46 protein-coding genes and 2 pseudogenes (2 of these 48 only partly in view) are annotated in these 57,671 nt (G+C 51.8%); 39 read left to right on the top strand and 9 right to left on the bottom strand.

Annotation, left to right across the window (positions count from 1 at the left end; all coding sequences use genetic code 11):
* From AC0LWF_RS08965 to AC0LWF_RS08955, 3 genes are all read left to right on the top strand, one after another.
* Positions 1-1,556, top strand: partial view of an alpha-L-rhamnosidase C-terminal domain-containing protein gene (locus AC0LWF_RS08965; RefSeq protein ID WP_474651193.1) — the 3' portion only. It extends 610 nt beyond the left edge of the window; the window shows 1,556 of its 2,166 coding nt (coding positions 611-2,166); the start codon falls outside the window, past its left edge; the stop codon is at positions 1,554-1,556.
* Positions 1,557-1,670: 114 nt separating this feature from the next.
* Entirely contained in the window at positions 1,671-2,240 is a 570-nt protein-coding gene (locus tag AC0LWF_RS08960; RefSeq protein ID WP_474651233.1) for a xanthine phosphoribosyltransferase, read from the top strand.
* Between the two features lie 62 nt (positions 2,241-2,302).
* Entirely contained in the window at positions 2,303-2,773 is a 471-nt protein-coding gene (locus tag AC0LWF_RS08955) for an SRPBCC family protein (protein ID WP_474651192.1), read from the top strand.
* A gap of 17 nt (positions 2,774-2,790) precedes the next feature.
* On the opposite strand, the gene AC0LWF_RS08950 is transcribed toward AC0LWF_RS08955, so the two are convergent.
* From AC0LWF_RS08950 to AC0LWF_RS08940, 3 genes are all read right to left on the bottom strand, one after another.
* Positions 2,791-3,402, bottom strand: coding sequence for a hypothetical protein (locus tag AC0LWF_RS08950; RefSeq protein WP_474651191.1), 612 nt, complete (start codon positions 3,400-3,402; stop codon positions 2,791-2,793).
* Between the two features lie 15 nt (positions 3,403-3,417).
* Complete coding sequence (locus AC0LWF_RS08945) at positions 3,418-3,900, bottom strand: hypothetical protein (protein ID WP_474651190.1); 483 nt, start codon at positions 3,898-3,900, stop codon at positions 3,418-3,420.
* A 196-nt stretch (positions 3,901-4,096) separates the two neighbouring features.
* The gene (locus AC0LWF_RS08940; protein ID WP_474651189.1) at positions 4,097-4,714 is read right to left on the bottom strand and encodes a GntR family transcriptional regulator; all 618 of its coding nucleotides are present in this window, start codon (positions 4,712-4,714) and stop codon (positions 4,097-4,099) included.
* A gap of 79 nt (positions 4,715-4,793) precedes the next feature.
* Here AC0LWF_RS08940 and AC0LWF_RS08935 point away from each other — a divergent pair, with 79 nt between their 5' ends.
* The 6 genes from AC0LWF_RS08935 to AC0LWF_RS08910 all read left to right on the top strand — a co-directional run bounded on the left by AC0LWF_RS08935 (position 4,794) and on the right by AC0LWF_RS08910 (position 10,023).
* The gene (locus AC0LWF_RS08935) at positions 4,794-5,435 is read left to right on the top strand and encodes a GntR family transcriptional regulator (protein WP_474651188.1); all 642 of its coding nucleotides are present in this window, start codon (positions 4,794-4,796) and stop codon (positions 5,433-5,435) included.
* A gap of 122 nt (positions 5,436-5,557) precedes the next feature.
* On the top strand, positions 5,558-6,706 hold the full coding sequence (locus AC0LWF_RS08930) for a mandelate racemase/muconate lactonizing enzyme family protein (protein ID WP_474651187.1): 1,149 nt from the start codon (positions 5,558-5,560) through the stop codon (positions 6,704-6,706).
* Positions 6,707-6,776: 70 nt separating this feature from the next.
* Positions 6,777-7,547 carry an SDR family NAD(P)-dependent oxidoreductase gene (locus tag AC0LWF_RS08925; protein WP_474651186.1) on the top strand — a complete coding sequence of 257 codons (771 nt, stop codon included), beginning with the start codon at positions 6,777-6,779 and terminating at the stop codon, positions 7,545-7,547.
* A gap of 16 nt (positions 7,548-7,563) precedes the next feature.
* Positions 7,564-8,523: an SMP-30/gluconolactonase/LRE family protein gene (locus AC0LWF_RS08920; protein WP_474651185.1), complete on the top strand. Its 960-nt coding sequence runs from the start codon at positions 7,564-7,566 to the stop codon at positions 8,521-8,523.
* A complete protein-coding gene (locus AC0LWF_RS08915; protein WP_474651184.1) occupies positions 8,520-9,335 on the top strand; it encodes a phytanoyl-CoA dioxygenase family protein in 816 nt (271 codons plus the stop codon). The genes AC0LWF_RS08920 and AC0LWF_RS08915 overlap by 4 nt, the downstream gene beginning before the upstream one ends.
* Before the next feature lie 166 nt (positions 9,336-9,501).
* Positions 9,502-10,023, top strand: coding sequence for a hypothetical protein (locus AC0LWF_RS08910; protein WP_474651183.1), 522 nt, complete (start codon positions 9,502-9,504; stop codon positions 10,021-10,023).
* Between the two features lie 76 nt (positions 10,024-10,099).
* On the opposite strand, the gene AC0LWF_RS08905 is transcribed toward AC0LWF_RS08910, so the two are convergent.
* Positions 10,100-10,450, bottom strand: a complete 351-nt coding sequence (locus AC0LWF_RS08905; RefSeq protein WP_474651182.1) for a DUF805 domain-containing protein — start codon at positions 10,448-10,450, stop codon at positions 10,100-10,102.
* 119 nt (positions 10,451-10,569) lie between these two features.
* On the opposite strand from AC0LWF_RS08905, the gene AC0LWF_RS08900 reads away from it, so the two are divergent.
* The 6 genes and pseudogenes from AC0LWF_RS08900 (at position 10,570) to AC0LWF_RS08875 (ending at position 16,382) form a co-directional block, all read left to right on the top strand.
* Positions 10,570-11,088, top strand: a complete 519-nt coding sequence (locus AC0LWF_RS08900; RefSeq protein WP_474651181.1) for a hypothetical protein — start codon at positions 10,570-10,572, stop codon at positions 11,086-11,088.
* Positions 11,089-11,211: 123 nt separating this feature from the next.
* A complete protein-coding gene (locus AC0LWF_RS08895) occupies positions 11,212-11,913 on the top strand; it encodes a class I SAM-dependent methyltransferase (protein WP_474651180.1) in 702 nt (233 codons plus the stop codon).
* A 155-nt stretch (positions 11,914-12,068) separates the two neighbouring features.
* A pseudogene (locus AC0LWF_RS08890) lies at positions 12,069-12,218 on the top strand (RtcB family protein); the annotation flags it as partial.
* Between the two features lie 17 nt (positions 12,219-12,235).
* Positions 12,236-12,593, top strand: a pseudogene (locus AC0LWF_RS08885) (RtcB family protein); the annotation flags it as partial.
* A 322-nt stretch (positions 12,594-12,915) separates the two neighbouring features.
* Positions 12,916-14,025, top strand: coding sequence for an N-acetylmuramoyl-L-alanine amidase family protein (locus tag AC0LWF_RS08880; protein WP_474651179.1), 1,110 nt, complete (start codon positions 12,916-12,918; stop codon positions 14,023-14,025).
* Between the two features lie 215 nt (positions 14,026-14,240).
* Positions 14,241-16,382, top strand: a complete 2,142-nt coding sequence (locus AC0LWF_RS08875; RefSeq protein ID WP_474651178.1) for an acyltransferase family protein — start codon at positions 14,241-14,243, stop codon at positions 16,380-16,382.
* A gap of 93 nt (positions 16,383-16,475) precedes the next feature.
* Here AC0LWF_RS08875 and AC0LWF_RS08870 read toward each other — a convergent pair whose 3' ends face one another.
* On the bottom strand, positions 16,476-16,697 hold the full coding sequence (locus tag AC0LWF_RS08870) for a hypothetical protein (protein WP_474651177.1): 222 nt from the start codon (positions 16,695-16,697) through the stop codon (positions 16,476-16,478).
* Between the two features lie 88 nt (positions 16,698-16,785).
* Complete coding sequence (locus tag AC0LWF_RS08865) at positions 16,786-17,067, bottom strand: MFS transporter (RefSeq protein WP_474651176.1); 282 nt, start codon at positions 17,065-17,067, stop codon at positions 16,786-16,788.
* A gap of 407 nt (positions 17,068-17,474) precedes the next feature.
* Here AC0LWF_RS08865 and AC0LWF_RS08860 point away from each other — a divergent pair, with 407 nt between their 5' ends.
* The 6 genes from AC0LWF_RS08860 (at position 17,475) to deoC (ending at position 24,009) form a co-directional block, all read left to right on the top strand.
* Entirely contained in the window at positions 17,475-18,608 is a 1,134-nt protein-coding gene (locus tag AC0LWF_RS08860) for a BMP family lipoprotein (RefSeq protein WP_474651175.1), read from the top strand.
* A gap of 127 nt (positions 18,609-18,735) precedes the next feature.
* On the top strand, positions 18,736-20,259 hold the full coding sequence (locus AC0LWF_RS08855) for an ABC transporter ATP-binding protein (protein ID WP_474651174.1): 1,524 nt from the start codon (positions 18,736-18,738) through the stop codon (positions 20,257-20,259).
* Complete coding sequence (locus AC0LWF_RS08850; protein ID WP_474651173.1) at positions 20,256-21,329, top strand: ABC transporter permease; 1,074 nt, start codon at positions 20,256-20,258, stop codon at positions 21,327-21,329. Before AC0LWF_RS08855 ends, AC0LWF_RS08850 begins: the two co-directional genes overlap by 4 nt.
* A gap of 3 nt (positions 21,330-21,332) precedes the next feature.
* Positions 21,333-22,289: an ABC transporter permease gene (locus AC0LWF_RS08845; RefSeq protein WP_474651172.1), complete on the top strand. Its 957-nt coding sequence runs from the start codon at positions 21,333-21,335 to the stop codon at positions 22,287-22,289.
* Positions 22,290-22,348: 59 nt separating this feature from the next.
* On the top strand, positions 22,349-23,311 hold the full coding sequence (deoR, locus tag AC0LWF_RS08840) for a DNA-binding transcriptional repressor DeoR (protein WP_488656652.1): 963 nt from the start codon (positions 22,349-22,351) through the stop codon (positions 23,309-23,311).
* 14 nt (positions 23,312-23,325) lie between these two features.
* Positions 23,326-24,009, top strand: coding sequence for a deoxyribose-phosphate aldolase (gene deoC / locus AC0LWF_RS08835; protein WP_474651171.1), 684 nt, complete (start codon positions 23,326-23,328; stop codon positions 24,007-24,009).
* A gap of 330 nt (positions 24,010-24,339) precedes the next feature.
* Here the strand turns inward: deoC and AC0LWF_RS08830 are convergent, their stop codons facing one another.
* Positions 24,340-24,891, bottom strand: a complete 552-nt coding sequence (locus tag AC0LWF_RS08830) for a helix-turn-helix domain-containing protein (RefSeq protein ID WP_474651170.1) — start codon at positions 24,889-24,891, stop codon at positions 24,340-24,342.
* A 171-nt stretch (positions 24,892-25,062) separates the two neighbouring features.
* Between AC0LWF_RS08830 and AC0LWF_RS08825 the strand changes: the two genes are divergently transcribed.
* Both AC0LWF_RS08825 and AC0LWF_RS08820 read left to right on the top strand, forming a co-directional pair.
* On the top strand, positions 25,063-26,274 hold the full coding sequence (locus AC0LWF_RS08825) for a glycine C-acetyltransferase (RefSeq protein WP_474651169.1): 1,212 nt from the start codon (positions 25,063-25,065) through the stop codon (positions 26,272-26,274).
* Positions 26,275-26,309: 35 nt separating this feature from the next.
* The gene (locus tag AC0LWF_RS08820) at positions 26,310-27,284 is read left to right on the top strand and encodes an NAD-dependent epimerase/dehydratase family protein (protein ID WP_474651168.1); all 975 of its coding nucleotides are present in this window, start codon (positions 26,310-26,312) and stop codon (positions 27,282-27,284) included.
* A gap of 104 nt (positions 27,285-27,388) precedes the next feature.
* On the opposite strand, the gene AC0LWF_RS08815 is transcribed toward AC0LWF_RS08820, so the two are convergent.
* Positions 27,389-27,913 (bottom strand): DinB family protein, encoded by a 525-nt coding sequence (locus tag AC0LWF_RS08815; RefSeq protein ID WP_474651167.1) that lies wholly within the window; start codon positions 27,911-27,913, stop codon positions 27,389-27,391.
* A gap of 103 nt (positions 27,914-28,016) precedes the next feature.
* Here AC0LWF_RS08815 and queF point away from each other — a divergent pair, with 103 nt between their 5' ends.
* The 16 genes from queF (at position 28,017) to AC0LWF_RS08735 (ending at position 52,462) form a co-directional block, all read left to right on the top strand.
* A complete protein-coding gene (gene queF, locus AC0LWF_RS08810; RefSeq protein WP_126014459.1) occupies positions 28,017-28,520 on the top strand; it encodes a preQ(1) synthase in 504 nt (167 codons plus the stop codon).
* A 20-nt stretch (positions 28,521-28,540) separates the two neighbouring features.
* Complete coding sequence (locus AC0LWF_RS08805) at positions 28,541-29,743, top strand: MFS transporter (protein WP_474651166.1); 1,203 nt, start codon at positions 28,541-28,543, stop codon at positions 29,741-29,743.
* A gap of 207 nt (positions 29,744-29,950) precedes the next feature.
* Positions 29,951-35,455 carry an Ig-like domain-containing protein gene (locus AC0LWF_RS08800; protein WP_474651165.1) on the top strand — a complete coding sequence of 1,835 codons (5,505 nt, stop codon included), beginning with the start codon at positions 29,951-29,953 and terminating at the stop codon, positions 35,453-35,455.
* Between the two features lie 85 nt (positions 35,456-35,540).
* Positions 35,541-36,941 (top strand): glycosyltransferase, encoded by a 1,401-nt coding sequence (locus AC0LWF_RS08795; RefSeq protein WP_474651164.1) that lies wholly within the window; start codon positions 35,541-35,543, stop codon positions 36,939-36,941.
* A 106-nt stretch (positions 36,942-37,047) separates the two neighbouring features.
* Positions 37,048-37,548: a DinB family protein gene (locus tag AC0LWF_RS08790; RefSeq protein ID WP_474651163.1), complete on the top strand. Its 501-nt coding sequence runs from the start codon at positions 37,048-37,050 to the stop codon at positions 37,546-37,548.
* A gap of 234 nt (positions 37,549-37,782) precedes the next feature.
* Complete coding sequence (locus AC0LWF_RS08785) at positions 37,783-38,778, top strand: glycoside hydrolase family 43 protein (protein ID WP_474651162.1); 996 nt, start codon at positions 37,783-37,785, stop codon at positions 38,776-38,778.
* A 255-nt stretch (positions 38,779-39,033) separates the two neighbouring features.
* Positions 39,034-40,752, top strand: coding sequence for a type 2 periplasmic-binding domain-containing protein (locus tag AC0LWF_RS08780; RefSeq protein ID WP_474651231.1), 1,719 nt, complete (start codon positions 39,034-39,036; stop codon positions 40,750-40,752).
* 129 nt (positions 40,753-40,881) lie between these two features.
* A complete protein-coding gene (locus AC0LWF_RS08775) occupies positions 40,882-41,799 on the top strand; it encodes an ABC transporter permease (RefSeq protein WP_474651161.1) in 918 nt (305 codons plus the stop codon).
* 13 nt (positions 41,800-41,812) lie between these two features.
* Entirely contained in the window at positions 41,813-42,709 is an 897-nt protein-coding gene (locus AC0LWF_RS08770) for a carbohydrate ABC transporter permease (RefSeq protein WP_474651160.1), read from the top strand.
* Between the two features lie 139 nt (positions 42,710-42,848).
* Entirely contained in the window at positions 42,849-44,426 is a 1,578-nt protein-coding gene (locus AC0LWF_RS08765) for a response regulator transcription factor (protein ID WP_474651159.1), read from the top strand.
* A 28-nt stretch (positions 44,427-44,454) separates the two neighbouring features.
* Entirely contained in the window at positions 44,455-46,179 is a 1,725-nt protein-coding gene (locus AC0LWF_RS08760) for a sensor histidine kinase (RefSeq protein WP_474651158.1), read from the top strand.
* A 117-nt stretch (positions 46,180-46,296) separates the two neighbouring features.
* Entirely contained in the window at positions 46,297-47,418 is a 1,122-nt protein-coding gene (locus AC0LWF_RS08755) for a family 8 glycosyl hydrolase (protein ID WP_474651157.1), read from the top strand.
* Positions 47,419-47,504: 86 nt separating this feature from the next.
* Complete coding sequence (locus AC0LWF_RS08750) at positions 47,505-49,610, top strand: alpha-glucuronidase family glycosyl hydrolase (protein WP_474651156.1); 2,106 nt, start codon at positions 47,505-47,507, stop codon at positions 49,608-49,610.
* Positions 49,611-49,643: 33 nt separating this feature from the next.
* Positions 49,644-50,726 (top strand): mannonate dehydratase, encoded by a 1,083-nt coding sequence (gene uxuA, locus AC0LWF_RS08745; RefSeq protein WP_474651155.1) that lies wholly within the window; start codon positions 49,644-49,646, stop codon positions 50,724-50,726.
* Between the two features lie 77 nt (positions 50,727-50,803).
* Positions 50,804-51,643 (top strand): SDR family oxidoreductase, encoded by an 840-nt coding sequence (locus AC0LWF_RS08740; RefSeq protein WP_474651230.1) that lies wholly within the window; start codon positions 50,804-50,806, stop codon positions 51,641-51,643.
* 24 nt (positions 51,644-51,667) lie between these two features.
* Positions 51,668-52,462 carry a Nif3-like dinuclear metal center hexameric protein gene (locus AC0LWF_RS08735; RefSeq protein WP_474651154.1) on the top strand — a complete coding sequence of 265 codons (795 nt, stop codon included), beginning with the start codon at positions 51,668-51,670 and terminating at the stop codon, positions 52,460-52,462.
* A 547-nt stretch (positions 52,463-53,009) separates the two neighbouring features.
* On the opposite strand, the gene AC0LWF_RS08730 is transcribed toward AC0LWF_RS08735, so the two are convergent.
* A protein-coding gene (locus AC0LWF_RS08730; protein ID WP_474651153.1) for an endo-1,4-beta-xylanase crosses the window boundary here: on the bottom strand, positions 53,010-57,671 show its 3' portion. 252 nt of this gene lie beyond the right edge of the window; 4,662 of the gene's 4,914 nt are visible here — the last part of the coding sequence; its start codon lies off the right edge, out of view — the gene reads right to left on this strand; its stop codon occupies positions 53,010-53,012.

Below are 57,671 nucleotides of genomic sequence, written 5' to 3'. Positions count from 1 at the left end.
CGCTTGTAAAGCCGGAGCAGCAGCAGCTCGAGCTGTTCTATCATCTGCGCAAGCAGAATGAATGGAAAGCGATGCGGGAGCTGCAGCGCGAGATGAATCTCAGCGGCGCCTCGTCGGTGACGATTGATCTGCAAGCGGAGCATAATTGCCGGTTCGCGGTTATTAATAACGGAGCCGAGCGCGTGAAGCTGCTCTGGAACGGCGCGGAATCGCTGCATGAGCTCGCGCATTACGAAGGGTGTATTACGGAGTGGCTTGAGATAGAGCCAGGGCAAACACAATATACGTTGCCGCAAGGCTGCCGATATATTCAGCTGTTCGTGCTGGGCGAGATCGGACAGCCCTTTGCACTGGAACTGAAATTTCAATCTGTCCACGTCGCACTTCGCCAAGCGGGCACATTATCGAGCGATTCCGAGCAGCTGAATGAGATTTTCCAGGTGTCTGCGCATACGAGCCGGATTTGTCATCAGATCGGGCTATGGGACGGCATTAAACGGGATCGGCTCAATTGGACGTTCGACTTCTATCTCGCGGCAAAATCATGCTATTTCCTATGGGATGATACGAAGGTTATTCAGAGAGCCGTTCGGGAGCTTGGTGTCGATACGCCAAGCGGGCATTGGATGAACAGCATTTGCGAGTATACGCTCTGGTGGCTGAAGACGGTGTGCGAATATTACGTGCAGACTGGAGACAAGTCTTTCGTGCTAGAGATGAAGGAACCGTTGCAGCGCCATATCGCGTGGGTCGGTCAAAATACACAGCCAGGTGTCGGAATTCTGCCGCAGAACGGCGTCCTCGTAGAATGGGTGCCGCTGACGGATGAGGAGCGCGCGGTTGCCTTGCAGGCGATTTATGCACTGACGCGGACGGACTTGCTGAAGCTATCCGCTGCCCTGCCGGAGCTGGAGCTTGTAATCGACTGGCCGCTTCGGACGCTTACTTCAGCACATTATATGAAGGAGCCGTACGCGCTTGCGGTCAAGGTGCTCGGTATCGCGAGCGGCTATGTGTCGGATGATGCGGCAGTCGCTTTTCTAGATAGCTATCAATTGGCTGATCCGCTCACTCCTCTATCGGCATTTCAGCTGGCGGAATGCTATTCCCGATATGGCAGGCATGAACGTGCGTATGAGATCATTACAGCGGTATGGGGCGGCATGCTGGACAATGGCGCGACAACATTCTGGGAATCGTATACCATTCGCTCGGACGACAGCTCCAAGCGGGATTTTCATGATGCGCTCACAACGTATACCGCTTATGGCTCTTATCGGATGAGCTTATGTCACGCTTGGTCGAGCACGCCGGTGAAGTGGATTGGCGAGGTCGTGCTTGGCATACAGCCGCTGTCGCCAGGCTACAGCACGGTACGAATTGCGCCGACGCCGGTTGGCGGGATCCGTTCTTGCAGCGGTACGGTCAACACGCCACATGGCGATCTGACTGTACAGTGGTACTATGACGCAGATGGAGAGTTCCGTTATGAGGTGACTGCGCCTCCGGGCATAACCGTCGAAGAGATGGCTGGAAGTGAGCAGCCTTCGGTATAGCATATTTGATAACAGCAGCCGTTTCCGTATTTATTCGCGGAGCGGCTGTTTGTTGTGCAGCAGCCCCGCACGGGAGTAGAATGGGGGAAAGAAGAGGAAGGGGCGTGGCTGCCAGTGGAGCTGTTGAAGGAGAAGATTAGACAAGAGGGTATCGTCCTTGAGGGCGGCGTTCTAAAGGTGGATACGTTCTTGAACCATCAAGTCGATGCAGGGCTGATGATGGAGATGGGACAAGCCTTTGCAGAGTTGTTCGGTGAAGCGGGCGTTACGAAGATCATGACTGTCGAGTCCTCCGGCATCGCTCCGGCTGTTATGGCGGCCTACCGGATGGGCGTACCGATGGTGTTCGCACGCAAACGGAAGTCGCTTACGCTGCAGACGGATCTCTATACCGAGAAGGTCTACTCCTATACGAAGCAGGAGGAGAGCGAAGTTACGGTGTCGAAGAAGTTTCTCGAGCAAGGTGACCGTGTGCTCATCATAGATGATTTTCTAGCGAATGGCGAAGCTGCACTCGGGATGGCACGCATTACCGAGCAAGCCGGAGCAGAGGTCGCCGGCATCGGCATTGTCATTGAGAAGTCGTTCCAGGCGGGCAGAGGCAAGCTGATTGAGCATGGCTATCGGGTGGAATCGCTGGCGCGTATTGCTTCGCTTGATGGTGGCGTGGTGACGTTTGTTTAGCGGCGAGAGAAAGATTTTTGCTGGTGCGTGATCGATAAAGCCGATATGGAGGAATGATGACAATGACAAATGAACTCGTTCGAAATGCAGTAACGGAGGGCGACAGGGAGCTTATCAACTGGCGAATCATGCAAGCGCCGCGTGAAGTGGTATTCGAGGCTTATCGCAATCCGGAGCAGCTTGCGAGCTGGTGGGGACCGAATGGTTTCACGAATACGTTCCATACGTTTGAGTTCGAGCCAGGCGGCCAATGGGAGTTTGTCATGCACGGACCAGATGGTACGGATTACAAGAACAAGAGCGAATTCACCTTGATTGAGGCGCCGGAGCGGGTTGTGTTTAAGCATCTGAATGGGCCGCATTTTCAAATGACGGCGATCTTCGAGGATGTGGACGCGAACAGTACGAAGCTTACTTGGCGGATGTTGTTTGATACGGCAAAAGAATTTGAAATGGTGAAGCTCTACGCAGTGGAAGGCAATGAGCAGAATTTCGACCGGCTGCAAGCGCTGCTGCTGAAGCAGCGCGGTTAATGAGAAACGTCCTCGCCTTAGTGGCTGAGGACGTTTGTTTGTTGTAGTGCGTTGCTGGCAAGCAGGGTGAGGCTTTGCGAGATGTAGCGCGTTAGGAGCAAGCAGACTATATATAGTGCCAGGGCAATGATGTCTGAGGCGATGAACAGCGCCGCTTTGTTCAAGTCCAGCTGCAAGAGGCGGTTCATGACAAAATTGAATAGTAACAGAATAATGAGCGGTGTGCTTAAGGAGCCGATTCTGCTGCCAAGCTTCTGCGTATCGCTAAGCTGTTCAAGCTGATCCCCCATGCGGTTAAGCGTCGAAGGGAGTCCATAAAAGCTATAGATCGGGATTAGCATCGCTACTAGTGCGCCAATGGGTGAGCGTGGGTATTGAACGATAAATTGCCGCAGATCGACGTGTACCTTGTAGATCCAAACTAAGTAGACGATGCAGATTGTAAAGTACAGGACGATTTTAATAGTTGAAATCAATTTGAATACAGCATTGAACGAGTCCAGATAAAGGCTTTCGTTGAAGGCGTAGATGAGCGAGCCGACAAAGTCAAGCACGGTGACAACGATCAGTATGGTAAGCATGATACGCATGACGTTAGATAGAACTTCTGATTTTAATTGTAATTTCATTGTCTAGTGATCTCCTTACTTCAATTGACGTAAGTAATCAAGGGCTTCTTCGAGCGTGGCGACGGGGACAATCCTTACTGAAGGGATGGAACTGGCAATTTGCATGGCTTCTTCCTCGTTGCTGAGCCCTTCATAGATCCAATTCGCTTTATCCTTCGGTACAAAAAAGATATCTACACCTGCATTCTCCGCGGTTTGCAGCTTGTCTGGAATGGCGCCGACTGAGCCGACCGTATGATACTCCTCCAGCGTACCAGTTCCTGCGATGACATACTTGTTATCTTTCGAGAAATTGAGCTTCTGTTCCTCCTCAACGAGTCCGATTCCTTCTCCGATGTCCATATCGACTTGCAGCTCCTGCTTCGCTGAGGCGTCGGTTCGCTCGAATTTGGCGACTGGAGTGGATTGTTCGACGGATAGGCGTTCCAACCAATTGCTCGTGACTCCTTCTTGCACATAGCAGAAGTTGACGCTTCCTTGGACGCCAATATCTTGCACAGAGACGATGTCACCAGGTGCGGTAAACCGATCATAATGCGGATAGAAAGCAAAGACGCGATAACAGCGGGAATCAGCAGCAAAAAGCTGACGATGATGTACTCGCGGCGAATGCGTCTTTGGGTAGGTGAGATAGGTAAGTTGGTCATAACGATAGTTTACTATGATCGGTGCAAGCTGGGTAGATGGCTGTGATCTACTGCCATGTCAGCTTCAGCAAACGCAAATATCGGTTAATTGCTTCGTTAACGGTAACTGAGCTGGTCAGGCTGAGCAGCAATTCATGCATGCAACCGTGCATCTCATGCTGATAAGGCGCCATCCAGCGCTTGCGGTTGCTGGGCCAGAACAAGCGGGAGGCGCTTCGTTCCAGCGTGCCAAGCATCTCTTCGTTGTGGCTGAGCGCGATGGTGAGCGTGAGGAAGCGGTATTCAAAGCGGCAGAGCGCGGAACTGTCGCTGGCTTCCAAGGAGGCGAGTTCGGCAAGCAGGTCGCCGGACAGCTCAGACAGCGCTGCCGCATCGCGCAGCTGCACGCTCGTCACTGCGAAGTGAAGCATCGCCGCGATGAGCTCCAGCAGGTCGCTGACCCGCTGTGCGGAGGAATCGAGAATGAGCACGCCATGCTTCGGGACGATGCGGACGAAGCCCTCCGTCTCGAGCTGCTGAAGCGCTGCACGGATCGGCGTTCGGCTCATGTCGAGCTGCTGGCTGAGCTGCACCTCGGAGGTGACGGTTCCTTTTGCCAATTGATTTGATATAATCCGTTCATAGATGGTTTGATAGGCTTGCTCGCGCAGCGACGGGCCGGGCATGGGATAGGGAAGGCCTCCTCTCAGCTTCATGTGTAAGCGGTTAAGAGGAAGTATAGCATAGGAGAGAGGTTAGGAGCAGATGGCAAGCGTAGAGGAAGGGAAAACGTTGCGCGATACCGCTTTTGACGTTATGAAGCAAAAGATCATCAGCGGCGAGTGGCCTGGGGGCATGTTTTTGCCTGAGAAGTACCTAAGCGAGCTGCTCGGGATGAGCAAGACGCCGATTCGTTCTGCCCTTGACCGGCTCGAAATGATGGGCCTTGTGAAGCTGTCGCCAAAGCAAGGGGTTATTGTGCAGGAGGTATCGCTGAAGAAGATACTTGAAATCTACGAGCTGCGCTTATCGCTGGAGACCTTCGCAGTGCGCAAGCTGACAGGGAAGATGGATGATGCCTTCTTCCGGAGGCTGGACGAGAACTTGTCGCTGCAGGCGATAGCGATTGAGCGGGAAGATATAACGCGCTATGTCGAGCTCGATGGTCAATTCCATGAGATGATTGTCGCGGGGTTGGATAATGAAGAATATACGGAAGTGATGAAGCGGATTCAGGATAAATTCATGCTTGTGGTGCGTACGACATTCGTTCGAAATCCGAGCCGACTGATGGGCAGTCTGGAGGAGCACTGGCAAATCCGCCATGCGCTGGCAGGGCAGGATTCGGAGCTGTCGCTGCGGCTAATTGAGCAGCATATCGAATATGTGAAGGTTATTATGCTGTGATGACAGACAGGAAGTAAACAGGCGTACGGCATGCTGTTGATGTATACAAGTTAGACATCTTGTCGGTGACATTTCCGCTATGCTACGTTGGTTCTACCAACGATTAGGAGGAATACTCTGCGATGAAGATTACTGATGTTCGCACTTATATTCTCGGCAACCCGTGGAAGAACTGGCTGTTCGTACAGGTTGACACGGATGAAGGCATCACTGGACTCGGCGAAGGGACGCTGAACGGCTTCGCAAAAACGGTGGAAGCAGCCATTCACGAGCTGAAGCATCTTATTATTGGACGAGATCCATTTGATGTAGAGACAATCAGCTTGAAGCTGTTCCGCGACGTCTATTCCGACGGCGGACAAATTCAAGGCTCCGCGCTGGCGGCAATTGAAACCGCTTGCTGGGACATTATGGGCAAAGCGACGAATCAGCCGCTCTACAAGCTGCTCGGCGGCAGCTGTCATGATAAGCTCCGCGCCTATGCGAACGGCTGGTACCGCGGACCGAATACGCCGGACAACTTCTTCGAGAAAGCGAAGATCGTCGTAGGTAAGGGCTACACCGCGCTGAAGTTCGATCCGTTCGGCGCTGCGTGGCGCACGGTGACGAGGCAGGACTTCTCGGCAGCGATTGAGAACATCGCTGCGGTACGCGAAGCGGTCGGCGCGGATGTCGACATTCTCATCGAAGGGCATAACCGCTTCAGCGTGCATACGGCATTGCAGTTCGCGGATGCCATGCTGAAATATGAGCCGACGTGGTTCGAAGCGCCGGTACCGCCGCAGCTGACTTCGTCGATGGTGGAGGTTGCACGCCGCAGCCCCGTGCCTGTCGCTTGCGGCGAGGACTATTACTCACGCGAGCAGTTCGCGGAATTGCTGCGCCATGATGCGGTGCATATCATTCAGCTGGAGCCGCAGTTCCTCGGCATCTCCGCCTCGAAGCAGGTGTGCGGAATGGTCCATGCGCACAACGGCGTAACCGCGCCGCATAGCGCGCAAGGTCCAGTCTGCTCCGTCGTCTGCAGCCACTTGAACATGGCGACGCCGAACTTCTTCCTGCATGAAATCTTCGACGAGTTCAACGAGCCGTGGGAAGAGAACGTGCTGCAGCCGCCGCTCAAAGTGCAGAATGGCTTTCTCGTTCCGCCGGAGGGGCCGGGTCTTGGCGTGGAGCTGAATCTGGAGGAGCTCGATAAGCATCCGTATCAAGTAGGCAACTGGCTGCCGCTCTTCAAGCAGGGCTGGGAGAAGCGGGAGACGGTGGAATAAATCTAGGGCAAACAACGACCGAATAGGAGCATCTGTATAAGCATTGGCTAAAAAAGCGAGGTCAAAGCGTATGAGCAGCTGGAAAGACAAAGTTGTCATTGTCACAGGCGGAGGCAGCGGCATTGGCCGGGCGGTTTGCGGACGGTTCGCGACGGAAGGTGCAAACGTCATCGTTGTCGACCGTGATGCGGATAAGGCGGAAGCAGCCGCAGAGGAGATTACAGCGGCGGGTTTCCTCGCCGCTGCGGTGGAGGCGGACGTTGCCTCGGAAGCAGATGTGAAGCAGGTGGTGGACGAGACGCTGGCGCGTTTCGGCCGCATTGACGTACTTGTCAATAATGCGGCAGTTTGCCCGCAAACTCGTATAACCGAGATGAGCTTGCAGGGATGGAATGAAGTCATTACGAATAATTTAACATCGGTATTTTTATTTTGCCGCGAAGTCATTCCGTCTATGGTGCAGCAGGGCGGCGGCGCGATTGTGAATGTCAGCTCCGTTCATGCGCTTGCTACGCTGGACGGTTATTCGGCCTATGCCGCATCGAAGGGCGGCATCGTTTCGCTGACGAGAGCGATTGCGCTAGACTTCGCCAAGCAGAACGTTCGGGTTAACGCCGTGCTGCCTGGCGCGGTGCACACGCCGATGCTGGAGAGCAGTGTGAAGAATTTGGATACGCCGCGAGAGGAAACGATGAAGACGTGGAATGAGGCGCAGCCTATTGGACGCGTCGGGCAAGCGGAGGAAATCGCTTCTGTCGTTCTTTTCGCAGCAAGTCCGGACAACTCGTTCATGACAGGCGCTTCGCTCGTTGCGGATGGCGGTCTCACAATAGATTTGTAGGAGTGTGGGGGAAACAATGGATCAGATGGTTGCGCAAGCTGAGGTGCGGGACCGGGTAAGAGCGTTCGCTCAGGAGGCGGATTTGCTGCTGGATGCGAAGGCGATCCTCGGGGAAGGTCCTTACTGGCATGCGGAGCAGCGAAAGCTGTATTACGTCGATATTGCCGGGGAAATGATTTGTCGATTCGACCCGATCACGATGCAGAATGAACAGTTCGCTCTTGGCAAATCGGTCGGTGCCGTCGTATGCGACGCATCCGATTCCGATGTGGTCATCGTGTCCACGCGAGACGGATTCGAGCGATATCATATGGGTACAGGCACGCTCACTTTGCTAGCCGACCCAGAAGCAGATTTGCCGGGAAACCGGTTCAATGATGGCAAATGCGATACGAAAGGCCGTTTCTTCGCCGGAACGATGCAGCATGTCGAAGTAGATGTTACCGGTTCCCTATACGTGCTGGACGCAGACGGGCAGTGCCGCAAGCTGGTCGATGATGTCGGCGTATCGAATGGTCTTGCATGGAGCCACGATGAGAAGCAGATGTATTACATTGATTCGATGAAACAAACGGTAACTGCTTTCGACTACGATGCAGCAAACGGTGCGCTGAGCAATCCGCAAATCATTATTGATTTTCATAAGGAAGACGGTTTCCCGGATGGCATGACCATCGACAGCGAAGGCATGCTCTGGATCGCACATTGGGATGGCTGGCAGGTGTCGAGATGGGATCCGCGAACAGGCAGCAAGCTCGGAGCCGTCTACGTGCCTGTTGCCAAGGCTAGCTCATGCGTCTTCGGCGGCGACGATCTGATGACATTGTATATTACGACAGCAAGTATTGGCACCTCGCCATACGCGCTGGCGCTGCAGCCCCATGCAGGCGGGATATTCACCTATCACCCAGGCGTGAAGGGGACGGCAACGAACCCGTATCGCCGGGCCGCAAGCAAAGGGGAGTCTGAGATATGAGCAATAGCAACTCTGCAGCCTATACCGTAACCGCCGAAGAGCTGAAGCACTACAAGGAGCAAGGCTTCCTGATTGTGCATCAGTTGTACACGCCGGAAGAGTGTGATCAAATTATCGCTCGTGCCGAAGGAATGGTCGATGGCACCGTCCCGTTGTATAAGGGCAATGCGCTCTACATGGAGCCGGAAGCAGTGGAGCGTGGACTTGTATCGGATGAGAAACCAAACGTAGAATATTTGTTCAAAATCGGCCACGAGATGCATCTGTCAGACCCGGTGTTCCGTTACTTCGCCATGCACGATCGAATCGCGGATGTGCTGAACGGCATTCTAGGGCCGGATATCAAATGTATTCAGAGCATGTACATCGACAAGCCGCGAAATCTTGGCATTGGTCAGCCGTATCACCAAGATTCTCATTATTTGAAGACAGTGCCGGACACGGTAATCGGCGTATGGATCGCCTGCGACGATGTCGATATCGCCAACGGCTGCTTGCATGTCATTCCGGGCAGCCAGAACTCGCAGATTTACCCGCACGACGTTCCGGTGGATATCATGCAGCGCAAATATTTTCAAGAGGTGCACGCAGCGAGGACGATGAGCGAAGTACCGTGCATTTTGCCAAAAGGAAGCGCAGTCTTCTTCCCGGGTACGCTGCTTCACCGTTCGGGCAATAACGTGACGGAGGACCGTCAGCGCCGTGCCTACGTGTTGCATTATGCAGATGCGCATTCAGAGCCTGGACGCGTTCCTGCCGTGCCTAATCCGCATCTTCTCGTGCGCGGACGTCAGTATCCGGGCTGTATCTAATCGGCTGGTGGGGCTGCTGCAAGTTTTACGGAATCTTTAGCAAGAAGGCCGCCGGAGCATCTGCAAAACTGTTAAGCAATCGGGTATGATAGTAGTAGAGGCAAGCCCGCTTTTTCATTCTGGAGAGGCGATGGATTGCATCAGGCTCGTACACGAGGAGACGGTGATGATGAAACGACATGCGCTTGGCATCACGCTTACGATCTTGGGATTGACAGCATGCATCTCGACAGCTTCGGCCTACGGCAGCAAGGCTTATGAGCCGATCGCCCGCACTCCGGATACGATTACAGTCTTCATCGACGGGTTGAATAATCAAGGTGGCAAGCTATCGCTTAAAGCCGACCAGATTGAATGGTACGAAGGGAAAGAAGCCGACGCTGCATTCGCGAAGAATGAGCCGGATTCAGGCCTGACGAGCGCGCCAGACGGCTACTACATTGTCAATGATGACGATGCTCTGAAGTCGTTCGAGGTGGATCCGCACGCTGTTGTACAGATGCAGATCTACGACCATGACAGCTTGTATAGCACGACGACCGAATGGAACAAGAGCATCTCGCTGCTGAAGCTCGAATCGCTCTTTCGGGAAGCTGACGGCGGGCAGGTCGACGTGAGCCAGTACCCCTACCATCTCACGCTTGAGAACGGCAAAGTCGTACGGATCGTGCAGCAATTTATTCCTTAAAACGATAACAGCGCCGCGCGCTGATAGAGGAAAGCCCTCGTCTATGAATCTCATAGATGAGGGCATTTTTTTTTTGTTAGGCGGATTGCTTCGGGTTCTCGCCGTAGCGGTTCGTGCCCGGATCGCTGTCAAGGCAGGTGAAGATCAGGAGAACGATGAAGCCAACGAACGGGATAAGCCCGATGAGGACCCACCAGCCGCTCTTGTCGGTATCGTGCAGCCTGCGTACGGTCACGGCTAGACTTGGCAGGAAGATAAAGAGCGAGTACAGCTTCGATAATAGGTTCGAGAGTCCGAGCAGATTCTCGAGGATGCCGAGGATGACGGAGATGATAATATTAATCAGTATGAACATCCAATATTCTTTGCGCCTGGCCCTTCCTTGAAAGCCGACATAGTTCGAAATGACTTTCGTATACCATTCCATAAGTAGTATCCTCCTCTATGGCTGGCTTGCGGAAAGCGATGGAAACGGCTGGTATTCCTTATTGTATGTAGTAAACTAGTGAGTATGAAAGTCTGGAGGCTAAAGGAGCTGGCTTGCCGATGTTTGATCCAACCGTATTTGACAACTTGAAAGTAGCAATTGAGAACCAGGTGTATGATCTCGATACTATCGCAGGCCAAGTGCTTGTTACGCATCGTATTGACCGGATGGAGCTGGCAGTGATGGCTCGTATCTTCGCGATCCAATTTACGCTAGTGAACGGAGCGGGCATTACCGCCGAGATTCGGCTAGAAGCATCGCTGAAGGATATCGCGGCGGAGCTGCTGGAGCTATCGGGCGAGAAGCCTGGATGTTCGCTGCGTCTTCGTTTCTATATGCCCGTGCAGGACGCGGATGAAACTTGCAAAGCGATCGAGCAGCAGCTTGAGGCACTCTGGCAGCCAGAGCTTCCGCCGACGCAGACACTGAGCTTCGGCTACGGCGAGAAGCCGGTGATCTATCATAACGAGATCGAGCTGCACTTCAACCGGAAGATCAACGAGGATCAGATGGAGGATCTTCCAGAGCTGATCGACCATATGCTGCAGTCGCTGGAGGCGCTGGATAAGCTGGTTTAGTTGTTTGAGGTCAATACAGCTGGGTACTTAAATAGGCCAAACCAATGGGATTCATAGGAATCGCGTATTTCACGAAGAGCGATGCGCGGGTCTATGATGGAAGCAATCATTGGAGGTGCTCGTATGGAAAATCAAGTAAACGCAAATCAGCATGTTCGCAGTACATTTAATGAAACAGCATCGGTGTACGACCAGCAGCGACGGAAGCTTATTCCTTGCTTTGACGATTTCTACGGTGTGGCTGCGTCGCTCGCAGATTCACAGAATGAAGCGCCTAAGATTCTTGATCTTGGCGCAGGAACGGGGTTGTTCTCGTCGCTGCTCGTGCAGCGGTATCCGAATGCGTCGCTGACGCTCATTGATCTGGCGGACAATATGCTGGACGTGGCGCGGGCAAGATTCAGCGGTAATCCGAACGTCGAGTACATGTGTGCGGATTACACGAACTTCGTTGCTCCGGATTCGTACGATATTATTATTTCGGGCTTGTCCATTCACCATCTGTCGGACGCGGATAAGGTGCAGCTGTACAAGCACAGCTGGATGAACCTGCGCGAAGGCGGCGTATTCATTAATGCGGATCAGGTGCTAGGCCACACGCCGTTCATTGATGAACGCTACAAGTCGGATTGGCGGGGAAAAGTGGAAGCGAGCGGTCTGACAGAGGCTGAAATTGCAGCTGCTTATGAGCGGACGAAGCTGGATCGGATGACGGACCTTGCGTCGCAGCTCGGCTGGCTGACACAGGCAGGATTCCAGGACGTCGATTGCGTATACAAGTATTACAATTTCGTCGTCATGTTCGGTAGGAAGATGGCGGAGTAGCGGTGGGCTGCGAGCGTGATAAGTGCGATAAACCGCTTACTTTGGCGCTGAATTTGCCAATTCATTAAATAAGTGCGATAAAGCACTTGCTTTCTCAGATTTAGGCTTAGACAGAGTGAGAGGCACGCAATAAGTGGACATATGCATATGGACAGATTCCGCCATCCGGAGTCGGCTATGATACTGGCTGCGGGAACAAGGCGGTTCGGACGAACTTGCTGGCAAGCGAGGCGAAGCCTAAGCTTGCATCGATTATGGACACGATTGCGCAGCGGATCTCATTCGGCGTCGGCCGCGTGAATGATGTGCAGGTCACGCCTTCAGCATGGGGGATATCTCGGTCATCGTACGCGGCAAGGATACTGCGGAGAACCGCGATGTGCTACAGCACTGTGCACGGAGCGTGACGGGTGATGAGCCGGACGGCAGCCGCTGGCAAAATGAACTGGAAGACGCGGAAGCGCAGCGGCGGCGCAACCTCTCCGCAGCAGATGAAGCAGGCGGTGGAAGCCTACGGCGCCTTAGCTTCGCGGAGCGGGTACGGACGAGAGTCCATTCGTCTACCGCAAGCTGCAGGATGTGCTGGATGCGCATCGTGAAACCATTGACGTGCTTCATGTGCTGAAGCCGTTCGGGTATGCATGGCAGGTGCGGACGAATTTGATCCGTACAAAGATTAAATAGGCTGGTTGAGGCAAGAGATAGGATATTGGACCTATGTTTACAATGAAGTAATTCTAGTGTTTTCATGGTTAATTCGCAAATTCGCAGGTATATATGGATAACTATGGAATATAGGAATGACCCGATAGTCGCTTGCGTAACCTGACTTGACGAGGTGTCGAATCGAGTCGACTAGGGAGATCGATATAGTGTAGACGGGTGTATAGATGAAGCTATCCCCCGTTGGCCCTATTTTAGGAAAAAAAGAGGATGTCGCTTTCTACCAGCTGCTGATATAATGGGAATCAACCTTTTTTTTCTCAAGCGGAAGGAGATTCTATGCGCAAATTCATCAGTCTCGCTATTATTATGATTCTAGTTGTCGGCTCACTAGGTATGACAATGGCGGCAGCCACATCAAAGTTCCCTTACCAGGCTAAAGTAAACACCACAGAATTGAACGTTCGAAGCGAGCCCTCTCTTCAGGCATCGGTCGTCGGTCAGCTGGAATCGGGTGACGTCGTAACGGTAACGGACGAAGAAAGCGACGGCTGGGTACAGATTAAGAAAAATAAATTAACCGGCTGGGCAGCCGGCTATTTGCTCCGCAAGCTGGACAGCTCGGGACAGCCTGAGAACGTGACGGCAGCTACGTCGCCACCGACAAGCGGCACTGTTAGTACAAATTCGGGATCGACAGCGACCGTCCTGACGGAATCTCTGCGGATTCGTTCCGGCCCAGGCACGAGCTATAAAGTGGTTGGCTCGCTCGCGCAAGGCGAGCAGGTGACGATTAACGGCAGCCAAGGCAGTTGGCTGGAGATAAAGACAACGGCGAAGGTGAATGGCTGGGTCGCGAAGCAGTACGTTGGCAAAGGCGCACCGTTGTCGGCGCAGTCTTCCAGCAGAGGGCTGCGAGGCAAGCTCATCGTCGTTGACGCCGGGCATGGCGGCAATGATCCGGGCATGATCGGCCGGGCGCAGGATACGCAGGAGAAGACGCTTACGCTCAGCACGGCGAGCTATCTGAAGCAGGAGCTCATAAGGTTAGGCGCTCATGTCATTATGACGCGTACAACTGACGTGAAGCCGGAGCTGTCGGAACGCGTGCGGATTAGCGAATCGGCACATGCGGATGCTTTTGTCAGCATTCATTATAATTCATCGGTGAAGAAGTCGACCGGAACGTTGACGTTCTTCTACTCGGAGAAGAAGGATCGTCCGCTTGCGCAGGCTGTAGAAGCGGAGCTAAAGCAAGGCATCGGCCTCCGCAGCAACGGTGTGTCGTTCGGAGACCTGTACGTGCTGCGTGAGAACAACACGGTCGCTACGCTCGTGGAGCTCGGCTTCTTGTCGAATCCGAAGGATGAATCACTCGTTCGCGGCGCTTCCTATCAGAAGAAGGCGGCTGCGGCGATTGCGAGAGGGCTTGCGGATTATTTTGGATAACTAGATTTGAGGCTGCCGGGCATTTGCCGGGTAGCCTTTTTTGTGCAAATTGGTTACATTTACTAGGGGCGCGTTACTAGTTTGAAACCGATCTGTAACTGTTCTGTAACGACATAAACAGACAATCGTTTTATAATGATTCAAGCAGGTTACATATTTGAGAGTTATTGAAGCAAGAGTGAGAGTTGCCCATTAACGGAAGGAGAAGGAAGCAAGTGCCAAAACCATTAGGAAACAGTGGACGCTATATGCCCGGATTGGATGGATTGCGAGCGATCGCTGTCTTTGCGGTCATCGCCTATCATCTTAACTTATCGTGGGTGCCAGGCGGACTGCTGGGCGTTGGCATGTTTTTTGTCCTCTCCGGCTATCTGATTACAGATATTCTATTAAAGCAGCATAGTAGAGGGAATAAGCTGGCGCTCGGTGATTTCTGGATTCGCCGCGTCCGCAGGCTGCTGCCTGCTATGATCATTATGTTGGGGCTTGTCTCGATATGGCTGGGGACGACTGATCCGCAGCGGCTGTACACGTTACGGGGAGAGATTGGCGCAGCTCTGCTCTATATGAGCAATTGGCGGCTAATCTATCATCAAGTGTCGTATTTCGAGAGCTTCGGCCCGCCTTCACCGTTCGGACATCTGTGGTCGCTTGCGGTGGAAGAGCAGTTCTATCTCGTTTGGCCGATGCTGCTCGCGCTTCTCGTGAAGTTCGTACCGCGGCGCGGCACGCTGGCGCTCGTTATCTTGGCTGGTGCGGCAGCATCGGCTCTTGCGATGGCATTTATTTATGTGCCGCAGCTCGATCCAAGCCGAGTCTACTATGGCACGGATACACGTTCTTTCGCGCTGTTGATCGGCGCCGCGCTCGCTGTGGTTTGGCCAAGCTGGAAGCTGGCGGACCTGATTGCATCCAAGCGCGCGGTGAAAGCGCTTGATACGATCGGCGTCGTTGGATTCGCCGTCATTGTGGCAATGATTGCGATGGTGGGAGAGTACGATGCGTTCCTTTATCGCGGAGGCATGGTCGTCCTGTCGATTGCTACGGCCGCTGTAGTTGCGACGCTGGCGCATCCAGACAGCTGGCTTGCCCGCATCATCGGATGCAAACCGCTGCAATGGTTCGGTGCAAGGTCGTACGGCATCTATCTGTACCATTATCCAGTCATTGCGCTCTCAACGCCGGCGGCGGAGATAGATACATTCAATCCAGTGCGCGCATCGTTGCAAATTCTCGCATCTATAGCGCTTGCGGAGCTGTCCTGGCGATTCGTAGAGGAGCCGATCCGCCACGGCGCGATCGGGAAGCTGGTGCAGCTGCTGAAGCAGTCGTCAATGGGTAGAAGATCGAGCCGTAAAGTGATGCTCGCCTCGGTCTGCTTGCTCGCTGTCGTCAGCGTATCCTGCTCGGGACAAAGAAATATTGTCATCGGCGATTCCGCCAAAAACATTGATATGGGCGTTAGAGGCGGCGGACCAGCTCTTACAGGGGGACATGCTGTAGCAACAGGCGGCGGTACTGCGGCTGGCTTAGTGCCAACAGGCACGAACCCGTCGACGGATACGAAAGGGTCATCCGATCAGCAGGATGCGAGTCAGTCTGATAGTAATGGCGCTCAAGGCGCTACGGATGAAGCGAATTCTGATGGCGGTGCTGGCGTGGACGCGGGCTTAGGTTCGGGTGGTGCTGGCGATGTGACGGACAAGTCTGCTGATGCGAAGCCTACGGATGAAGATCAGCAGAGTTCGGAGCAAGCTGCATCGGGGCAAAATCAGGACGGAGCCGGATCGGGTCAGCCTTCGAAGGATAATGGCGGGAGTTCGACTCCACCGGGTAAGCCGCAGGAGTCGGATACGCCGCCGCCAAGCAAGCCGGATACGCCGGTCGCGCCGGGAGATACGGTAACGGTTATCGGCGACTCGATTATTCTGGACGCGAAGCCGTACTTGGAGAAGCTAATCAATGGGATCGTCGTGGAAGGCAAGGTCGGCCGTCAAATGTTCGAGGCTGACGAAGTGGTGGAAGAGCTGAAGCGGACTAAGCAGCTCGGCCATACGGTCGTGATCGAGCTCGGCACGAACGGCTCGTTCACAACGAAGCAGCTCGATTCGCTGCTTGAGGCCATCGGTGATGATCGTCGTGTCGTGCTCGTTAACACGCGCGTGCCCCGCAAGTGGCAGGACGTCGTGAACGACCTGCTTAGTGAGACGGTCAAGAACATGCCAAGCTTAACGCTTATCGACTGGTATTCCGCAAGCAAAGGGCGTGACGACTTCTTCGGCAAGGATGGTGTCCACCTGAAGAAGCACGGCGCTGAGTTTTTCGCGAATTTGCTCGTTCAAGGCATTGGACAATAACAGGCATTAAATAGAAGTCCCCGCTCTCGCGCATCGTCAGGATGCGTAAGCGCGGGGACTTCTTCTGTTATGCGGTAATCCGTTGCGCTCGCTTCAACAAGCCGGATAAGCCAAAATATCATTAATCTGATTCAGTGGATAATGGAAGGTGGCAAACTGGGTCGCATACATGTACTGCATGACGTACACTTCGCCGACTTCAACGCGGCATAGAATGCCGGAGACGCCGGTGCCGTTTCTGAGCGAGATGCCGACGGGCCTGCCCATCAGATAAAGCGCCTTCTGCTGCAGCGGCATTTGGCTTGGCATAAACATAGGACCTCTTCCTCCTTCATGGATAAGAGCCTGGTGCTGTGCTGCAATTAGTGTATGTTCATGCAGGCGCTATGCCATCCGCAGCTGCCTATGCGTATGAAAGCATGACGAGTACCACCGATCCGAGCAGGAACAGCAGCGAGATCAGGTAGACTCGTTTGCGGCCAAGCGCATCCGATAAGCCGCCGGTAGGCAGTTCAAGCAGCAGCACAGCGCCGGAGTATACGGCAAAGATGAGGCCGATCTCCTGCAGATTGAGCCCTTTGTCAAGCATAAACAGACTGGATACAGGCAGAATGAGACCGATGATGAACCAATGGAGCGACTGATTGATGATGTACACGAGCAGTAATTCCGATACGGACTTCATTCGTGTTGGTAACCTCGCATTTGTAGGAAGATAGGTTAAGTCTACATTCCTGTATCCAATCGGGAAAGGTTAAGAAATGGCATAGACAAGCATGATTAATCCCATTAAAATTAAATTAGGAATCATTTCCCAGCTCGTGATGGGACTTGCTGTGCTTCCGCAAAAAATGATGGAAGAAATGATTCATTTTGGGAATGCTAACAGTGTATAAATTGAATGTGAATGAAGTGTTAGATAAGTTGACACAAAGAGGCAGGGAGATGCCGTTGGACGGAGAAATCTTATTTACAAATGCCTAAATTACCCGTATATTTGATACTGGACAAACAAATGCTAAATTTGTTTTTTTACAAATGTTCAAACTAGGGGTTAGAAGTGAACAAAATATGGAATTGAGGAGTGGGATCATGAAAAGAACATTAACGACAATCGCAATGTGTTTGCTCGCGGTTACACTGGTCGTTGGTTGTGGCAGCAAAAACAACAACGTAGGTAACAATGCAGGTACAAACGCAGGCACAAATGCAGGTACGAATGAACCGGCAAAAGCATCCTTCAAAGCAGGTATGGTTACAGACTCCGGTACGATCGACGACAAGTCCTTTAACCAAGGTACTTGGGAAGGTTTGGAGCAAGCAACGAAAGATCTTGGCGTTGAGAGCAAATATTTGAAACCGGCCGGTACAACTGAGGCTGATTACCTGAAAGAAATCGGCAACCTGTACGATGCAGGCTTCAAAATGATCGTCGTTCCAGGCTTCAAATTCGAGACAGCGATCTACGCTGCACAAGATAAATACAAAGACGCTAAATTCGTTCTGATTGACGGTTCGCCGCACACTGCGGACGACCCAACGGCTAAAGTTGGCACGAACACGGTATCGATCTTCTTCGCAGAGCACCAATCCGGCTTCATCGCTGGTGTAGCAACTGCGCTTCAATTGAAAGAAGGCGAAGCGGGCTTCATCGGCGGTATGGAAATTCCACCGGTTCAGAAGTACAACTGGGGCTTCCAGCAAGGCGTGAAATACGCAAACGACAACCTCGGCACGAAGATCACAATCAAGCCCGAGAATGTTGTATACCAAGGCAGCTTCGATAACGTGGCGGCAGGCGGCCAGCTGGCAGCAGCAATGTACGACCGCGGCGTTAAAGTTATCTTCGCAGCGGCAGGCGGCGTTGGCGTAGGTGCGATCAACGAAGCAAAAACTCGCGCAGGCCAAGGTAAAGAAGTATGGATCGTTGGCGTAGACGGCGACCAATTCAAAGACGGCGTATACAAAGATGACAAGTCGATCATCCTTACATCCGCAATGAAGAAAGTAAATGCTGCATCTTACGACATGGTGAAAGCTGAGCAAGATGGTAGTTTCCCAGGCGGCCAAACATTGACATTCGATATTAAGAATGACGGCGTAGGCATCCCGGCAACAAACCCTAACCTTGGCGACGATGTTACAACGAAAGTTACTGAAGTCGTAGGCAAGCTGAAAAGCGGCGAAGTCGAAGTGAAAGCTGAGAAGGGCGACCTGATCAAGTAATTATTTTCGAATACGCTAAGCTAGCTTCTTTTATAAATCCAAGAAGAGACGGGACGCTCCGTCTCTTTTTGGTTAATCACTGATGAATATATCCTTACGATCATTTTGGTAAAGGAGCCGTAGGCGTATGGAATTCGTAGTAGAGATGTTGAACATTCGCAAGGAGTTTCCGGGGGTCGTCGCCAATGACGACATTACGCTTCAGCTGCGTAAGGGCGAAATCCATGCGTTGCTTGGGGAGAACGGCGCCGGCAAATCGACGCTGATGAGCATTTTGTTCGGCATGTATCAGCCAGACCGCGGCACGATTAATGTGCGTGGCGAGCAGGTGAAGATTGCAAACCCGAACGTTGCGAATAAGCTTGGCATCGGCATGGTCCATCAACATTTTAAGCTGGTCAGCAATTTTACCGTTACCGAAAATATTATTCTCGGTAATGAGCTCAAACGAGGGCTCGTCCTGAACATTAAAGGAGCAGCTCGCAAGATTGAAGCGCTCTCCAAGCGTTATGGCCTTAACGTAGATCCTCATGCGAAGATTGAGGATATTTCTGTTGGCATGCAGCAGCGTGTCGAGATTCTGAAGATGCTGTACCGTGATGCGGAAGTGCTTATTCTAGATGAGCCTTCAGCTGTTCTGACCCCGCAGGAGATCGACGAGTTGATCAAGATCATGAAGAGTCTCGTCGCCGAGGGCAAATCGGTCATTGTTATTACCCACAAGCTGAAGGAAATTAAAGCAGCTGCAAACCGCTGCACCGTTATCCGCCGTGGTAAAACGATCGGCACGGTTGACGTGGCAACAACGAGCGAGCTGCAAATGGCCGAGATGATGGTGGGCCGCAGCGTTAATTTTAAAGTCGAGAAGAAACCGAGCCAGCCAGGTGATGTCATTCTGCAGCTGGAAGGGCTTACGGTTAACAATAATAAGAACGTGCCAGGTCTCAAGGACTTCAATCTGGAAGTCCGCGCTGGAGAAATTGTCGGTATTGCGGGCGTTGAAGGCAACGGGCAATCCGAGCTGGTGGAAGCGATTACAGGTCTTCGCAAAAGCGAGAAGGGCCGGATCATACTGAACGGTCACGAGATTACGAAGGAATCGATTCGCGAGCGGATTAACAAAGGGGTCGCGCATATTCCGGAAGATCGGCAGAAGCGCGGGCTCGTTCTCGATTACACGCTGGAAGAGAATATGATTCTGCAGGTGTATCAGCGGGAACCGTTCTCGAAGCGAGGTATTCTCAATAAAGGGGCCATCCGCAAATATGCGAGCGGCATTCTGGAGAGCTTCGACGTGCGCTCCGGGCGTGGTCCACTCTCGGTATCGCGTTCCTTATCCGGCGGTAACCAGCAGAAGGCGATTATCGGCCGGGAGATCGAGCTTGATCCGAGTCTGCTCATCGCGGTTCAGCCGACGCGGGGACTTGATGTCGGTTCGATTGAGTACATACATAAACGGCTCATCGGCCATCGTGACCGCGGGAAAGCGGTACTGCTCATCTCGCTTGAACTGGATGAGGTGCTTAACGTATCGGATCGTATTGCAGTCGTCAATAACGGCGAGCTAATTGGCGTCGTGGAAGCGGCGGCAACGAATGAGAACGAGATCGGCCTCATGATGGCCGGCGTAGGAGAAGGGGGAGACCAATGAGAAACCTCATTATTTCCCTGAGTGCAGTGTTGTTCGGCCTTATCGGGGGCGCCATTCTGATGGCGGCAACGGGGCATTCGCCACTGGAAGGGTATCGCTTCCTATTCCAGGGCGGGCTTAAGAACGTGAGCCGGTTCGGCGACACACTTGCAACAGGAACACCGCTTATCTTCACAGGCCTCTCGGTGGCATTTGCCTTCCGGACGGGACTGTTCAATATCGGCGCAGCCGGCCAAATGCTGTTCGGCGGCTTCTGCGCTTCGATCATCGGCCTTAAGCTTGATGCATCCGGTGCTGTGCTCATACCGCTCATGATCATCGCAGCTATTCTTGGCGGTGCGGTATGGGCGTTCATTCCGGGCTTGCTCAAGGCAAGATTTAATGTGCATGAGGTCGTATCGACCATCATGATGAACTGGATTGCTTATTGGACGATCTACTATGCAGTTCCGGCTTACCTGAAGGCGGAATCCGTCGAGACGGAATCTCGCGCGCTTCCGGATAAAGCAACGTTGAAGGCGGCATGGCTCTCGGACATGTTCGGCGGTTCCTATGTGAACCTCGGCTTGTTCCTCGCGGTCATCGTCGTCATTATCATCGCGTTTATCATCAATAAAACAACGCTTGGATATGAGTTGAAAGCAGTGGGCTTCAACCGTCACTCTGCGGAATATGCCGGCATCGGCGTTAACCGCAGCATCATTCTGTCGATGCTCATCTCAGGTGCCCTTGCCGGTCTTGCCGGCTTGGCGCAATATGCCGGCAACGGCAACAACATTCAAATCGGCGTGCTGCCTACGCAAGGCTATGATGGTATCGCGGTTGCGTTGCTTGGAGCCAATTCGCCGGTTGGCGTACTTGCCTCTGCGCTGTTCTTCGGCCTCTTATACTCCGGCCGGGGCTTCATGAATGCAATGACAGATATTCCGCCGGAAATTGCGGATTCCATCATTGCGATCATCATCTATTTCGCGGCAACGAGCGTACTGATGAACCGCGTCATTACTTGGTTTATCGGGCGTCGCCGGTCGAATGAGAGCAGTACTGTAAGCGGAAAGGGGAAGGTATAGCGTATGTGGACGACGATTCAGCAAATTTTCCCGTATGCGATCATGTTCACCATTCCTTTGCTGATCACCGCGCTTGGCGGGTTGTTCAGTGAACGAAGCGGTATTGTTAATATCGGTTTGGAAGGGCTGATGGTCATCGGCTCCTTCGCATCTGCGTTTACAATTAGCAAGCTGGAAACGAATTGGCCGGGTCATACCGTTGCATCGATCTGGATCGGGATTCTCGTTGCGGCCGCGGCAGGGCTCGTGTTTTCTCTGCTGCACGCTTTTGCCAGCATCCATCTCAATGCCAACCAGGTTATTAGCGGTACAGCGATCAATATGATCGCAGGTGCTCTTACTGTATTCTTGTCCCGCAACATTACGGGCAGCGGTAATATTCGACTGACGAACGGCTTCCCGCCGTTTGACGTATGGGGTCTGTCCCATATTCCTGTCATCGGGCCGCTAATCTTCACGAAAACCTACTGGACGACGTGGCTCATTCTTCTTGTCGTACTCTTTAGCTCGTTTGTGCTTCGGAAGACGGCGTTCGGTCTACGCCTTCGCTCTTGCGGTGAATATCCGCAGGCGGCAGAAGCGGCAGGGGTCAATGTTCGCAAAATGCGCTATATCGGCGTGCTCATCTCCGGCGCATTCGCTGGACTTGGCGGCGCCATTCATCTCGTTACGATTGCCGGCGAATTCAACGGTACGGTATCAGGTCTTGGCTTCTTGGCACTCGCCGCGCTCATCTTCGGACAATGGCGTCCACTCGGCATTCTTGCTGCGACGCTGTTCTTCGGTTTTGCCAGCACGGTTGCCAACGTCTCGCAGGTTATTCCACAGCTTGCTGATTTTCCGCCGATTCTGCTTAAGGTATTCCCTTATGCCATCACGCTCATAGCGCTCGTCATCTTCTCGAAGTCGTCGCAAGCGCCGAAGGCAGCCGGAGAGGTATTCGACTCCGGCAAGCGGTAGCAGCTTAGCAGGATGTTTAAAGCATCTGCGGCTTAACGATTACAGGGGAGGGAGAGCCAGTGCACGAAGAGCGTTCAGAGGATAAACGGGGAAAAATGATTGATGCGGTTCGGATGTACTATCAGTTGGATTACAGTCAGCAGGAAATTGCCAAGAAGCTGGGCGTATCCCGCCCGACGGTAAGCCGTTTCATTCAACAAGCCAAAGAAGAAGGCTATGTCATCATTAGCATCGTCGACCCGCTGGAGAACAACGATCTTCTTGCCGGGCAAATCGAGCGTAAATTCGGCCTGAAGAAAGTTGTCATCGTCAACGTGCCGCATTATGAGGATGCGGTCGTGAAGAAGTATCTCGGCGCGGCAGGTGCTAAATATATTGATAATATCGTCAAGGACGGCGATATCATCGCAGCGACGTGGGGAACGACGCTGTACGAGGTGGCGCTGGGCCTATCGGATAAGCATGTCCGTGACGTCAAGGTTGTGCAGTTGAACGGCGGCGTTAGCCATTCGGAGACGAATACGTACGCGAGCGAGATTATTACGCTGTTCGGCAAAGCGTTCCATACGACACCGTACTTCATCCCGCTGCCCGCGATATTTGATCATGCCGTCGTGAAAAAGACGATTGAAACCGACCGGCACATCAACAATATTTTGGAGCTGGGGAAGAAAGCGAACATTGCGATTGTAACCGTCGGAACGCCGACGGAAGATTCCGTGCTGATCAAGGCGAATTACTTTAACGAGGAAGAGCTGAAGATGATCTTCGAGAAGGGAGCGGGCGATATTTGCTCGCGCTACTTCAATATTGACGGCGTCATCGTCTCGCAGGAGCTGGATCAGCGTACAATCGGCATTTCGCTGAACGATCTGAAACAGAAGGAGCAGTCTATTCTGATCGCAGGCGGCATCCGCAAGGTGGACGGCATCTATGGCGCGCTTCGCGGGAAATATACGAATGTGCTTATAACCGACCAGTTTACGGCAAAATATTTAATGGAACGCAATTTAAACAGATAGAGTGAGGTTACAGGATGGGACAACAATTAGAGGGTGCAGCTTTAGCTGCTTATTTTGACCATACGTTATTGAAGCCGGAAGCTTCCTTCGAGCAGATCGTGAAGCTCTGTAAGGAAGCGAAGGACAACAAATTCGCAACCGTATGCGTGAATCCATATTGGGTGTCTGAAACGGCTTCTCAGCTGGCGGGCTCAGGTGTTGGCATTACGACGGTTGTCGGCTTCCCGCTTGGCGCTTCCACTTCGCAGGTTAAAGTGGCGGAGACGAAGGATGCGATCGATAACGGCGCGACTGAGATTGATATGGTGCTTAACGTTGGCGCGCTGAAATCCGGGCGCCTAGATGAAGTAGAGAAGGATGTTCGTGGCGTCGCGGAAGCTTGCAAAGGCCGCGCTGTGATGAAAGTCATCCTCGAGGTTGGTCTGCTGACGGATGAAGAGAAAGTAACGGCATGCGAGATCTGCAAGCGTGCAGGCGCTGACTTCGTGAAGACATCGACAGGCTTTGGCCCAGGTGGCGCTACAGTGAAAGACATCGCGCTTATGCGCCAGACAGTTGGACCGGAGATGGGCGTTAAAGCTTCCGGCGGCGTCCGCGATCTGGAGACGGTTCGCAGCTTGATCGAAGCAGGCGCAACGCGCATCGGCGCAAGCGCAAGCGTGACGATTGTTGGCGGCGGCAAGGGCGAAGGATACTAATAGGTGATAAAGAGGCGGGGCATATGCTCCGCCTCTTTTTTTGTGTATCCACTGGAGGCCGGCTGCCGCTGTTGTTCACTCGTCTAACGGAACGTGTAGGTTAGCTTGCTTAAACTCGGCTGCCACACACTCAACCAAAACGCTGCCTGCCGGTCTAACGGAACGTACAGCCCTTATTCGCTGGTTTTTCGCGTATCTGCGGCTCTAACGGACCACAGAGAAGCTATTGCCCCGAATTTGCACCCCGCGAGCGGGACGTGTGAATGGAAGCTACAGCAAAAAGCCCGAGAGAGAGTCCATAAGGCTTCTTTCTCGGGCACATCGATGCGTTTATGGATAATAAATAATGACGTCGTAACGAACAATGTCATTACCTGTGTTGCGGTACATGTGCGGCTGATCTGCCACATAGCGGACCGCATTGCCTGCATCGACCGTATAGGACGTGCTTTGGATTTCCACAATAAGACTCCCGGATGAGACAAGAATGTACTCTTCCACGCCTGTACTGTGCGCTTCCGACTCGTAGACGCAGCCGGCATCCATTTCGACGGAATAGACCTCGAACTTCTTCGTCGGATCGAACGGGAACATCGGATAGACGCGATAATGTCCGTCAGACTCAAGCATCGGCTCCATCTCGCCCTTCACGATGACGGCCACCTCAGACGGCGGCTCTTCAATGAGTGTCGTGAAGGAAAGGCGCAGTCCGTTTGCGATTTTCCATATAATCGAGATCGTGGGGCTCGTCTCGCCTCGTTCAATCTGGCCGAGCATCGCTTTGCTGACGCCAGTCAACTCCGCCACTTTATCAAGGCTTAATCCTCTCGTTTGACGGATCGCCTTCAAGTTTCGCCCCAGCTTAATGTGAATCTGTTCCATACTCTTCCTCCATCAGCGCACTTCTATTTCACTTATTGTAGCCGAAACGGGCAAGGATGTCGAAAAATAAATGTGCGCTATAGCATACAAACATATTGTGCGTCATAACATACGAATGTATAATATAAAATAATTAAACGAAAACAACATACAGAAAAGGGGAATGCACGCATGTCCAGTCCATCATTGCGTAACTTTTTGCGTAACAACCTGGAAGAGCTGAAACAGAAAGGCTTGTACAATGAAATTCAAGTCCTTCAAGGCGGCAACGGGCCGACCATTCGCATTCAAGACCGAGAGCTGATTAACCTCTCTTCTAATAATTACTTAGGCCTTGCCGGCGATGAGCGTCTTATCCGTGCGGCTGAGCTGGCACTTCGCAAGTACGGCGTAGGAGCAGGCGCAGTTCGTACGATCAACGGCACGATGGATCTGCATGAAGAGCTTGAGACGAAGCTTGCGAAGTTCAAGCAGACCGAGGCCGCTATCGCGTACCAATCCGGTTTCAACTGCAATATGGCTGCTATCTCGGCCGTTATGGAAGCTGGGGATGCGATTCTGTCCGACGAGCTGAACCATGCGTCGATTATCGATGGCTGCCGTCTGACGAAGGCGAAGGTCATTCGTTACAAGCATTCGGATATGGCGGATCTGGAATTGCAAGCGAAGACGGCGCGTGAGTCCGGCCAGTATAACAAAATCATGGTCATTACGGACGGAGTATTCTCCATGGACGGGGACATTGCGAAGCTTCCTGAGATTGTTGAAATTGCGGAGCGTTACGACTTGATTACGTATGTCGACGATGCGCATGGTTCCGGCGTTCTTGGCAAAGGGGCAGGTACGGTCAAACATTTCGGTTTGTCGGATAAGATTGATTTTCAGATAGGCACATTGTCCAAAGCAATCGGTGTTGTCGGTGGATACGTAGCCGGTCGCCGCGAGCTGATTGATTGGCTGAAGGTGAGAAGCCGTCCGTTCCTGTTCTCAACGGCAACGCCTCCCGCGATTGTCGCAGCATGTAGCGCAGCGCTCGATATTCTGACAGACAGCGCGGAGCTGCAGGAGAAGCTGTGGAGCAATGCAGCCTATTTCCGAAATGGCCTCACGCAGCTGGGGTTCCATACGGGGCATACGGAAACGCCGATCATCCCGTGTATCATCGGTGACGAAGTGCTGACACAGCAGTTCAGCAGAGAGCTGTTCGAGGCAGGCGTCTATGCCAAGGCGATTGTGTTCCCGACTGTTCCGAAAGGCGCGGGCCGTATCCGTAACATGCCGACAGCGGCGCATACGACGGAGATGCTTGATCAAGCTTTGGCGATCTATGAGACTGTGAAAAAGCAGATCGGTGTAGGTGTAAACGCAGGTGTGAGCGTGTAAGGAAGAATGCTCGATTAATCGGAGGCGATGCGGATATGAACACCATCTTAGTTACAGGCTCCTCGGGGCAAATCGGCAGTGAACTGGTCGCTGCACTTCGCTTGCGCTACGGGGCGCACAACGTCATTGCGACAGATATCAGACCGAGCGCAGCGATCACATTCGATGGCCCGTTCGAAAGTCTTGATGTGAATGACTTGCAGTCGTTCTACGCGATTGCTCGCAAATATAAAGTCGATACGATCATCCATCTGGCGGCGCTGCTGTCAGCAACGGCTGAAGCGAACCCGCTGTTCGCATGGAACCTGAACATGGGCGGCTTGCTAAATGCGCTTGAGGTGGCGAAGGAGTTGAGCTGCCAGTTCTTCACGCCAAGCTCGATCGGCGTATTCGGCCCGGATTCGCCGAAGGATCTGACGCCGCAGGTGACGGTTCAGCGGCCAGTCACGATGTACGGCATTAATAAAGTAGCCGGCGAATTGCTGTGCGACTATTACTATCGGAAGTATGGCGTCGATACGCGCGGCCTACGGTTTCCGGGCTTAATCTCGTATTTGACCCCGCCAGGAGGCGGTACGACGGACTATGCGGTATCCATGTTCTTCGAGGCGGTTCGCTGCGGCGAATACAGCTCCTACATTAACAAAGGCACGTTCATGGACATGATGTACATGCCGGATGCAATTGACTCGATTATTCAATTGATGGAGGCTGACCCAGCGAAGCTCATGAACCGCAATGCCTACAATGTGTCGGCCATGAGCTTTGATCCGGAGATGCTCGCCGCTGAAATTCGCAAGCTGCTGCCTGCTTTTAAGCTGACATACGAGTTAGATCCGGTACGGGAGCAGATTGCGCAGAGCTGGCCGGACTCGCTGGACATATCAGCTGCCCAGCAGGAATGGGGCTTCAAGCCGCGTTACTCGCTCGAGCAAATGGCGTATGACATGCTGATCCAGATCGCATCGCGGACGATTGAGAGCAGCAGAGAGATCATGAAGGTTTCATAGCTTGAGTTTCATAGCTTGATTGTTCCGTGTAATAAAGAAAGGTTCCTCTGCCTGAAGAACTGTGCAGTTCTAGGGCAAAGGAACCTTTTTTTGCTGCGCGTGTGTTATTCGGACTTCTGCAAGTAACGTTCGCGCACAACGTTCATGTGATGCATCTCATGACCTGTAATGACATGCGCCAGCGCGCGTGCGGAAATTTCCGTATTGCTCGCAATGCCTCTGCGCAAATACGCTTCAGGCGTTAAACTGCGAAGCAACGCAATGGTGGCGGTGCGGACCGCGTCGTAATGTTCGAGCAGCTCGCTGATGGAGTTGTCGTCGAACGATGCATTTGCGACAAAATCATTCTCTTCAAACCCAGGCAGCGGCGTCCGGTCAGCGCGGGCAGCACGCAGCAGGCGGTAACTCATAATGCGCTCCGTGTCGATCAGATGACCGAGCACTTCCTTCAAGCTCCATTTGCCTGGCGCATAACGGTATAGTGCTTGCTCCTCCGTAAGCGATGAGAAGAGCGCGCTCGTCGTGATGCGATTCTCGGCTAGTATATCCAGCAAATTTCCATCTTGTACAAGCTTGATGTACGTGCCGAAATGGCCTCCATACTCGTCTGCGGAAGGTCTGTTGTTCAAGGGCTCCATCTCCTTTAGGTTGAATTTACACCGCCTTAAGGTGTAAGCTACTAGAACAAGAGTAACCCCTAAAGCAATGTAATGACAAGGAGTGTTGTACAGAATGTCAGGAAGATCAAAGGAAGAGCTGCAAGAGGGCGGTATCAGCCACTTGGGCAACCAAGGTACGCAGTATTTGTTCAACTATAGCCCGGAAGTGCTGGAGTCGTTCGATAACAAACATGTTGGCCGTGATTATTTTGTCAAATTCAACTGTCCGGAGTTTACGAGCCTATGCCCGATTACAGGCCAGCCGGATTTTGCGACCATCTATATCTCTTACATCCCTGATGTAAAGATGGTTGAGAGCAAGTCGCTCAAGCTGTACCTGTTCAGCTTCCGCAACCATGGCGACTTCCATGAGGATTGCATGAACATCATTATGAATGACCTTATCGCTCTTATGAACCCGCGCTACATTGAAGTGTGGGGTAAATTCACGCCTCGCGGCGGCATCTCGATTGATCCTTACACGAACTGGGGCCGTCCAGGCACCAAGTTTGAGGAAATGGCAAACTACCGTCTGATGAATCACGATCTCTATCCCGAAAAAGTAGACAATAGGTAAAAGTCAGGACGTGGCTGCATATGAAATTTTCATGGGAACGGAACTTGGTTGTATTGTGGACCGGGGTTTTCTTCTGCAGCATGGCGTACTCGATCTCGATCCCTTTCCTGCCGATCTTCCTTAATACGGAGCTCGGCGTAGAGCATCATCTTGAGGCTTGGTCCGGAATTGCCTTCGGTAATACCTTCTTGGCGAGCGCGTTAATCTCCCCCTATTGGGGGTCGCTCGCGGACAAATACGGACGCAAGCCGATGCTTATCAGGTCCGGCTTTAGTCTTGCTGTGCTGTACTTGCTCAATTACTTCGTGCAGGACCCGTACTGGTTTCTTATTATTCGTATTTTTCAAGGCTTGCTCGCGGGCTTCGTGCCTGCATCCATTGCGCTTGTCGCCACGAATACGCCGGAAGAGAAAACGGGTTATGCGCTTGGTATTATGTCAACCGCAGGTGCGACAGGCAGCATTCTCGGCCCGCTTGTTGGTGGAGTGGTCAGCCATTATTTCAGCAACCGAGAAGCGTTTCTGTTCTCCAGCTTCATCGTATTGATCGCGGCGCTTACTGCCACGTTCTTCGCTAAGGAGAAGAACTTTAACCGGCAGGCGGTTCGTTCGCATGTCATGGATGATCTGCGTCATGCGCTATCGAATCGCGCGTTCTCGGTTATGCTGCTCATGGCTGGAGTCAGCACATTCTCTGTCATGATTCTCGAGCCTCTAATTACGGTCTATGTACTGAAGATGGGCGTACCTAAGGATACGGCTTCGCTCAGCTCAGGCATCGTCTTCTCGGCGGTCGGCATTGCGATGGTCATCATGGCGCCGCGCTGGGGCAAATGGGGACGAAGCATAGGCTACGAGAAGGTGCTTATGATCGGCTTGCTTGGCAGCGGGATCGGAAATATGCTGCAGGTGTTCGTGCCGAACTATATCGGCTTCGGCATTCTGCGCTTCGGTTATGGGCTCTTCTACGCGGCGGTCAACCCGTCCATCAATGCGATGATTGTGAGGACGACGGAGCCCGAGTTCAGAGGGCGGGCATTCAGCCTGAATCAGTCTGCTTCGCAGCTTGCAACGATGGCCGGTCCAATCATTGGCGGCTTGCTCGGCGGCATGATGCCGATTCGGTGGATCTTCATCATTAACGGCGGCTTGCTGCTGCTTGCAGCGTGGATGTTCCGCTTCAAAATCCAGCCAAGAAGTGCAGCGGTATCACGCCATAGCTGATGAGCTGCTAACATAGAAGGTAAGGAACCACCTCGCAACTTATGCGAGGTGGTTTTTTTTTCGTCATGATTTGACATTTTTTTAGCTATTCTCATATTCTATCGAATCTCGTCGTGGTATATTAGCAATAGTAGAATTGGTATCTAATACCTATTGTTTAATAGGGAATTCATGACATAGAGCATAAGAAATAGGGAGGTATCGATCATGTCGAAAAGACAGAGGAAGCAGCTGCATAAGAGTCGGTCGATGAAGAAGATTGCCCGGATGATCGGCTCGGCAGTAGCAGCAATTCCGCTGGCGTTAGCAATTCCTGTGATGGCGAGCGCAGAACAACCGACGAACCCTGGGGCGCAGACAAATCCAGGGACGCAGTCGATAAGCTCGCTATTGTCGACAGTGTATGCGAATGAATTGGTGGCAGGCAATAGCTTCTCGGTGGATTTGAGTCTGATATATCCGGACTATGAGAATGTGGACTTTGCAAATCCTGTTGGGGTACAGAACAAAACGGTAGCTGATGCGACGGTTGACTGGGTATCGGGAAAACCTTATCTGCGTCTCTCCCTCAAGAAGACGGGAATAACCAGTATTGATCTCGAAGTGATTCCCAAAGGAAGCCCCTCATACCATGAGAAGTTTCTGATTACAGTAGGGCCTAACTTACTTCTGGACCCGAACCATAACGGGATCGATCTCGGCGAATTGGTGAAATACATAAAGAGCAATGGCAACGTCAGCGACAGATTCAAGTCGACGAGCGAATTCCGCAATCTGCTCAAGTCTGCCGTGTCGAGTACGGTTACGGAGCCGAATCATGCGCCTTATACAAATGGGGAAGAGTTACCGATTACTGTAGCGGACACGAGAATCATCGACTTGAACGATTTCTTCACTGATGATGACGGCGATATGTTAACTTACCAGTTGGGCGAATTGGAAGTCGGTCTTCCATTCACAGCCTTAGTCACAGGTGGCTCGTTGACACTGACAGCGACCGGTGTTGACGCTAACGCACATGAGATTTCCGTGACAGTTGGCGACGGACGTGGTGGAACGGCAACGAAGCATTTTAACGTAAGGTCAACACTGACGCCTCCTGTGCAGGAGAATCATGCGCCAGTCGCGACTGTAGGGACTGCAACGGTAGATGTAGCGGACACGAAGATTATTGACCTGAGCGAATACTTCAGCGATGTGGACAGTGGCGAGAGCTTATCTTATGTGGTGAGCGGCCTGCCGAGCGGTGGTTTCCCGTTCTCAGCAGAAATTGAACAAAGCTTATTGACGCTGACCGCAACTGGCGTGGACGATACACGTTATGAAATTTCCGTCACTGCTACAGATAGCCACAATGCAACCGCAACGAAGACAATCAGCGTGAAATCAACGATGGAGCCAACGGTGCCGGAGAATCACGCGCCGGTAGCGATTGGCGGGACACTGTCGGTAGATGTAGCGAATACGAGGGTTATTAACCTGAGCCAATACTTCAGCGATGAGGATGTAAACGACACATTAACGTATCAGCTGAATGGCTTACCAAGCGGGAACTTTCCGTTCTCTGCAGATCTCGATGGAAGTGTATTGACTCTGACAGCGACTGGTTTGGATGCTAATGCACATGAGATTAACGTTACTGTTAAAGACAGCCACAATGAGACGGCTACGAAGTCACTCATCATCAGAACAATAAACCATACACCGGCAGCGACAGATCCAGCAACGAAGAATGTCGTCGTTGATATGAGCAGTACCGCTCAATTGTCGACAACAATTAATTTGAATGAATATTTCACCGACGAGGACGCCGACCAGCTCACCTATTCGATCTATAATCCTACAGACAACGAAGATTTCATTACGGCTTCTATCTCAGGCGGTATATTGACTATTCAAGGGACAGCTATAAGCTCAGAGCCTTACTTGCTTGAAGTACGGGCAATTGACAGGTATTCCGTTGGATCCAAAATATTCAGCATTACAACGCACTCCGTTGATCCTGAGAATCACGGACCTAGATTGACTGAAGGCGACGATCCGTTATCAGTAGAAGTTTCGGACATGGAGTACATCGACTTATCCGAGTTCTTCACTGATGAAGACGAAGGTGATTATTTAACTTATGAGCTGAGTGGAATGCCGAGCGGGGATCTTCCTTTTTCTGCAGAGATCGTTGAAGGCAGCACATTGGTGCTGACAGCGACTGGCATGGACGCTAACGCGTATGAGTTTGACGTGATAGCGACAGATAGCCACGATGAATCGGCAACGAAGCATTTCAGCGTAAGGTCAACAATGACGCCGCCTGTGCAGGAGAATCATGATCCAACTAGCCAGGATGAGACGATCAGCTTCCCTGAGGATACGTCCTCCGAACGCCAGCTTAATGGTAGCGATGCAGATTTGGACATATTGACATACACGAAAGTAAAAGGGGCCGATCATGGCGCATTCGAGCTGAGCTCAACGGGATATTACACGTATACTCCAAATCCAAATTACAACGGCACGGATACGATTACCTACAAGCTTAGTGATGGTATTACGGAGACAGGTCCTTATACAATAACCTTTAATATTGAAAGCGTGAACGACTCGCCAACGGTAAACATCTCGGCACCGGAAGCCGTTGAACTCAGTGTGAGCAGTCTAGGACCATTGTCGACAGTACTCGAATTGGATGATTATTTTACCGATGTGGATGGCGGCGAGCTAGCTTATACGGTCATGAATCCGCCAGGCAGCGGCGTCTTCTTCTCGGCTTCCAGGGATGGAAGCGAGCTTACACTTCGAGGGAAATCTGAAGCTACAGCTGCGTATTCTCTTGAAGTGCAGGCGAGTGACGGTGAACTGAAGGCGACGAAGTATTTTAGTGTGACGGCGGTTTCCATTGATCCACCTAATCATGCTCCAGAGGCAACGAAGACATCCATTGAAGTTGATGGGGACGGGCCTTACACAGGCAATTTAGGCGCTCATGATGAAGACGGTGATACATTGACCTATGCTCTGGTCACTCCGCCAACCAAGGGGTATTACAACCTCACGCCATCAGGCGACTTCTCTTACACGCCTTATATGAATATGAATGAAACGGATTCCATCACGTATAGTGTCACCGATGGAATGAGTGAGCCTCAGCTCTTCAATTTAACGATTAACGTGAATCATATTAATCATGGCTTCGTTGCTCAGCATATCGGAACTTTGAATAATGAAGTTTATGAAGTTCATCTGCAAAAGGACCAACTCGCTGTCATTGACATGGATACGCTCTTTACTGATGTCGATCACGATGCGGAGTACGTAGTAACGTCGACAGGTGCAAACATTAGTAACTCAGTGATCAATGATCATTTCTTGACGATTACCGCAGGTATGACCCCTGGCTATTGGAGATCGTTCACGATCACAGCAACCGATGGTGAATACACGGAGACCGACACGTTTAAAATTGTCGTCGACAACGCTAGCGGCATTCCGGACAAAAGCATTACGAATGCGAATGCGATCAGTGGCGATGTGACGGATTTGAGCAGTTATTTTGCAGGGACCAATTTAAGCTATAAGGCAAACGTCTTTAACGAGAATACTCATGCATCAACAACTGGCAGCCTATTAACGCTTACTTCCACGCTAAATAGTGGTGTATCGCCAATTACTGCAAGCGCTACGGATGGTCACGCTTTGACGGTTTATGATTCATTTAACGCCACCTTTGGTGTTATTGTGAACGGTATTGACACTCAGTACTTAACAAAATCGGGAACTATCAACCAGGCATACATTCCGCTTCGAATCATTTTCCCTAATGCGATATCGTTCAGTGTAACGAACTACAACAGCAACGTTATAAAAAGCTTGAACAATTATGATCAGAACGGCTATCCGTTCTTAGTAGTAAATTCATTCGCTCCGTTAACTTCGCAGACATCGATTACGATTGAAGGAACGACGGCGGCAGGTGATACCGCAAGCTATACGGTTACATTGGATCAAACGCCTGTTGTGAATCATGTGCCAACTGCTGATAATGCTACGATTCCCGTCTTTGAGGACAACCCGTACTCGAGCAATCTGGCTTGGATCGATCCAGACGGGGATACATCGATAACCTTCAATTTAGTAAAAGATGTGGAGCATGGCCATTTCGATCTGGCAGCTGACGGTAGCTACACGTATACGCCTGAAGCAAATTATTTCGGTACGGATTCGATTCAATATACGATAAATGACGGAACTGACGTTTCTAACCCAATTACGATCACATTCGATGTGAAAAATATGAACGATCCTATTGTGGTGCATCCTGTCGTTGACGCTGAAGGTTTCACTTTGCATAGTGCTCAGGTCGCGACGATTGACTTGACCAAATTGTTCACGAGCGTGGATGGTGAAATGGAGTACCAGGTCGAAGCCGATTCTAATGTGGATTACTGGTTGAACGGCAATCAGTTAAGGATTATCGGCAATGGACATGGCTCTGGATCATTTACAGTGATGTCACGTGATCTTGGAAATGCAGCTGATAACTGGACCACAGCCACCATGCTTGTAAATATGGATGATTATCCAAGTATGCCGGATCTCTCACTCACGAATAGCGAGGCTGTTGATCCAATGGATATCTACTTGGGTGCATATTTTGATAGTTCGTATACGTTTGATGCTGATGTAACAAGTGGTGATGCTACTATATCCTTTAGTAGTAGTTCGCTGCTTACGATCGATTTTGCGGAAAACGATAATTCGACGATCGTCGTGAAAGCTTCGAATGACGAAGGCTTAACGATTGAGAATGTGTTCCGGACCTATGTTGGCGTTGACGCAGATGATATCGGCGTTGTAGGCTTACGTGATGTAGAAGGAAGTCGCATGGCTTCGATCAACTTGAAGGAGATATTCCATAATGCAGATCAATTCCATGTCGTATCCATCGATTCGCCATTCACGCTTGGGGATAGCTCCTTCCTAGACGACGAAGTTTGGTCTAGTAACGAATATCTGGATATTTTCGCTGAGGAGCCTGTTGAAACGCAACAAGCTATCGTCGTTCAAGCAATGAACAGCGATGATCCTGGTTCCGTCGCAGAGTATACGATCTTGTTAAGAGACAGTAAGCCTACCGTTATCAGTGGCTCAGAGGGCATCTTCATACAGCGTGGCGATTCGGGAGTGATTACTGTGACGGATGAAGATGGTATCATTCAAATATCCGAGTATCATGACCCTTCCAGCATTGAAGCACAAGCGACCATGACAGGAGAAAAAACGGCTGCTATCCTAATTAACGGTGTTGAGTCCGGGTATTCGTTGATTCATATTGAGGTTAATGACAAAGTGCGTGATAGCGTTGGGGCGGATAGAGAGGTTTACGTCTATGATGCTGAAGTCAATTTCAATGATCAACTCGAAGGCTCGATAGATCTGGAAGAGTACTTACCTGAGTCAGGTATCGATCTTGATAATCTGTATGTTAGCGGTGACTTTGACTCTGAAGACATTCCTGACTATAGAATGCTTCTAGATGGTGATCAACTCGATTTTGACGGCACGCTTCTTTCTATGAAGGCATTATCATGGCTCCCAGCAGGCGATTATGCTGTCGTGCTACCAATTGCGGATACGGACGAGTACGTGAAAGCAGTTGTTATTCTTTACATCCACATTCCAGTGCATCAAGAGGTACCAGAGATACCAACAGAATAGTACAAGGAACATAAGAAGATGGCCAACTACTCAGGTGGGGAGTTGGCCTCTTCTTGTCTTCACCCCATGAGAGGAGCGGTGACGAATGAATGAAGCGATTCGCCTTGCGATGCAAGGTGGCCAATACGCGAAGGCGGAGACGCTGCTCACCGAGCAGCTCGCTGTAAGCCCGCTGAGCGCTCAGAGCTGGGTGCAGCTAGGAGAAGCGCTGCTGCATCAGGGCTGCGGCGACGCGGCGCGGCTCGCCTTCGATCGTGGCTGGCTGCTCGACCCGATGGCACAATGGGTGCCATCGGTGCAGCAACTGCTCGCAAAGACGCCGGCCGGCCCGGCGCGGCCGGAGATCCAGCTTCTGCTGGCGCCTAAGCGCAGCGTTACTATAGCTGCGGCGATTATGACGCGCAACGAAGCGCGCTGTATCGAACGCTGCGTGCTTAGCTTGCAGCACGCAGTTGATGAGATTCTCATTATTGATTCGAGCTCTACGGACGGTACGGTTCAGCTCGTCGCGCATCTCCCTAAAGTGAAGGTCATTACGAGCGCCGCGCAAAATGATGATTTTGCAGCTAAGCGAAATCAGGCGCTGCCGTATCTGAACAGCGATTGGGTGCTATGGGTAGACGCCGATGAATGGCTGTTTGAAGAAGATGTCCAGGCGGTTCGGCAGGCAGCGGAGCTGTTCGATAGCCGTGGACAGGTTGTACTGAACATCTGCCAAGTGAACTATGTTCAAGGGAAGGTGAAACCTGACTTCGGCATTCCGCGCATGTTCCCGCTGGGTAGAGGACTCCATTATTATGGCCGAGTACATGAGCAAGTCGTCCCTGAGGATGGGGATATGTACGAGACGAGCGTACTGAGGCGGCCTGTCCGAATTAGGCTGCACCATGATGGCTACGAGCCGAGCATCGTACAATCGCGAAGCAAAATTAATCGTAATCTTCGCTTGCTGGAGATGATGGTCGAAGAGGATCCGAGCAATCCGGGCTGGCTCTTGTATTACGGCCGGGAAACATTAGCGGCAGGAGATCGCGAGAAAGCGAAGCTGCTCCTACTCGAAGCGGAGCGCCGGGTACCCGACAAGCCGAGCTTCGGCCGGCATGCCGATATTCTGATGCTGCTCGGCAAAATTTACATGAGCGAGAGCAATTACGAGGATGCGATTGGGGTATGCAGCCATGCGCTGAAGCTGCAGCCGAACTATCCCGATGCGAGCTACCATCTCGCTCGCGCGCAGATGAAGCAGGCCGCCGAGCTGTTGCAGAAGGCGGAGCGCAATCTGGTAGGAGCGAAGCAGAGCTTCCAATCGTACCGCGGCATCGTTGCGGCAGACGAATCGATCAAGGAGTGGCGGGCGGATCTGGCGCTGGCCGACTTAACCGCGATCTCGGGCAAGAACGCAGCTGCCAAGGCGAAGTATGAATCGCTGCTGGCTCGTTACCCCGAGCTTACAGCTGTGAGAGAACGGCTTGCTCGGATGGAGTAGTTTTATTTTGCATAAAATCAAATGTTTACTGACATGCTGTTGTCAGCAGACCTTCTGTATAGTGAGCTTATGAACGTTAGCGATAGAAGTAATGGAGGCGAACAGCATGTTTACAAGCGTGCAAGATTTTATTAATGACTACAGCAAAGAATCCCAAGGGACGCAGAGACTGCTTGATTCCCTGACAGATGAATCATTAAATCAGCAGATTGTAACGGGTTTCCGCACACTCGGCCGTCTGGCTTGGCACTTAATTCACGATGACAAAGGCATGCTGCAGATGATCGGCATTAAGTTTAAAGCGCCAGCCGCGCATTCGGAGCCGCCGCAATCGGCAGCTTTAGCCATCGCGCAGACATATCGGGAGACGGCAGACGCGATTCTTGAAGCCGCTTCACAGTGGTCAGATGACAAGCTGCAAGAGAGCCATACATTGTTCGGTCAAACATGGAAGAACGGATATACGCTCATCCAATTCCTGAAGCATGAGGTTCACCACCGCGGTCAGTTGACCATTCTTATGCGCCAAGCAGGTTTGCCGATTGCAGGTGTGTACGGTCCTTCCAAGGAAGAGTGGGAACGTATGGGCATGACTGCGCCACAGTGATCAATAGTTTAATGAAGAAGCTGCGATTGCTCCGCACAGGTGGGGAGCCTCGCGGCTTTTTCGCTGTAACGTTAAGATTCGCTATGTATGCTTTTGTTCCGCTCATCGCCAACATCTTTAATTTTCGAAGGAAGAGCCATACTTTCTTTAATGTGCCTCGCCGCAATCCTTTCTATAATAGAATGAAAGCGATTTCTAGCTAGAATCCACGTAACAAGAAGGAGCGCTAAACTTATGAATACGAACACAAGCAAGAAGGCACAGCAGAACGAACCCATTGTTACGCATATCTATACCGCCGACCCTTCTGCCCATGTATTTGAAGGGAAGCTCTACATTTATCCTTCCCATGACATCGACCACGATGGACCGACTAATGATAACGGTGACCAATATGCGATGGAAGATTACCATGTTCTATCGATGGAAAGTGCGGATGCGCCAGTCGTCGATCATGGCGAAGCGCTTCATGTTAAAGACGTGCCATGGGCTTCCCAGCAGATGTGGGCGCCGGATGCGGCCTTCAAGAACGATACGTACTACTTGTACTTCCCGGCAAGAGACAAGGACGGCGTCTTCCGGATCGGCGTTGCGACAAGCGCATCGCCAAGCGGACCGTTCAAGGCCGAGGAGAACTACATGGAGGGCAGCTTCAGCATTGACCCTGCCGTATACGTCGATGAGGACGGCCAATCTTATATGTACTTCGGCGGACTATGGGGCGGCCAATTGGAGAAATGGCAAACAGGCGCATACAAGCCTGAGGCAGAAGGACCTGCTGCGAACGAGCCGGCGCTCGGACCGCAAGTGGCCCAGCTGAGCGATGATATGCTCTCATTCAAGACAGCACCGACGGAAATCCTGATTGTAGATGAGAACGGAACGCCGATTGCTGCAGGTGATGAAGACCGCCGCTATTTCGAAGGTCCATGGATGCATCAGTATAAAGGCAAATATTACCTCTCGTATTCGACGGGCACAACGCATAAACTGGTCTATGCTGTAGGTGATCATCCAGAAGGGCCGTTCGTGTTCAAAGGCACGATCCTTACGCCGGTACTCGGCTGGACGACACATCATTCGATCGTAGAGTTCCAAGACAAGTGGTACTTGTTCTACCATGATGCGTCGCTCTCCGGCGGCGTTGACCATAAACGAAGCGTCAAATTCACGGAGCTGCATTACAACGAGGATGGCACGATCCAATTAATTGAGCCTTACAACAAGTAAGCAGAAGAAAGCGGCCTACGGGCTGCTTTTTTTATCTTCAATAAGTGGTTTTTGGGGATGATATAGATGAGATGTTCTGCGAAGTTAACCTGGGCCTATGCCGAATTTGCTGCCTGATAACGAGGAACGTATATGCTTTTTAAAGCTTCTACTATAGTTTATTGGGTCAACAAAGTCTTTAGAAATTATATAATGAAAGTGCTTACAAAACATACAGTGATTGAAAGGGGTTTGAACGCATTGGCTAAAAAACTAATGGTTGCTTCTATGGCGATTGCAGTAGCTTTGACTGCATCTGCATGTGGAAATAGCAACAATGGCGGAGAAGAAGCATCGAAGAACAATAATTCTTCGAATACTACAAACAATACTGCTGCTTCCACCGATAACACCTCGAATACAAATGAAAGCGCTTCGGCGGCAAAAGAAAAAGTAACATTCAGCTTATTCAACGGAGTAGCTAATGCACCAGATGGCAACACGAACGAGACGACGATCGGTAAGTCGCTTGAGGATCAAACCGGCGTCAACTTCAAAATCGAACACTTGGTAGGCGACCTGAAAACAAAAATCGGTACGATGATCGCATCCAACAAATATCCGGATGTTATCGACCCGGACGCAGGCATTGACCAATTGCTCGATGCTGGCGCGTTTATCGACCTGTCTCCTTACATTGATAAGTATCCAAACATCCAGAAAGTATATGGTCCTTATCTGAACCGCATGAAGGCAAAAGACGGAAAAATTTACTTCTTGCCATTCTCCACGCAAGTTGGCGCTTATACGCCGGACCCTAACATCAACCAAGGCGCGTTCTGGGTGCAGCGCCGCGTACTGAAGGAAGCGGGCTATCCGAAGATCAAAACAATGGACGAGTACTTCAAGCTGGTTGAAGACTTCGTTAATAAGCATAAGAGTGAAGATCTGATTGGCTATGCTTCGCTGACGAACGACTGGAGATTCTTCGCTACCTCCAACCAGCCGATGCATCTTGCAGGCTACCCGAATGATGGCAATGTCGAGATCGACATGAACACGCACGAAGCGAAGACTTACTACACAACAGAAGACACGAAACGTTGGCTGCAAGCGTTGAACACGTTGAATTCAAAAGGCTTGTTCGACAAAGCATCGTTCGTAGACAACTATGACCAATACATCGCGAAGCTCAGCTCCAAGAAAGTCGTTGGCTTCTTCGACTACGGCTGGCAAATCGCGAATGCGAACAACGTGTTGAAGGATGCTGCGAAGAAAGATCCAGCACAAGATGATTATGTGTACTACCCGCTGCCGATCACATTCGACGGACAACCGGACCAATTGCTTGACCCGCCAGGCTTCGTTAACAACCGTGGTATCGGCATCACTGTAAGTGCGAAGGATCCTGAGCGCATTATGCAATACTGGGATACGCTTCTCTCCGAAGACAACCAGATTCTTAGAAGCTGGGGCATCAAAGGCGAAACGTATGAAGTGGACGACAAAGGCCGTTTCTACCGTACGCCTGAAGAAATCGCGAAGATTGACGAGCCGTTCAACTTGAAATTCGGTTTCAAATACTATGCTTGGGATTGGCCGCAATACGGCACGAACTCGACGCTGTCGAACGGCAATGCGCTCGCGCCAGGCCTGCAGCCGGAAGTGTTCCAACTGAGCTTGACGGACAAAGACAAAGAAATTCTTGGCAAGTACGGCGTTAAAACGTATGCAGAACAATTCGCAACTCCGCAAGACCGTCCTTGGTACCCAGCATGGGGTATTCCAAAAGAGCAAGGTTCGCCAGAGCAAATTTGGGAAACAAAGAAAGACGAAGTAACGAAGAAGTATTATCCGAAGCTTGTCCTTGCTAAGCCAGCTGACTTCGACGGCGTATGGCAAGAGTACCTCGGTGCATTCAGCAAGCTGGATACAGCTGGCTACGAGAAGTGGTATACCGAGCAAATTAAAACCATTCTTGAAGCAAGCAAGTAAGCAAGCAAGTAAGTAATCGTCGATTTAAAGGCTAAGCGAAGGGCCGACATAAGCGTGCAGCTAATAGCGCATACGTCCGGTCCTTCGCTTATTTCTACCATGGTCGAAGTGGAAGGGGAAGTATAGCGTATGGAAAAGAGTTTCTTCAAAAAACTCATACAGCAACGGATGCTCGTCCTGATGTCCGTTCCATTCGTCATTTGGTTGTTCGTATTTAAATATTTGCCGCTTTGGGGATGGACGATAGCCTTTCAGAAATACAAGCCGGCGTTAAGCTTCTCCCAGCAAGATTGGATTGGTTTTGAGCATTTCAAGTTTTTGTTTCAGGACGAACGGTTCCTGCGTGTTATGCGTAATACGCTCGCGATGAGCAGCATTAATCTTGTACTTGGCTTTATAACTGCAATTACGCTCGCACTGCTTCTTAACGAGGTCCGCATGATGGCTTTCAAGCGGATCGTGCAAACAATCAGCTACTTGCCTCACTTTATTTCTTGGGTTGTTGCTGCGGGCATTATTCAAACGACGCTTGCACCGGATGGCATCATTAACGAGCTTCTAGTCGCGACAGGCATTATCAGTAAAGGCAATGAAATCTTATTCCTTGGCATACCGCACTACTTCTGGGGTATTTTTGGCGCAAGCTCTGTATGGAAAGAAGTCGGCTGGAATACGATTGTTTATTTGGCCGCAATGACGGCAATCGATCCATCGCAATACGAAGCGGCAGAGATGGATGGCGCAGGCCGTTTCAGAAAGATGTGGAACGTTACGCTGCCGGGAATTCGTCCGGTTATCGTCGTTCTGCTTATTATGAATATCGGATATTTGTTGGAATCGGGATTCGAGCCGCAGTACCTCCTCGGTAACGGGATGAACATCGACTTCTCCGAGAACCTTGATATATTCGTACTTAAGTATGGGATCGAACAAAGCAACTTCTCATTGTCAATTGCAGCGGGGATGTTTAAAACCGTCGTTAGCCTTGTTCTATTGACTGTGGCGAATACAATTGCCAAGAAAACAGGAGAAGCAAGACTGTATTAAGGAGGATCGCCAGATGATCAAGAACTCATCTTTGGGAGATAAATTTTTCAACATTTTCAACTACGGTTTTTTGGCCTTGCTCATGGTGGTCACCTTATATCCGTTCCTGAATACGATGGCTTATTCGCTCAATTCTGGCCTCGACTCGCTGAAGGGCGGCATTCACTTGTGGCCTAGACAGTTTTCGATCGAGAACTACAAGTTTGTATTCAAGGAAGCGACGATCTTCCACGCGACGTTAATATCCGTTCTGCGGACTGTCATTGGAACAGTCATTACCGTGTTCTGTTCGGCAATGGTTGCCTATACGTTAAGCCGCCAGGATTATGTGCTGCGTAAGTTCATAACTATTGCTTTCATCCTTACGATGTATTTCAATGGAGGGTTGATTCCGACCTTCCTGCTGATGCGTGATTTGCATCTCGTAGGCAGCTTCTGGATTTATATTTGGCCAGGGGTCATCGGCGTATTCAATCTTATTATTATCCGTTCCTTCATCGAAGGGCTCCCGGAGAGTATTATGGAATCCGGGCGGATTGACGGTGCGGGCGATTTCCGAACGTTCTTCAACATTGTGCTGCCGCTCTGTCTTCCAGTGCTGGCGACAGTGGCGCTATTCACGGCGGTGTACCAGTGGAATTCATGGTTTGACGTATTCTTGTACAACTCGTCTGAAATCAATTTGAGCACGTTGCAATACGAATTGATGAAGATTTTGCAGAATTCCAACGTTTCCTCGGCGACGATGGAGAGCGGATTCGCGAATTCGGGAGGAACTTCTTCCATGGTTACACCGCTCTCTATTCGGGCGACAATGACGATCGTGGCATCGGTACCGATGATTGTCATCTATCCCTTCCTGCAGAAGTATTTCGTGAAGGGTATGACCGTAGGCGGAGTAAAAGGTTAATAATACGAATGAGGCGCATGCTGCTATTGGCATGTGCCGCTTGTGTTTTCTCGGCAAGTGAATAAATCATGTAGATCGTGCTATACTTTCAAAAGTGCTGCCACATCTTGAAAGCGATTGCAGTGTAGGGGGCGTTCTGATGCGCAAAGCGATTCTGGTTGACGATGAAGTATTTGCCCGAAAAGGGCTTGTTAGGCTTATCCCTTGGGAACAATATGGCTTCGAGATTATCGCTGAAGCTGAGGATGGGGAAGAAGCGCTCGCGCTTATCGAACAGCATAAGCCCGATCTTGTTATTACAGATATTCGAATGCCCGTACTCGATGGGCTTGAATTAATCCAGACCGTTCAAGAGCGTCTTGGCAAAGCCGTCAAGTTCATCATTATAAGTGGATACGGCGATTTCAAATATGCACAGCAGGCTGTTCGTTTCGGTGTCCATGATTACTTGCTGAAGCCGATTGACGAGGATGAGCTGACGGAGACGCTGCAGCGCATAACGGCGATGCTCGATAGTATGCCAAGCTGGACGCAGGAAGGCAATCCGATTCTGCAAGCTTCGTTATTTGAACAGCTTATATCCGGCAAGGCCGACGAGAAGACGCTGTCCGAAGCGGCCCAATATCTTGCATTGCAAGGCGATAAGCCGCTGCGCTATATCGCGCTTGAGCTGAATGATATTGCTGCGGATGCAACGGATGAGCAAAGAAGCAGCCAGATTGAGATGGTGAGAGAATCGATTGTCGAGCTCTTGAAGCGCAGACTTGAAGTAACGCCGGTTGTTTACGTGCGGAGTCAGTCGGAGCTCGGCATTATTATACGACCTGAAGCCAATTCCGCTTGGACGGTGCGGATCGGAGATGAGCTCGTCCGTGCCGCGAAAGGCCAGATCATTGAAGGCACGGTGCCTCTCGCCTATGTTGGAGCGATAGCAGCAAGCTTAAGCGAGGTTAAACAATCGTACCAGAGCGCGATGGAGCTCATGCGGCTCAAGTATGCTTTTGCGAATCAAAGCGTTATCGTATCTGACGATTTAGGCGGGATGAAGCTGCAGTTCAAGGAGCTGGAGCCAACGTTCTATTCGGAGCTGATGGAGCGTCTCGAGGAGCATGACAGCGGGGGCGTGAACCAACTTGCCGATGCGATGTTCCGCGCGTTTCAGGAGCAGCGCTTCGCCTTGGAGTCGATGACCTCATCGCTAGCTCGATGCGTACACGAAGCGACCCGGATCATCCAGACCATGCAAGGCGACGAGAGCAGGCTTGCCACGTTGCAGCCCATTCTGCAGTGGCATAATGAACCGCGTACGCTGCAAGGCGTGAAGCAGCTGTTGACCCAGTTTCTGTCCGAGTGCATGACTTTGATTGCATCGCTGCGCAGCACGACGATGAGAGGCGATATCGGCAAGATTCGAAGCTACATCGAGACGAACTATACGAGCAATATTAGCTTGAAGAGCATTGCGAAGCTCTTCTACATGAATCCGGTCTATCTCGGCCAATTGTTTAAGAAAACATACGGCGTCTACTTTAACGATTTTCTGCTGCAAATCCGCATTCAGGAAGCGAAGCGCCAGCTGCGCCAAACCGATAAGAAGATCTATGAAATTGCCGCCAGTGTCGGCTTTGGCAATCCGGATTATTTTGTCAGCCAGTTCGAGAAGGTCGAAGGGAAGACGCCGACTGAATATAAGAACGCTATGATTGCCAAGAAGTAGAAGAATGTGACCCGGGGGATCCACCTTTATGAAGTTAAGCGCATTCCACAATATTAGGCTTCGCAGCAAAATGCTGCTGATCTATTTTCTGTCCGTGTTCATCCCGGTCATTCTGACGAACGTGATCTTCTACAACATTACGACAAACAACGTGAAGAATCAGAAAATGAGAGATTTGTCGCTCGCCATGGAGCAGATGCGCAATGAGCTGATGTACCAGGCGGATGCGGTCATCGGGATTGCCACGGTGCTGTACACGGATTCGATTCTGAATGATTATCTCGATACAAGGTACGTGAATGATTCGGATTACGTCTACAACTACCACTCCTACATTACGGACATGCTGGAGAAGTATACGCCGGTCTATCGAGCGATTCAGCGCATCACTCTGTATACGAATAACGATACGATCATCTATGGCGGCTATGTTTACCCGATCTCTGGCATTAACAAGCAAGCGAGCTGGTACAAGGAGCTGGAGACATCGGGGACGTCCAATCCGATTATTGTAGAGGATTCGGAGTCTGCCACGAAGCCTGCGCTTAGCGTTGTCGTAAGGATGAGCAATACGACGGGCCTGAACGTTTTTGACAAAATCATTAAGATTGATCTGCATCCCGAACTCGTAAAGCAGATTTTGAGCAACGTGACGCTGGAGGGCAATGTGTATTTGATGGAGGGCGACAAGGTCCACTACAAGCTCAATTCCGGCGATAACGAGATGAGCGATCAGTCAGAGGATGGCGCGATTGTTCTTGAAGAAGGGCTGTCGAACAAGTCCTACTTCAACAATTGGCGAATCGTCGGCAAGTTCCAGGAACGACAAGTGCTTGAAGAGGTTCGCAAGTCCAAGGAATTCGTGATCTATATGGCGCTTCCCAACATCATTATTCCGACACTCATCATTGTATGGTTTACGAGGTCGCTGAATCAGCGCTTGTTCCGTATCTTGAGGCAGATGAAGCGCGTGAAGAATCATAGCTTCGAGCTTATTGAGAACGACGAGGCAACCGATGAGATCGGCCAGCTGACTTCGGAATTCAACCATATGACGATGCAGCTCAGAAGCCTTATTCATGACGTGTATATGGCGGATATTCAGAAGAAGGAGCTGGAGCTTGGGCGCAAGCAATCCCAGCTTCATGCGCTGCAAAGCCAGATCAATCCGCATTTTTTGTTCAACTCGCTGGAGACGATTCGGATGCGCAGCTTGATGAAGTCGGAAGATGAAACAGCGAAGATCATCCATCATCTGGCCAAAATATTCCGTAAGTCACTTACATGGGGCCGAGATCTAGTTAGCGTCAGAGATGAGCTTGATCTGGTCGATAGCTTTCTGAAAATCCAGAAATACCGGTTTGGCGACAAGCTGGACTACCTCATTGAGGTGGATGATGATTGCGTTTCGAGGCTCATTCCTAAGATGACGCTGCAGCCCTTAGTCGAGAATTCCAGCATTCACGGCATTGAGCCGATGAAGCAGCCTGGTTTCATTCGCGTTAGCGTGCAGAAGTCGAACAGTGGCGCGGGTATCGTCTGCACGATTGCCGATAACGGTGTCGGCATGCCTGCGGAGAAGCTGAGCCAGCTTCAGCACGATATGAATCATGCGGAGGAGCTCGGGGAGAGCATCGGCATGCGCAACGTCTTCTTGCGGCTGAAGCTGTTCTACGGAGATGAGGCGAAGTTCTCGATAGACAGCGTGAAAGATCAAGGGACGACCATACGTATCGAGATTCAGTCTCTATAGTCCAGTCTCTATAGTTTCCTAAGTGCAAAGTATAGTTTAGTGGGTAAATAAACGTTTGCCCGCTTTGTATACTTGATAGGTCTATTAAAAGCGCTTACAAGGAGGCGATAAGGGCGAATGAACGCGAACTATCGCAATCTTCTGCTCGACTACGGCTATGATGAGGCCGCCATCGACCGCAAGGTCGAAGAGACGTGGGAACTGCTGTTCGGGGAAAATGAGGCGACACGCATCTATTACCCGGCTGGAGACGATATGGGCTATATGCTGGACACGGGCAACCTCGATGTTCGTACAGAGGGCATGTCCTACGGCATGATGATGGCGGTGCAGCTCGGTAAGAAAGATGTATTCGACCGGCTGTGGCGTTGGAGCTATCAGTATATGTATATGACGTCAGGCCCGAATAAAGGGTATTTTGCATGGTCCTGCAACACGGATGGGACGAAGCGTTCGAATGGTCCTGCGCCGGATGGCGAGGAATATTATGCGCTAGCGCTGCTGTTCGCTTCGCACCGCTGGGGCGACGGAGAAGCGCCGCTTGATTACAGCGTAAAGGCGCGCCAGCTGCTGCATGACTGTATCCACAATGGCGAAGATGGCATAGGGTATCCGATGTGGAACCCTGACAATAAACTGATTAAATTTGTGCCAAATTGCGAATACAGCGATCCTTCCTATCATTTGCCGCATTTCTATGAGCTGTTCGCGCTTTGGGCGAATGCTGCGGATCGTCCATTTTGGCGGGAAGCGGCGATTGCTAGCCGCAGCTATTTGAAGCTCGCATGCCATCCTTCGACGGGGCTATCTCCGGAGTATGCACATTATGACGGCACGCCGAATGATGAACGCGGCTACGGTCATTTCTTCAGCGATTCATACCGGGTAGCCGCCAACATTGGCATGGAGGCATCCTGGTTCGGCGCGAGTGAGTGGATGCGCCAGGAAGCGGATCTGATTCAAGCCTTCTTCGCGGATAAGAACCCTGCGGATTACCGGCGGTATACGATCGCGGGCGAACCTTTCGAGGAGAAATCGCTGCATCCCGTTGGTCTTATCGCGACGAATGCGACAGCATCGCTGGCTTCGCCAGAGGGCCGGTTTGCACGCTCAACTGTAGACTTATTCTGGCATACGCCAGTACGCGAGGGTGAGCGCAGGTACTATGACAATTGTCTTTATTTATTCGCATTATTGGCTCTGAGCGGGCGCTATCGGATTTGGCAACCGGTGCAATAAGCGCTTAAGTGTGTGGCGAGGGTCTCCTATTAGCGGAGGCTCTTTTCATTTCGGCATAGTTCGTAGAGATAAGATAGGAGTGGTGGATGATGAATCGGACGACTTTGATAGATAGTGGCTATGATTGCTGGTTAGGGTATAAGGGGAGCGCGAATGACTCGGTGCGTGAGAGCTACTTGGGGCGCTGCTCGAGGTATGTCGTGATCGGTGGGGAAGGCGAAAGTGAGGGCGAGACTTCGGTGCTGCGCACCGCGAGCAAGGAGCTGGGGCTTGCGCTTACTTCGCTGCTTGGCAGCGGTACACGGGAGAGCGCGGTCGAGAGTGGGAGTTTGAGAGGAACAGTCGTAGCAGGCGTGTATGGCAGTTCCCCGGTGTTTGAGCAGTTGGCGCAGGTCTATAATTTCGCTGAGCTAGGCGAAGAAGGCTATATCATTCATGCTTCGGAAGATGATGGGGATGGAAATATCTATTTAACGGCGGGGTCGGATAAAGGCGTGCTGTATGCCGTCTTCCATTTCATTCGTCTGCTGCAAACGGGCCAGACACTAACGGGTCTGCAGATTCGGGAAGTACCGCGAAACGGGCTGCGCATGATCAACCATTGGGACAATATGGACGGGTCAGTTGAGCGCGGCTATGCAGGCGGGAGTATTTTTTACAAGGTTGGAAGATTCAAAGAAGATAAGGGCCGCATTCGGGATTATGCCCGTTTGCTCGCTTCTACCGCGATCAATGCAATCTCGATCAATAACGTCAATGTGCACCGGCAGGAGTCGAAGCTCATTACCGATGAGTTTCTGTCAGACGTGGCCGTTGTAGCAGGGATCTTCCGCGAGTATGGAATTCGACTGTACTTGAGCGTGAACTATGCGAGTACGATTGAGATTGGCGGGCTGGATACGGCGGATCCGCTTGATCCAGCTGTTGCTGCTTGGTGGAAGGATGCGGCTGTGAAGATATATAAGTACATCCCGGATTTCGGCGGTTTTGTCGTGAAGGCGGATTCGGAATTCCGACCAGGCCCGTTCACTTATGGCCGCAATCATGCGGATGGCGCTAACATGCTGGCAGATGCGCTTGCACCGTTCGGCGGTGACGTTATTTGGCGATGCTTCGTCTATAACTGCTTGCAGGATTGGCGCGACCGGAAGACAGACCGTGCCCGCGCCGCGTATGATCATTTCATGCCGCTTGACGGTGAATTCCGGGACAATGTGATGCTGCAGATCAAGAATGGACCGATGGACTTCCAAGTTCGCGAGCCAGTGTCTCCGTTGTTCGGGGGATTGACGAAGACGAATCAGCTGTTGGAGCTGCAAATCGCGCAGGAGTACACAGGGCAGCAGCGGCATGTCTGCTACCTGATTCCGCAGTGGAAAGAAGTGTATGACTTTGACACGCATGCTTGCGGAGCCGGGTCAACCGTTGCTGAAATTGCGAGCGGCAGATTGTTTGGTCGCGCGCGCGGCGGCATCGCGGCTGTCTCGAACATTGGCGATGATCCGAACTGGTGCGGTCATGTGCTGGCGCAGGCGAATTGGTACGGATACGCACGGCTTGCGTGGAATCCGGATTTGAGCGCGGAGCAGATCGCTTCGGAATGGATTCGGATGACTTTTGGGCTGGATGAGGAATTGGAGCGCGTCGTGCTGGATATGCTGCTTGGCTCGTACAACATCTACGAGTCGTACACCGCTCCGCTTGGTGTAGGCTGGATGGTCAATCCGAATCATCACTATGGACCGAACGTTGACGGCTATGAATATTCCAAATGGGGGACTTATCATTACGCTGACCGCCAAGGTATGGGCGTTGACCGCACGTTGCGCACGGGTACAGGCTATGCCGGTCAATATCATGCACCGGTAGCGGAACGCTATGAATCGCTGGCAGACTGCCCTGACGAGCTGCTGTTGTTCTTTCACCATGTACCTTATCTGCATGTGCTCCACAGTGGCAAAACGGTCATTCAGCATATCTACGATACGCATTTCAGTGGCGCGGAGCAGGCAGCTGAGCTGCTTGCGAAGTGGGAGCTGCTCGCCTCAAGGGTGGATAGCGGGCGATTCGGGCATGTGCGCGAACGTTTAGCCCATCAGGCGGAGCATGCGTGCGAGTGGCGCGATATGATTAACACTTACTTTTACAGAAAATCCGGTATTGCGGACGATCAGGGTCGCGTAATCTATTAATCTTGGGATCGGACAGAAAGGTGGGGAAATGCTATGCGGATGGTGTTTCGCTGGTATGGAACGGGCAATGATATGGTAACTTTGCGGCAGATCAAGCAAATTCCTGGCGTGGAAGGCATCGTCTGGGCGCTGCACGACGTACCGGCTGGCGAAGAGTGGCCGATGGATAAAATTCAGGCATACAAGGAAGAAGCCGACGAGTATGGCTTGCATCTGGAGGTCGTTGAGAGCGTAAACGTGCATGAGGACATTAAGCTTGGCTTGCCTTCGCGCGATGCATATATCGAGAACTATAAGCGGACGATTGCGAAGCTGGCGACGGTCGGCGTTAAGACGATCTGTTACAATTTCATGCCCGTGTTCGACTGGGTTCGCACGGACTTGTTCAAGGAGATGGCGGATGGCTCGACGGCGTTGTTCTATGAGAAAGCAAAGGTCGATCAGATGGATCCGGCCGAGCTTGTAAACCGGATTGCGAATGATGTCGGCGTGACGATGCCGGGCTGGGAGCCGGAACGTTTGAGGCAGCTGGCTCCGCTGTTCGAGAAATACAAGTCTGTCTCGGAGGAGGATCTGTGGGGGAATTTGCAATATTTTCTCGAGCAGATCATTCCCGTTGCAGAGCAGCATGATATACGGATGGCGATTCATCCGGACGATCCGCCGTGGCCGATCTTTGGGCTGCCGCGCATCATGACAGGGCAGGCGAGCATCCGCAGGCTGCTTGCTTTGGTGGATAGTCCGTACAACGGCGTGACGCTATGCAGCGGATCGCTTGGTGCGAACCCGGACAATGACATCGTCGCAATGGTGCATGAGTTTAAAGGGCGCATCCCGTTCGCGCATATCCGCAATGTTCGCGTGTACGACAATGGCGATTTCATCGAGACGTCGCATCGCACGGAGGATGGTACGGTTAACATCGCGGGCATCGTGCGTGCCTACTACGAGAGCGGGTTCACCGGCTACGCGCGTCCGGATCATGGGCGGCATATTTGGGATGAGCAGTGCCGTCCGGGCTACGGACTGTATGACCGCGCGCTCGGAATTATGTACCTGTGGGGCGTCTGGGATTCGATGCGTGCAGGTGAAGAAAGGAGCGGGAGCAGGGTATGACGGGGATGGCAGGTTCAGCGGTAGAGGCAAAAGAGATTTCGGAGACAAGTTCAGCGGCGAGCTCGAAAGAGTTTCCAATGCATGACAACTTGCGGGGCAAGGTTGCTGTCGTTACCGGAGGGAGCGGCGTGCTCTGCTCTGCGATGGCAATCGAACTTGGCCGCCAAGGAATGAAGGTGGCGATTCTGAACCGTACGGAGGAGAAGGGGCGTGTAGTGGCAGAAGCAATTCGCGCTGCGGGCGGCACGGCGATTGCAGTTGTGTGCGACGTCTTGGATGCTGCGAGTGTGGAGGCTGCGGCTGCAAGGGTGAAAGAGGAGCTCGGCGATTGCCATCTATTGATTAATGGTGCCGGCGGCAACCACGCGGAAGGGACAACGACGAATGAGACGTTCAAGCCGGAGGACCTCGGCCAACCTGACATTCGGACATTCTTCGACTTGACGCAGGCTGGCTTCGGCTACGTGTTCGATTTGAACTTCCGCGGCACGCTGCTGCCGACGCAGGTGTTCGCCAAGCAGATGCTGGGCAAGGATGGCGCATCCGTTATTAATATTTCTTCGATGAGCGCGCCGAGCCCGATGACGAAGGTGCCGGCTTACAGTGCTGCGAAGGCGGCGATCGACAACTTCACGCAGTGGCTCGCGGTGCATATGGCGGAAGCGGGCATTCGCGTGAATGCGATCGCGCCGGGCTTCTTCTTGACCGAGCAGAACCGGAAGCTGCTCATCCGTGAGGACGGCGCCTTAACAGAGCGCTCGAACAAAATCATCACGCATACGCCGATGCGCCGCTTCGGCAAGCCGAACGATCTGCTTGGCACGCTCGTATGGCTCGCGGACGACGCGGTGTCCGGATTTGTCACCGGCATAACGGTGCCGGTCGACGGCGGTTTTATGGCTTATGCCGGAGTGTAGGATGGAACGCGGCGGAGGGAAACAATGACGAAATTTCTTCGCATTCGGGATGTAATCGAAGCGTTGGGTGGTCCTGTGGGCTCTGATGCCTTGCGCTTCGGGGAGCCTGAGGAGATCGTGACTGGCATCGCTGTAACGTTCACGGCGTCGCAGCAGGTGCTGGAGCAGGCGCAACGCAACGGCTTGAACTTAATTATTTCGCATGAGGGGCTGTTCTATAGCCATCATCATCAGCCGCTTGCAAAGCTGAACGAGGTCAAGGACCCTGTTTACGAGGCGAAGCTGAGCACGATAGCCGAGCATCGTTTGGCGGTCTACTGCTATCACGATGGCCTGCATCGGCAGAAGGTCGACGGCATTATGGAAGGGCTCTTGGCAGAGCTGGGCTGGGACGCTTACGTGCAGGAGCACGAGCGGGCAGCATCTATTGTCGAGCTTCCACCTTGTACCGTAGGCGAGCTAGCTGAAGAGCTGAAACGCAAGCTCGGCATCGAACTCGTACGAGCAGCCGGGGATTTGGCGATGACCTGCAGGCGAGTCGGTGTTCTTGTCGGCTTTCGCGGAGGCGGCGAGGTGGCAATTCCACTATTCGAGCGACACCAGCTCGATGCCCTCGTGTATGGCGAAGGGCAGGAGTGGGAGACGCCAGAGTACGTGCGCGATGCGTGCCAAGGGGGCAAGTCGAAGGCGCTGCTGGTGCTGGGCCATCTCGAGAGCGAGCAGCCGGGCATGAAGCTGCTTGCCGACCGGCTCGGCGTTCAATTCCCGGATGTGCCGGTACATTATATGCCGGTGGATTCTTTGTTTACGGTTTTGTAGTGGACCGTCCCGCAAGTCACAGGGTGTGGCATGTGGGACGATTTTTTTGTGCTGAGAGAACACATATGTGCTCTCAGCAACGAAAATGCGTCGAAAGCTGGCTGAGAGAACACATATGTGCTCACAACGTCGCTGCCCTACAAACTAACCAACAATCTGTAGCTGAGAGAACACATATGTGCTCTCAACGCGAGAAAGCAGCACCTCACGCCGCCGACTTCGGTAGCTTCTTAATCTGAGAGTGCTGAATTTGTACTCTCAGAGTAACAATCAGCTGGTTTTCAAGCTGAGAGTACGTATTATGAACTCTCAGCTCCTCCACGCCGCCGATTTCGGCTGGTTTTAAATCTGAAAGTGCTGAATATGCACTCTCAGAGTAACGATCGGCCGATTATCGCGCTGAGAGTACGTATTAGGAACTCTCAGCTTCCCACGCCGCCGATTTAGACCATTCCTTATCTGAGAGTGCTGAATCAGCGCGCTCTCGCTAACTCCAAAACACAAAGAACCAACCGCATGCGGTTGGTTCTTTGTGTTTACTCTAAATCTACAGCTTCCACATGCGGTACAGAATGACCGCCGCTTCGGCGCGGGTGAGTGAGTCGTTCGGCGAGAGCTTGCCGCTATTTCCGATAACGACACCGGATTTCACCAATGCTGCTGCGCTGTCCTTTGCATAAGCAGAGACGCTTGATGCGTCTGAGTAAGCGTTCAGGCTTCCGCCTGCCGCAACCTGCTTGCCTGCTGCCGACAATGCGCGAGCTGCCAGCACCATCATATCTTGACGGGTGATCGTGCTGTTAGGCTTGAATGTATGGTCCCCAAAACCAGTGGCAATTCCGAGTTCCTTCGCTATGCTCAGCTCTTTGTAGTAATAAGCGTCTACCGAGACATCGCTGAATGCCGCCCCATCTTTGCCCGTACCTTTCAATTCAAGCGTTCTAACAAGCAGCGCGATGAAGTCTGCTCGTTTGATGGAAGCTGCAGGAGAGAAGCTGTCTGCAGACGTTCCTTTGATAACATCGCGTGCTGCCATCGCATCAATCGCTTGTTTTGCCCATGGTACGCTCGTTAAATCTCCGAAGGATTTCACCACTGAGGCTACCGCATAGGTACTGAAGTGGGTCGTTTGGAACACGACTGTTCCAGTTGCTGCATCATATCGGCCGTTCGGGATCGAAGTCACGCTACCATCGCCAGCGATGTACCACACGACAATTGAATCTGGATTACTGAGCTCTGCAGCCGTCGGTTTGTAAGGAACAGCCACGGTTACAGGCGAGAGCGGGTTGTTCCATGCAAGTACTTGGTCACCTGCAAGCACCTCGAGGTTAACGATAGGGTGATCCCCGATTTGTTCCGCAACCTCTTTGCTTAAACGATCCGTTTGCGCTTTCGAGATATGAATCGCAATCGAATCCGCATTGCCTAGGTTCACACCTGCAAGCATAGCACTCGGCAGCAAAATATCACCAAGCTCACTTTTCACCTTAATCTCATAGCTTCCTGCAGCACTTAAGCTTTGAGCGGGAAGCTGGACGCTATAGGAATCAGCTCCGCTCTGCGCATCGAGAGCGATAACCGCTTGCTTCTTGCCACTTGCATCAGCGGTCGTCTGAGTTAGCGCCTGCTCAAGCAAGTCGCTTGTCACGATTGCTGTAACATGACCTTCACTCGACTTCACTGTTGGCGTGATTTTGCCATTCTCCACCTTTGGTTGATCAACCGGTAAATTGATGGAACCACCGCCACCACTGCCACCACTGCCACCGCCCGTTTGGTGGTCAACAGCCGGTGCATCCACCAGACGGACAACGCCGAAGCGGGAAGTGTCCTGCCACGAGCTTCCTGTCGGATCATTCCACATTGCAACGCTGCTTCTAGTACCGCTTCCGTCTTGGTCATTGTTTACCTGCAAATCGAATCCAAGCAAGCTGTCCTTCGCCGTGAAGGTAGAATCGACGTCGATTGCGGCTTCGACCACATACCCTCCGGACACGCGCCTTGTTGCCGTATGGAGGTTTGATGTGTTAGTCGAGCCGCCACCGCTTCGCTCGTTATCGAAATTCACGCGATATTGACCGTCATCCGGCTCATAGGAAGAGCTCTTGTCATTGTTTGGATCGACAAAAATCTCAACTGAATCCTCTTCGTATGCATTCGTGCTCTCTTTGCTTAGCAGATTATCGGTGACAACAGCGTAGACGTACAGATGACCTGCATCCCACATCGTCTTCGCCTTGGCTGTTGCGCCGGAAGTGCCCATTACCCACACGTCTGTAGAAATTTCATTTGCTTTTGCCCAGACTGCATCAGCTCTGCCATCAATGACCGGCGTGCCTTGAATGGCTTCCGTCGTCTTTGAAGAATGAATGAATTGGAAAACGCCAAACTTGGATGTGTTCGATCCTTGGGTGAACGTCGTATCATTCCATGCCATCGTATGCGAGCTGTCATTGCCGCCATCCGTCGCGGTCAAATCGAAACCGATCTGTTGATCAACAGCAGCATGATCCAGCGGCAAAGCAGCTTCAATCACATAACCGCCGCTTCGTTCTACTACCGAGTAAGTGACGCCATCTACATCGCTATGATTCCGTGTCAACGTATAGTGCACGTCATCTTCTTCGTAGGTAGCTGTCTTGCCATTATTGCCATCCACATAAAGGTCAATCTGATCAGATGCATCCGTGGTCGGGTCTGTTACATCGACGTAGACATAGAGATGATTCTCATCCCATAACGGTTTTACTTTAGCGCTAAGCGCATTGCCTCCAGTGGCTGGGATGGAAATCGGACTGACCGTGCTCCAAGCCAATTCGGAAGAACCATCAATAATAGGCGTACCTTGAGCAACGCTTTGGTGTTGCGTCATGACCTTCAATTGCGATGGATCTACAATGCCCCAATACGCTTGTTTCGCTTGCATTCTAGCATCAAAAGGCAGCGGGTAATCCTTCGTATGGTTGTTTTGTCCGTCCAGCCATGTGTGATCATCCGCAATACCCCAGATGGTTACACCGGTCAAACTATCCTTCGACGCTTTGAAAGCATCGAAAACCTCCGCGTAGCGGTGACCGAGCTCAATATCTACATTCTCAGGCAGCGAAGCGTAGTTGCCTGCTCCTGCATAAACGCTGATGTCCAGCTCAGTGACTTGGTTCTCGACACCGAGTTCAGCGAACATGTCGAATGTCTGCTTAATTTCGTCAGCTGTCGGACGCTCGATGTTAATGTGCATTTGATGGCCGACCGCATCGACTGGCACTCCGCGTTCCTTCATGCCTTTAACAAGATTGTAAAGGAAGTTCCGCTTTGTGGTGTCCGTCGTGCTGTAATCATTAATAACGAGCTTTGTGCCAGCCGGCGCATACTCATGGGCGAATTCAAAAGCTTTATCGATGTAGGTTGGTCCCAGAATGTCATACCATTTGCTGCGGCGGAAACCGTCTGGCTCTGCGGGGTCAATGACCTCGTTCACCACGTCGTAGGTTTGGATATCCGTTCCAAAATGTTCAACCACGCCTTTAATGTGATTCTCCAAGCGCTGCAGCAAAATTTGCTGATCTTCCGGGCTGCTCGTCAAATCGCCGCCTTCAGCGTTTTTGAACACCCATGCCGGTGTCTGTTGATGCCAGAGCAGCGTATGACCGCGCATCTTCATGTCATTATCGACTGCAAACTGACGAATGGCATCGGCTCCCGTGAAGTTGAACTGTCCTTCCGTCGGTTCAATAGCATCCCATTTCATCGCATTCTCTGCAACGAGGCTATTATAATGCTTCTTGAGCAACTCCGCAGTTTCGCCCGTCAGCTGATCAGGTGCTACCGCAGCGCCGATTGTGAAGTCGTCAGCATATACGTCCTTCATGGAAGGAATGTCTGTCTGAACCGGGAGCGGTAGGGAAGAGTTATCAACGGGACCAACATAAGATAAATGGAAGTCGTCAATATAGAACGATCTCGTACCGCCGTTATCTGTCGCTGTCTCTACATAAGCATTCAAGACAGTTGGCGTATGCGTCATCGTGAATCTGCCGGAAAGTTTAACCCATGCATTGTCCGTGACCGTGGTGTTGGCCGACACATTGGCGTACATGCTATCGCCATGCTCCAAGCTAAGACGCAGCGTAGTTGCAGCTTGGCCTGACGCCATCTTCACCCATACGGACAGGTCATACTGATAGTTGCGGTGCATTTTGCCAAGCACATCGAGAAGTGGCCCTGCATATTTGCTGCCTGCTGTCGCAAGCAAGCTCTGCGCGCCATTCGAGGTGTGGTTATCTGCTGTCGATGCGCTTACAGTGTCGCTTTGATTCCGAGGAACCCAGCCTTGTACGCCATCCTCGAAATCGGAGTGGGCGCCGGATTGATCCAGATCTCCTGGATCCTCACCGCCGGAGCCAGAGCCAGGCGTGACATCCTTGATTAGAACTTCATCCAGATAAAAGTCAGCCGTAGAGGTGGATGTACTATCGGATTCGAACCAGACCCGGAGTTCGGTCGTATTGCCAGGCACTTGATAACCCTTGAGTTCAAACGTAGTCCAACCGTTGCCGGCAACCAATTTGTTGCCGATCAGCCAAGGATAGCTATCCGTTCCCGCTGAGGTGACCTTCGAAGCGAGATGGAACGTATCGGTACCTTGTCCAAGTCGAACCTTGAATGAAAGATCATAGGTGTGGTCGGAAACAAGCAGGCCAGTTAGGTTACGGCTCAAGCTGCTGTTTCGTGATGCCCGGTTCGTGAACTTCAACGACTTGCTGCCTTCTGAAGCGATATCTGCAGAGACAGCAGCATTACCGTCACCGCCCCAGGACAACTTCTCCCAACTGCCCACTGCGTCATCTTCGAAGCTTTGGTTCAGAACGACCGTCGAAGGCGCATCAACCGGAGGAGTTACATCCTTAATGAGTACCTCGTCCAAGTAAACATCCGATGTTGAAGTGGAAGTGCTATCGGATTCGAGCCAAACGCGGAATTCAGTTGTACTGCTGGGAACTTGATAACCTTTGAGGTCAAAGGTTGTCCAATCGGTGTCAGTGACCGTTTTGTTACCAATCAGCCACGGGTAGTCAGTCGTTCCGCCCGCCACGACCTTGGAAGCGAGATGGAACGTATCGCTGCCGAGGCCAGATTGAACCTTGAACGAAATATCATACTTATGATCAGCTTGTAACAAGCCGAGCATATCGTGACTCAGGCTGCT

Source organism: Paenibacillus sp. sgz302114, from assembly GCF_056120345.1.
Note: the sequence above shows the minus strand (reverse complement) of the source record. Positions and strands in the feature narration are given on the sequence as shown.

What these genes read in the sequence shown, in the direction of transcription:
- AC0LWF_RS08920 (WP_474651185.1), top strand. Translation starts at nt 7,564, where the DNA reads ATGGATCAGATGGTTGCGCAAGCTGAGGTGCGGGACCGGGTAAGAGCG.
- AC0LWF_RS08785 (WP_474651162.1), top strand. Translation starts at nt 37,783, where the DNA reads ATGAATACGAACACAAGCAAGAAGGCACAGCAGAACGAACCCATTGTT.
- AC0LWF_RS08850 (WP_474651173.1), top strand. Translation starts at nt 20,256, where the DNA reads ATGAGAAACCTCATTATTTCCCTGAGTGCAGTGTTGTTCGGCCTTATC.
- AC0LWF_RS08775 (WP_474651161.1), top strand. Translation starts at nt 40,882, where the DNA reads ATGGAAAAGAGTTTCTTCAAAAAACTCATACAGCAACGGATGCTCGTC.
- AC0LWF_RS08770 (WP_474651160.1), top strand. Translation starts at nt 41,813, where the DNA reads ATGATCAAGAACTCATCTTTGGGAGATAAATTTTTCAACATTTTCAAC.
- AC0LWF_RS08795 (WP_474651164.1), top strand. Translation starts at nt 35,541, where the DNA reads ATGAATGAAGCGATTCGCCTTGCGATGCAAGGTGGCCAATACGCGAAG.
- AC0LWF_RS08905 (WP_474651182.1), bottom strand. Translation starts at nt 10,450, where the DNA reads ATGGAATGGTATACGAAAGTCATTTCGAACTATGTCGGCTTTCAAGGA.
- AC0LWF_RS08870 (WP_474651177.1), bottom strand. Translation starts at nt 16,697, where the DNA reads ATGTTTATGCCAAGCCAAATGCCGCTGCAGCAGAAGGCGCTTTATCTG.
- AC0LWF_RS08955 (WP_474651192.1), top strand. Translation starts at nt 2,303, where the DNA reads ATGACAAATGAACTCGTTCGAAATGCAGTAACGGAGGGCGACAGGGAG.
- AC0LWF_RS08940 (WP_474651189.1), bottom strand. Translation starts at nt 4,714, where the DNA reads ATGCCCGGCCCGTCGCTGCGCGAGCAAGCCTATCAAACCATCTATGAA.
- AC0LWF_RS08755 (WP_474651157.1), top strand. Translation starts at nt 46,297, where the DNA reads ATGAACGCGAACTATCGCAATCTTCTGCTCGACTACGGCTATGATGAG.
- queF (WP_126014459.1), top strand. Translation starts at nt 28,017, where the DNA reads ATGTCAGGAAGATCAAAGGAAGAGCTGCAAGAGGGCGGTATCAGCCAC.
- AC0LWF_RS08750 (WP_474651156.1), top strand. Translation starts at nt 47,505, where the DNA reads ATGATGAATCGGACGACTTTGATAGATAGTGGCTATGATTGCTGGTTA.
- uxuA (WP_474651155.1), top strand. Translation starts at nt 49,644, where the DNA reads ATGCGGATGGTGTTTCGCTGGTATGGAACGGGCAATGATATGGTAACT.
- AC0LWF_RS08895 (WP_474651180.1), top strand. Translation starts at nt 11,212, where the DNA reads ATGGAAAATCAAGTAAACGCAAATCAGCATGTTCGCAGTACATTTAAT.
- AC0LWF_RS08760 (WP_474651158.1), top strand. Translation starts at nt 44,455, where the DNA reads ATGAAGTTAAGCGCATTCCACAATATTAGGCTTCGCAGCAAAATGCTG.
- AC0LWF_RS08880 (WP_474651179.1), top strand. Translation starts at nt 12,916, where the DNA reads ATGCGCAAATTCATCAGTCTCGCTATTATTATGATTCTAGTTGTCGGC.
- AC0LWF_RS08805 (WP_474651166.1), top strand. Translation starts at nt 28,541, where the DNA reads ATGAAATTTTCATGGGAACGGAACTTGGTTGTATTGTGGACCGGGGTT.
- AC0LWF_RS08935 (WP_474651188.1), top strand. Translation starts at nt 4,794, where the DNA reads ATGGCAAGCGTAGAGGAAGGGAAAACGTTGCGCGATACCGCTTTTGAC.
- AC0LWF_RS08910 (WP_474651183.1), top strand. Translation starts at nt 9,502, where the DNA reads ATGATGAAACGACATGCGCTTGGCATCACGCTTACGATCTTGGGATTG.
- AC0LWF_RS08950 (WP_474651191.1), bottom strand. Translation starts at nt 3,402, where the DNA reads ATGAAATTACAATTAAAATCAGAAGTTCTATCTAACGTCATGCGTATC.
- deoC (WP_474651171.1), top strand. Translation starts at nt 23,326, where the DNA reads ATGGGACAACAATTAGAGGGTGCAGCTTTAGCTGCTTATTTTGACCAT.
- AC0LWF_RS08865 (WP_474651176.1), bottom strand. Translation starts at nt 17,067, where the DNA reads ATGAAGTCCGTATCGGAATTACTGCTCGTGTACATCATCAATCAGTCG.
- AC0LWF_RS08800 (WP_474651165.1), top strand. Translation starts at nt 29,951, where the DNA reads ATGTCGAAAAGACAGAGGAAGCAGCTGCATAAGAGTCGGTCGATGAAG.
- AC0LWF_RS08825 (WP_474651169.1), top strand. Translation starts at nt 25,063, where the DNA reads ATGTCCAGTCCATCATTGCGTAACTTTTTGCGTAACAACCTGGAAGAG.
- AC0LWF_RS08855 (WP_474651174.1), top strand. Translation starts at nt 18,736, where the DNA reads ATGGAATTCGTAGTAGAGATGTTGAACATTCGCAAGGAGTTTCCGGGG.
- AC0LWF_RS08830 (WP_474651170.1), bottom strand. Translation starts at nt 24,891, where the DNA reads ATGGAACAGATTCACATTAAGCTGGGGCGAAACTTGAAGGCGATCCGT.
- AC0LWF_RS08820 (WP_474651168.1), top strand. Translation starts at nt 26,310, where the DNA reads ATGAACACCATCTTAGTTACAGGCTCCTCGGGGCAAATCGGCAGTGAA.
- AC0LWF_RS08740 (WP_474651230.1), top strand. Translation starts at nt 50,804, where the DNA reads ATGCATGACAACTTGCGGGGCAAGGTTGCTGTCGTTACCGGAGGGAGC.
- AC0LWF_RS08925 (WP_474651186.1), top strand. Translation starts at nt 6,777, where the DNA reads ATGAGCAGCTGGAAAGACAAAGTTGTCATTGTCACAGGCGGAGGCAGC.
- AC0LWF_RS08915 (WP_474651184.1), top strand. Translation starts at nt 8,520, where the DNA reads ATGAGCAATAGCAACTCTGCAGCCTATACCGTAACCGCCGAAGAGCTG.
- AC0LWF_RS08780 (WP_474651231.1), top strand. Translation starts at nt 39,034, where the DNA reads ATGGTTGCTTCTATGGCGATTGCAGTAGCTTTGACTGCATCTGCATGT.
- AC0LWF_RS08930 (WP_474651187.1), top strand. Translation starts at nt 5,558, where the DNA reads ATGAAGATTACTGATGTTCGCACTTATATTCTCGGCAACCCGTGGAAG.
- AC0LWF_RS08790 (WP_474651163.1), top strand. Translation starts at nt 37,048, where the DNA reads ATGTTTACAAGCGTGCAAGATTTTATTAATGACTACAGCAAAGAATCC.
- AC0LWF_RS08860 (WP_474651175.1), top strand. Translation starts at nt 17,475, where the DNA reads ATGAAAAGAACATTAACGACAATCGCAATGTGTTTGCTCGCGGTTACA.
- AC0LWF_RS08900 (WP_474651181.1), top strand. Translation starts at nt 10,570, where the DNA reads ATGTTTGATCCAACCGTATTTGACAACTTGAAAGTAGCAATTGAGAAC.
- AC0LWF_RS08845 (WP_474651172.1), top strand. Translation starts at nt 21,333, where the DNA reads ATGTGGACGACGATTCAGCAAATTTTCCCGTATGCGATCATGTTCACC.
- AC0LWF_RS08765 (WP_474651159.1), top strand. Translation starts at nt 42,849, where the DNA reads ATGCGCAAAGCGATTCTGGTTGACGATGAAGTATTTGCCCGAAAAGGG.
- AC0LWF_RS08735 (WP_474651154.1), top strand. Translation starts at nt 51,668, where the DNA reads ATGACGAAATTTCTTCGCATTCGGGATGTAATCGAAGCGTTGGGTGGT.